The organism is Spirosoma koreense (genome assembly GCF_054777875.1).
Window position 1 is genome coordinate 115344 of the sequence record NZ_BAAHAC010000022.1, and the last position, 57671, is coordinate 173014.

At 51.7% G+C, this 57671-nt stretch carries 51 protein-coding genes (2 of these 51 cut by a window edge); 34 read left to right on the forward strand and 17 right to left on the reverse strand.

Annotation, left to right across the window (positions count from 1 at the left end):
* From lysM to ACYVC2_RS14190, 24 genes are all read left to right on the forward strand, one after another.
* Positions 1-53 carry the final stretch of a peptidoglycan-binding protein LysM gene (gene lysM / locus ACYVC2_RS14075; RefSeq protein ID WP_461103081.1) on the forward strand. The gene continues 412 nt to the left of window position 1, outside the view, so only the last 53 of its 465 coding nucleotides appear in the window; its start codon lies off the left edge, out of view; the stop codon is at positions 51-53.
* Between the two features lie 144 nt (positions 54-197).
* Positions 198-1106, forward strand: a complete 909-nt coding sequence (locus ACYVC2_RS14080; RefSeq protein ID WP_461103082.1) for a DUF937 domain-containing protein — start codon at positions 198-200, stop codon at positions 1104-1106.
* Positions 1107-1159: 53 nt separating this feature from the next.
* Positions 1160-1441, forward strand: coding sequence for a hypothetical protein (locus ACYVC2_RS14085; protein ID WP_461103083.1), 282 nt, complete (start codon positions 1160-1162; stop codon positions 1439-1441).
* 103 nt (positions 1442-1544) lie between these two features.
* A complete protein-coding gene (locus ACYVC2_RS14090) occupies positions 1545-2429 on the forward strand; it encodes a S1 family peptidase (RefSeq protein WP_461103084.1) in 885 nt (294 codons plus the stop codon).
* A 60-nt stretch (positions 2430-2489) separates the two neighbouring features.
* Positions 2490-3575, forward strand: a complete 1086-nt coding sequence (locus tag ACYVC2_RS14095; protein WP_461103085.1) for a M20 family metallo-hydrolase — start codon at positions 2490-2492, stop codon at positions 3573-3575.
* A gap of 62 nt (positions 3576-3637) precedes the next feature.
* Entirely contained in the window at positions 3638-4990 is a 1353-nt protein-coding gene (locus ACYVC2_RS14100; protein WP_461103086.1) for an alpha-L-fucosidase, read from the forward strand.
* Positions 4991-4996: 6 nt separating this feature from the next.
* Complete coding sequence (locus tag ACYVC2_RS14105) at positions 4997-6781, forward strand: glycoside hydrolase family 9 protein (RefSeq protein ID WP_461103087.1); 1785 nt, start codon at positions 4997-4999, stop codon at positions 6779-6781.
* Between the two features lie 69 nt (positions 6782-6850).
* Entirely contained in the window at positions 6851-7831 is a 981-nt protein-coding gene (locus ACYVC2_RS14110) for a type I phosphomannose isomerase catalytic subunit (RefSeq protein WP_461103089.1), read from the forward strand.
* A gap of 214 nt (positions 7832-8045) precedes the next feature.
* Positions 8046-8831 (forward strand): L-fucose dehydrogenase, encoded by a 786-nt coding sequence (locus ACYVC2_RS14115; protein ID WP_461103090.1) that lies wholly within the window; start codon positions 8046-8048, stop codon positions 8829-8831.
* Positions 8832-8960: 129 nt separating this feature from the next.
* Positions 8961-10340 (forward strand): L-fucose:H+ symporter permease, encoded by a 1380-nt coding sequence (fucP, locus tag ACYVC2_RS14120; protein WP_461103092.1) that lies wholly within the window; start codon positions 8961-8963, stop codon positions 10338-10340.
* Between the two features lie 193 nt (positions 10341-10533).
* On the forward strand, positions 10534-10860 hold the full coding sequence (locus tag ACYVC2_RS14125) for an L-rhamnose mutarotase (protein WP_461103094.1): 327 nt from the start codon (positions 10534-10536) through the stop codon (positions 10858-10860).
* A gap of 75 nt (positions 10861-10935) precedes the next feature.
* Positions 10936-11676 carry a (Fe-S)-binding protein gene (locus tag ACYVC2_RS14130; protein ID WP_461103095.1) on the forward strand — a complete coding sequence of 247 codons (741 nt, stop codon included), beginning with the start codon at positions 10936-10938 and terminating at the stop codon, positions 11674-11676.
* 2 nt (positions 11677-11678) lie between these two features.
* On the forward strand, positions 11679-12275 hold the full coding sequence (locus tag ACYVC2_RS14135) for a zeta toxin family protein (protein ID WP_461103097.1): 597 nt from the start codon (positions 11679-11681) through the stop codon (positions 12273-12275).
* Positions 12241-12405 carry a hypothetical protein gene (locus ACYVC2_RS14140; protein WP_461103098.1) on the forward strand — a complete coding sequence of 55 codons (165 nt, stop codon included), beginning with the start codon at positions 12241-12243 and terminating at the stop codon, positions 12403-12405. The genes ACYVC2_RS14135 and ACYVC2_RS14140 overlap by 35 nt, the downstream gene beginning before the upstream one ends.
* Before the next feature lie 3 nt (positions 12406-12408).
* Positions 12409-13773 carry a lactate utilization protein B gene (locus tag ACYVC2_RS14145; RefSeq protein ID WP_461103099.1) on the forward strand — a complete coding sequence of 455 codons (1365 nt, stop codon included), beginning with the start codon at positions 12409-12411 and terminating at the stop codon, positions 13771-13773.
* Positions 13774-13887: 114 nt separating this feature from the next.
* Positions 13888-15822, forward strand: coding sequence for a CocE/NonD family hydrolase (locus ACYVC2_RS14150; protein ID WP_461103100.1), 1935 nt, complete (start codon positions 13888-13890; stop codon positions 15820-15822).
* Between the two features lie 269 nt (positions 15823-16091).
* Positions 16092-16373, forward strand: coding sequence for a DUF427 domain-containing protein (locus ACYVC2_RS14155; RefSeq protein ID WP_461103101.1), 282 nt, complete (start codon positions 16092-16094; stop codon positions 16371-16373).
* Positions 16370-17101: an ABC transporter ATP-binding protein gene (locus tag ACYVC2_RS14160; RefSeq protein WP_461103102.1), complete on the forward strand. Its 732-nt coding sequence runs from the start codon at positions 16370-16372 to the stop codon at positions 17099-17101. The genes ACYVC2_RS14155 and ACYVC2_RS14160 overlap by 4 nt, the downstream gene beginning before the upstream one ends.
* A gap of 280 nt (positions 17102-17381) precedes the next feature.
* A complete protein-coding gene (locus ACYVC2_RS14165; protein WP_461103103.1) occupies positions 17382-17693 on the forward strand; it encodes a hypothetical protein in 312 nt (103 codons plus the stop codon).
* A 122-nt stretch (positions 17694-17815) separates the two neighbouring features.
* Positions 17816-19375: an ABC transporter permease/substrate-binding protein gene (locus ACYVC2_RS14170; RefSeq protein ID WP_461107131.1), complete on the forward strand. Its 1560-nt coding sequence runs from the start codon at positions 17816-17818 to the stop codon at positions 19373-19375.
* A 12-nt stretch (positions 19376-19387) separates the two neighbouring features.
* Positions 19388-20842: a TonB family protein gene (locus tag ACYVC2_RS14175; protein ID WP_461103104.1), complete on the forward strand. Its 1455-nt coding sequence runs from the start codon at positions 19388-19390 to the stop codon at positions 20840-20842.
* Positions 20843-20913: 71 nt separating this feature from the next.
* Positions 20914-22005, forward strand: a complete 1092-nt coding sequence (gene gcvT / locus ACYVC2_RS14180) for a glycine cleavage system aminomethyltransferase GcvT (RefSeq protein ID WP_461103105.1) — start codon at positions 20914-20916, stop codon at positions 22003-22005.
* Between the two features lie 118 nt (positions 22006-22123).
* Positions 22124-22834, forward strand: a complete 711-nt coding sequence (locus tag ACYVC2_RS14185) for a 2-phosphosulfolactate phosphatase (protein ID WP_461103106.1) — start codon at positions 22124-22126, stop codon at positions 22832-22834.
* The gene (locus ACYVC2_RS14190; RefSeq protein WP_461103107.1) at positions 22831-23535 is read left to right on the forward strand and encodes an NAD-dependent epimerase/dehydratase family protein; all 705 of its coding nucleotides are present in this window, start codon (positions 22831-22833) and stop codon (positions 23533-23535) included. Before ACYVC2_RS14185 ends, ACYVC2_RS14190 begins: the two co-directional genes overlap by 4 nt.
* Positions 23536-23655: 120 nt before the next feature.
* Here the strand turns inward: ACYVC2_RS14190 and acpP are convergent, their stop codons facing one another.
* From acpP to ACYVC2_RS14210, 4 genes are all read right to left on the reverse strand, one after another.
* Positions 23656-23886, reverse strand: a complete 231-nt coding sequence (gene acpP / locus ACYVC2_RS14195) for an acyl carrier protein (protein ID WP_461103108.1) — start codon at positions 23884-23886, stop codon at positions 23656-23658.
* Positions 23887-23985: 99 nt separating this feature from the next.
* Positions 23986-25314 (reverse strand): TolC family protein, encoded by a 1329-nt coding sequence (locus tag ACYVC2_RS14200; protein WP_461103109.1) that lies wholly within the window; start codon positions 25312-25314, stop codon positions 23986-23988.
* Between the two features lie 91 nt (positions 25315-25405).
* Positions 25406-26986 carry a DHA2 family efflux MFS transporter permease subunit gene (locus tag ACYVC2_RS14205; RefSeq protein WP_461103110.1) on the reverse strand — a complete coding sequence of 527 codons (1581 nt, stop codon included), beginning with the start codon at positions 26984-26986 and terminating at the stop codon, positions 25406-25408.
* A gap of 87 nt (positions 26987-27073) precedes the next feature.
* Positions 27074-28186, reverse strand: a complete 1113-nt coding sequence (locus ACYVC2_RS14210; RefSeq protein WP_461103111.1) for an HlyD family secretion protein — start codon at positions 28184-28186, stop codon at positions 27074-27076.
* A 173-nt stretch (positions 28187-28359) separates the two neighbouring features.
* On the opposite strand from ACYVC2_RS14210, the gene ACYVC2_RS14215 reads away from it, so the two are divergent.
* Together ACYVC2_RS14215 and ACYVC2_RS14220 are read left to right on the forward strand one after the other, a co-directional pair.
* A complete protein-coding gene (locus tag ACYVC2_RS14215) occupies positions 28360-28857 on the forward strand; it encodes a MarR family winged helix-turn-helix transcriptional regulator (protein WP_461103112.1) in 498 nt (165 codons plus the stop codon).
* Between the two features lie 86 nt (positions 28858-28943).
* The gene (locus ACYVC2_RS14220) at positions 28944-30302 is read left to right on the forward strand and encodes an NAD-dependent succinate-semialdehyde dehydrogenase (protein ID WP_461103113.1); all 1359 of its coding nucleotides are present in this window, start codon (positions 28944-28946) and stop codon (positions 30300-30302) included.
* A gap of 9 nt (positions 30303-30311) precedes the next feature.
* Here ACYVC2_RS14220 and ACYVC2_RS14225 read toward each other — a convergent pair whose 3' ends face one another.
* Both ACYVC2_RS14225 and ACYVC2_RS14230 read right to left on the reverse strand, forming a co-directional pair.
* Positions 30312-30947, reverse strand: a complete 636-nt coding sequence (locus tag ACYVC2_RS14225; protein WP_461103114.1) for a DedA family protein — start codon at positions 30945-30947, stop codon at positions 30312-30314.
* A 91-nt stretch (positions 30948-31038) separates the two neighbouring features.
* Positions 31039-32937: an ABC-F family ATP-binding cassette domain-containing protein gene (locus tag ACYVC2_RS14230; protein ID WP_461103115.1), complete on the reverse strand. Its 1899-nt coding sequence runs from the start codon at positions 32935-32937 to the stop codon at positions 31039-31041.
* Between the two features lie 205 nt (positions 32938-33142).
* Between ACYVC2_RS14230 and ACYVC2_RS14235 the strand changes: the two genes are divergently transcribed.
* The 3 genes from ACYVC2_RS14235 to ACYVC2_RS14245 all read left to right on the forward strand — a co-directional run bounded on the left by ACYVC2_RS14235 (position 33143) and on the right by ACYVC2_RS14245 (position 36025).
* A complete protein-coding gene (locus tag ACYVC2_RS14235; RefSeq protein WP_461103116.1) occupies positions 33143-34153 on the forward strand; it encodes a formylglycine-generating enzyme family protein in 1011 nt (336 codons plus the stop codon).
* A 66-nt stretch (positions 34154-34219) separates the two neighbouring features.
* Positions 34220-34702 (forward strand): 2-amino-4-hydroxy-6-hydroxymethyldihydropteridine diphosphokinase, encoded by a 483-nt coding sequence (gene folK, locus ACYVC2_RS14240; RefSeq protein ID WP_461103117.1) that lies wholly within the window; start codon positions 34220-34222, stop codon positions 34700-34702.
* 105 nt (positions 34703-34807) lie between these two features.
* The gene (locus ACYVC2_RS14245; protein ID WP_461103118.1) at positions 34808-36025 is read left to right on the forward strand and encodes a pyridoxal phosphate-dependent aminotransferase; all 1218 of its coding nucleotides are present in this window, start codon (positions 34808-34810) and stop codon (positions 36023-36025) included.
* A gap of 663 nt (positions 36026-36688) precedes the next feature.
* On the opposite strand, the gene ACYVC2_RS14250 is transcribed toward ACYVC2_RS14245, so the two are convergent.
* The 11 genes from ACYVC2_RS14250 to ACYVC2_RS14300 all read right to left on the reverse strand — a co-directional run bounded on the left by ACYVC2_RS14250 (position 36689) and on the right by ACYVC2_RS14300 (position 47112).
* Positions 36689-37420: an RluA family pseudouridine synthase gene (locus ACYVC2_RS14250; RefSeq protein ID WP_461103119.1), complete on the reverse strand. Its 732-nt coding sequence runs from the start codon at positions 37418-37420 to the stop codon at positions 36689-36691.
* Between the two features lie 98 nt (positions 37421-37518).
* Positions 37519-38337, reverse strand: coding sequence for a 3-methyl-2-oxobutanoate hydroxymethyltransferase (gene panB, locus ACYVC2_RS14255; protein ID WP_461103120.1), 819 nt, complete (start codon positions 38335-38337; stop codon positions 37519-37521).
* 81 nt (positions 38338-38418) lie between these two features.
* On the reverse strand, positions 38419-39852 hold the full coding sequence (locus ACYVC2_RS14260; protein WP_461103121.1) for a murein hydrolase activator EnvC family protein: 1434 nt from the start codon (positions 39850-39852) through the stop codon (positions 38419-38421).
* A gap of 24 nt (positions 39853-39876) precedes the next feature.
* Positions 39877-40746 (reverse strand): DUF4292 domain-containing protein, encoded by an 870-nt coding sequence (locus ACYVC2_RS14265; protein WP_461103122.1) that lies wholly within the window; start codon positions 40744-40746, stop codon positions 39877-39879.
* Positions 40747-40849: 103 nt separating this feature from the next.
* Complete coding sequence (locus ACYVC2_RS14270; RefSeq protein ID WP_461103123.1) at positions 40850-42631, reverse strand: tetratricopeptide repeat protein; 1782 nt, start codon at positions 42629-42631, stop codon at positions 40850-40852.
* Positions 42632-42834: 203 nt separating this feature from the next.
* Entirely contained in the window at positions 42835-43134 is a 300-nt protein-coding gene (locus ACYVC2_RS14275; protein WP_461103124.1) for a Dabb family protein, read from the reverse strand.
* Between the two features lie 40 nt (positions 43135-43174).
* Entirely contained in the window at positions 43175-43912 is a 738-nt protein-coding gene (locus ACYVC2_RS14280; protein WP_461103125.1) for a DUF1223 domain-containing protein, read from the reverse strand.
* A 12-nt stretch (positions 43913-43924) separates the two neighbouring features.
* Positions 43925-44725: a molybdopterin-dependent oxidoreductase gene (locus ACYVC2_RS14285; protein ID WP_461103126.1), complete on the reverse strand. Its 801-nt coding sequence runs from the start codon at positions 44723-44725 to the stop codon at positions 43925-43927.
* Positions 44722-45456, reverse strand: coding sequence for a cytochrome b/b6 domain-containing protein (locus ACYVC2_RS14290; RefSeq protein WP_461103127.1), 735 nt, complete (start codon positions 45454-45456; stop codon positions 44722-44724). The genes ACYVC2_RS14285 and ACYVC2_RS14290 overlap by 4 nt, the downstream gene beginning before the upstream one ends.
* A gap of 111 nt (positions 45457-45567) precedes the next feature.
* Positions 45568-46155, reverse strand: a complete 588-nt coding sequence (locus ACYVC2_RS14295; RefSeq protein WP_461103128.1) for a peroxiredoxin-like family protein — start codon at positions 46153-46155, stop codon at positions 45568-45570.
* 87 nt (positions 46156-46242) lie between these two features.
* Positions 46243-47112 carry an AraC family transcriptional regulator gene (locus ACYVC2_RS14300; RefSeq protein WP_461103129.1) on the reverse strand — a complete coding sequence of 290 codons (870 nt, stop codon included), beginning with the start codon at positions 47110-47112 and terminating at the stop codon, positions 46243-46245.
* A 139-nt stretch (positions 47113-47251) separates the two neighbouring features.
* On the opposite strand from ACYVC2_RS14300, the gene ACYVC2_RS14305 reads away from it, so the two are divergent.
* The 5 genes from ACYVC2_RS14305 to ACYVC2_RS14325 form a co-directional block, all read left to right on the forward strand.
* Positions 47252-48118 carry an MBL fold metallo-hydrolase gene (locus tag ACYVC2_RS14305; protein WP_461103130.1) on the forward strand — a complete coding sequence of 289 codons (867 nt, stop codon included), beginning with the start codon at positions 47252-47254 and terminating at the stop codon, positions 48116-48118.
* 124 nt (positions 48119-48242) lie between these two features.
* A complete protein-coding gene (locus tag ACYVC2_RS14310; RefSeq protein WP_461103131.1) occupies positions 48243-49022 on the forward strand; it encodes a patatin-like phospholipase family protein in 780 nt (259 codons plus the stop codon).
* A 456-nt stretch (positions 49023-49478) separates the two neighbouring features.
* Positions 49479-52766: a SusC/RagA family TonB-linked outer membrane protein gene (locus ACYVC2_RS14315; protein WP_461103132.1), complete on the forward strand. Its 3288-nt coding sequence runs from the start codon at positions 49479-49481 to the stop codon at positions 52764-52766.
* A gap of 19 nt (positions 52767-52785) precedes the next feature.
* On the forward strand, positions 52786-54480 hold the full coding sequence (locus ACYVC2_RS14320) for a RagB/SusD family nutrient uptake outer membrane protein (RefSeq protein WP_461103133.1): 1695 nt from the start codon (positions 52786-52788) through the stop codon (positions 54478-54480).
* Positions 54481-54840: 360 nt separating this feature from the next.
* Positions 54841-57671, forward strand: the 5' portion of a protein-coding gene (locus ACYVC2_RS14325; protein ID WP_461103134.1) for a SusC/RagA family TonB-linked outer membrane protein. The gene runs 202 nt beyond the window's last position; only the first 2831 of its 3033 coding nucleotides appear in the window; the start codon lies at positions 54841-54843; its stop codon lies beyond the right edge, outside the window.

Below are 57671 nucleotides of genomic sequence, written 5' to 3' on the forward strand. Positions count from 1 at the left end.
AAGATCCCGATCTGATTTACCCAGATCAGGTTCTACGGATTCCGCAACTGTAATCCGAAAAAACACAAAGCCGGAAGGGGCCCGACAGGTGGTTTGCTCAGCGCAAGGCCGCCTGTCGGGCCCCTTCCGGCTTTATAACTTTTATAAACATTCATACGAGTGGCCGGTTTTATTGAGCGCAACGCAACGAAAAACTTATGGCCGTTCATTTAATATCTTACCTGAAAGAACAGTTCACACCTGCTGTCGTTGACCAGCTTAGCAGTGCGTTGAATGAATCATCGGCTAATACCTTAAAAGCCGTCAACGGAAGCCTGCCCACCTTATTGGGTGGACTTACTCGACGGGTTCAGGCAACCGGAGGAGCCTCGTCGATCATCGGTTTCCTGGATAAAGGCGATTACAGCAACATTCCGCTCGACGTGAGTCAGGCAATCGACCAGAACACGATTGCGCCCGATACTGCGGCTGCCGGTCAGGAATTTCTACAGACGATTTTCGACGATAAGCTGACGCGTACCACCGAGCTTATCAGTACTTATAGCAGCACTAAGCCGCAATCGGTGCGGGCCATTATGGGCCTGGCCGCAGCGATTCTGAAGGGCGTTTTAGGCCGGCAGGATCAGGAGAAGGGCCTAACTGCCGATAGTTTGAAAACCTTGCTGATTGGGCAGGCAACCGAATTTCGGCAACTGTTACCCAGCGGGCTGGAGGCTGTCGGGAGCTTACTGGAATTCGATGAGCTGGTGACGCCGACGGGTCCGCAAACCGAAGTACAGGGAACCGATAATTTTAGCGGTAATGTCGTCAATCCGAATATCCCGAAAAGCGCCGAGGGCGATCGCCGGAAGGAGAACGTGCGCTGGCTTCGGTGGGCTATGATTGTCATTGCCGTGCTGGTGATCGGCCTGATCGTTCAGAAATGCCGGGAAAACCAAAATAGCGTAGACGGAATCAGTACCGATTCGACCTCCCGCGTTGAGTCGAATGCCGTTGAAGACACATCGGCGGCAACGAAAGAAAGTATTCGGGAAGCCCATGGCCAGGCTGCCGATTCGACAGCGCCGGGTCCACTTGGCACCCGCGACTCGTCCAGTTCAAAATAGTTATTTCGACCCATTGGAATCTTCTGTAAACTCTATATCAACGTTCTGAAATCATGACAACAAATCGTGCTCATTACCTTCGTTCGTGGTTGCTCACGGGCCTGCTTGCCTGTTCGAGTCTGACCTTCTGGAGTTGTTCCGGCAATAAAAAAGAAGCTTCTTCCGAAACCAATATGGCCGCCAGCGATAGTACGGCTGGCAGCGACAGCTCGGTATTTGGCCGTCAGGGCGATACCACGGGCAGTAGTATGAACGCTCCTCAACAGGCCCCGCCCGACAGCGGTGACCGTGGGGCTGTGGTCCCCGCCGAAGTCAAAGTAGTGCCCAAAAAATAGCGGTTTAACCGGTAAACTGAAGGAATGGCGGTAAGTAAGTCGGTCGGTATTGGTTAACTTGCGGCTTACTTACCGCCATCAGGCACTAACTTACCAATTCCTTATGTTTGTTGACGCCATTGAACGCGTTGATGCTTTTACTCGCCCTATTCATTCAATCATTCGTCTTCACGGTCACAACGAAGTTGTACCCGGTACAGCTACGCTTTTCTTCGTCAACCAGGAAGGATGCGCCATCACCTGTAAGCATGTTGCGGAGCTGATTACCCAGACCGACACGATCCATCAGAACTATCGTAATTTTCTGGGGGCTCGCCGGAAACTGCTCCACGAAAAGAATGCTACCCAGCTCATCAATCAACTGGAAACGAAATTCCGGATCAATTCGGAAACCATTGTTCGGGTAAAAAATAGTTTCGTTGGCTGCGTCGATCAATACGAAAAGCTGACAATCGACATGCATCCTACCCAGGATCTGGCTTTGCTGCGGTTTGAAGGATACGGTCGCCGACTGTACCGGTCACAGGCCATGTTTCTGGGCGATAGCAGCCTCGTGAAACCAGGTCGAAGCTTATGTCGGTTGGGCTACCCTTTTCCCGAATTCACCAATTTTCGTTACAATCCAGCGATCGACGATATCGAATGGATCACGACCGGTCGGCCGAATTCTCCCCGTTTTCCAATTGACGGTATCGTGACCCGACTGCTGAGTGAGAACAACGAAATTACCGGTATCGAGATGAGTACACCGGGGCTGCGGGGGCAGAGTGGCGGGCCGTTGTTCGATACGAAAGGACTGATCTACGGCATGCAATCGGCTACGCGCCACCTGCACCTGGGTTTCGATATCGAGGATCGCGAAGTCATGGTGAACGGGCGCAAAAGCCGCGTGTCGAACTATCCGTTTCTGAACGTCGGTCAGTGCGTACACGTCGATGTCATCAAAGCATTTCTGCGGGAGCGGAACGTGCCGTTTTACGAAGGTTGACGAGTGCTAACGTCGACGGGACTTTAGCTGTATCTTTGGCGCGGCTAAAGTCCCTTAGTTATGCCCCAAACAACCACTTCACCGTTGGCACAGGCCGCCCTCACAGCCGATGCGCTGGCCTTGCTGAAGAACCTGATTGCCACGCCGTCATTCAGTCGCGAAGAAGATCAGACGGCGCTGCTGCTGGAAGCGTTCTTTGCCGACAGACACATCCCGTTCGAGCGACTTCAGCACAACGTCTGGGCGAAAAATCGCCATTTCGATCCGGCAAAGCCCACCATCCTGCTGAATTCACACCACGACACGGTCAAACCGAATCAATCCTGGACGCTCGATCCGTTCGAGCCCATCGAGCGCGACGGCAAACTGTTCGGGCTGGGCAGTAACGATGCGGGAGGGTGCCTGGTTTCGCTGATGGCTACGTTTGTCCACTTCTACGACCGACCCGATATGGCGTATAATCTCATGATGGTCGCTTCGGCCGAGGAAGAGATTTCGGGGCGGAATGGGTTGGAGCTGGTCCTGCCCGAGTTACCGCCAATCAGCTTCGCCATCGTAGGCGAACCCACCGAAATGCAGCTGGCCATTGCTGAAAAAGGCCTGCTGGTGCTCGATTGTACAGCCCACGGTATTAGCGGTCATGCCGCCCGCAACGAAGGTGAAAATGCGATCTACAAAGCCATACAGGATATTAACTGGCTGTCTACCTATCAGTTTCCGAAAGTATCGCCGACGCTGGGGCCTATCAAACTGTCGGTGACCATTATCAACGCCGGTACGCAGCATAACGTGGTGCCGGATACCTGCACCTTCACGGTCGATGCGCGGATCACCGAGCAATATACCCTCGAAGAAGTGATCGACATTATTCGGGCAAATATTCAGTCGGAGGTAACCCCCCGCTCGATCCGTCTCAAACCGTCGTCCATTCCTGTCGATCATCCCATCGTACAGGCGGGTTTGGCGCTCGGTCGGTATACGTATGGCTCTCCAACAACCTCCGATCAGGCAGTGCTCAACTGCCCCTCGCTAAAGTGTGGTCCGGGGCATTCCGGCCGATCGCATTCGGCGGATGAATTTATTTACCTGCGGGAAATCGAGGAAGGAATCGACGGGTATATTCGGATGCTGGAGCAGATTTTATAAACACCTCACCGAATTTATTGGCTTCTTTGCAATTCAGTCAGCTCGTTTCTCTTTTTTATAGTATGAAGTACATCTGCCGTATGGGTTTGGTCGTAGCCGGTCTTTTGCTGGCAACGATAAGCCAGGCCCAGCCGAAACCTGCACCCCGCCAGCTGGCCTGGCAACCGCTCGAAACTACCGCGTTTTTACATTTTACGGTCAACACCTACACCGATAAAGAATGGGGTGATGGTACCGAAAGCCCATCTATTTTCAACCCCACCAAACTCGACGCCCGCCAGTGGATCAAGTCCCTGAAAGACGCAGGCTTTAAGATGGCCATCATTACGGCCAAGCACCACGACGGGTTCTGCCTGTGGCCCTCCAAAATGACCGAACATTCGGTGAAAAACAGCCCCTGGAAGGCTGGTAAGGGTGATGTCGTTCGGGAAGTAGCCGATGCCTGCCGCGAGTTTGGTCTTAAGTTCGGGGTTTACCTTTCGCCCTGGGACCGTCATGAACCGCGCTATGGAACGGCATCGTATAACGAGTATTATAAAAGCCAGTTGCGGGAGCTGCTGACTAACTACGGCCCGATTTCGGAGGTGTGGTTCGATGGGGCCAAAGGCGAAAACGCCAAAGACATGACCTACGATTTTGCGGGTTACTGGGCGTTAGTACGTGAATTGCAGCCTAATGCGGTGATGTTCTCCGACGCCGGTCCCGACGTGCGCTGGGTGGGCAACGAAGCCGGTAACGCGGGCGAAACCTGTTGGTCTACCATCAATACAGCCGGCCTGGCTCCCGGCAAAGCGGACTCGAAATACCTGAACAGGGGTGATCCAACAGGTAAGCAGTGGGTGCCCGCCGAAACCGACGTCTCGATCCGGCCAGGCTGGTTTTACCATGCGTCGGAGGATGCGAAAGTCCGTTCGGGAAAGAACCTGGTGAATCTGTATTACCAGTCCGTCGGCCGGAATAGCCTGCTGCTGCTCAACGTTCCACCCAACCGGGACGGTCTGTTTTCGGAGCCGGATATTGCCAGCCTGAAAGAATTCCGGAGTATTCTGGACGAAACGTTCAAACAAAACCTGGTCGGCAAACAGCCGAAACTGACGGATAAGAAACTGGCTACGTTCACGACGCTGGCGGCCAATCAGCCCCTGACGATCGACCTGACCGGCGAGCACAGCTTCGACCGGATTTCGATTCAGGAAAACATTGCTGATGGGCAGCGGGTCGCGAGCGGGAAAGTCGAATACTGGGACGGCGCTGGCTGGAAAGCCATCCAGAACTTCACGACCGTGGGCTACAAACGGCTCCTGCGCTTTCCGGCCGTAAATAGTAAGCGGATTCGACTGACGTTTACCAATACAAACGGCCCGGTTCAACTGGCGGAAGTAGGGGTTTTCAAGGCATCTTCGCGTGAAGAATAAACGGCTATGCGCTCAATCCGTACTTTATTAATTGTTGGCCTGACGATTCCTTTGCTCATCAGTCAGGTTTTTGGGCAGGCTGCTTCAGAAAGCATCCGATTGAATCAGGTTGGGTTTTATCCGAACGCTCCTAAAGTCGCCATTGTGGTCGGCAACACAGCCGGGCCGTTTGAGGTGACCACGACCGATGGGAAAACCGTCGTTTTTAAAGGAACACTCGGCAATCAGAGGCAGAACGCCATTTCGGGCAAGACAACCTATACGGCTGACTTTTCGGCACTGAAAAAACCGGGTACCTATGTGGTCAACATTCCGGGCGCTGGGCATTCGTATTCGTTTACCATTCAGCCTAATGTCCATCGCGCTGCGGCCATTGGTGGGCTGAAAGGGTTCTACTACCAGCGGGTATCGACCGAGTTGCCTGCGACCTACGCCGGGCAGTGGCACCGGCCCGCCGGACATCCCGACACGCGCGTGCTGATCCATCCGTCGGCGGCTTCCGAGAGTCGGCCTGCGGGTACGGTGATTTCATCTCCACGGGGTTGGTACGACGCGGGCGACTACAACAAGTACATCGTTAACTCGGGAATTACGATGGGAACCTTACTGTCGCTGTATGAAGACTTCCCAGCCTATTGCCAATCGCTGAAGACCAATATTTCGGAAAGCGGTAACGCCATTCCCGATGTGCTGGACGAAGCCCTCTGGAATCTGCGCTGGATGCTGACCATGCAGGACCCGGCAGATGGTGGAGTTTACCATAAACTGACCAACGCAGGTTTCGATGGCATGATCATGCCCGACAAAGCTACCAAAGACCGCTATGTGGTTCAGAAGAGCATTACCGCTGCGCTCGATTTTGCGGCTGTGATGGCGCAGGCTGCCCGGATTTTCAAGCCGTTTGGCCGCGAACTGCCGGGACTGGCCGATTCCTGCCGGACGGCGGCTGTCAACGCCTGGACGTGGGCGCAGAAGAACCCGGATGCCTACTATCGCCAGAACGAGATGAACCAGCGGTTCGACCCGGACGTAACGACCGGCAGCTACGAAGACAGAGACGCCAGCGACGAGCGAATCTGGGCGGCTACGGAGTTATACATGACCACCCGAGACAACGCCTATGCAACCGCTGTGAACCTATTTCCGGATGATAAGACTCCGTTGCCTTCCTGGCCGCAGGTTCGAACGCTCGCGTATTATACGCTGGCCCGGTCTGCTAAAGACAAATCGTTTCCGAAGCAGGACCTGCTGACGCAGGCCAAAAAGCACATCGTTGAGCTGGCTAATTCGCTGGTGGCAGGCACCGACCAGCAGGCTTTCGGAACGGTCATGGGGAAAACGGCTAAAGATTTTATCTGGGGAAGTAGTTCGGAAGCGGCTAACCAGGGCGTTGCGCTGATTCAGGCGTATCGGTCGACGGGGGATAAAAAATACCTTGATTATGCACTGACCAACCTGGATTATCTGTTCGGCCGAAATGCGGTCGGCTACTCGTTTCTAACGGGTTTCGGCACCAAATCGACCATGAACCCGCACCACCGCCCGTCGGTAGCCGACGGAATCGACGCGCCGGTGCCTGGCTTGTTGTCGGGCGGAACCAACGCCAACGCGGCCCGTCAGGATAAATGTGCGGGCTATACGACCACGGTTGCCGATGAGGTCTATCTCGATCAGTCCTGTTCGTATGCTTCCAACGAGATTGCCATCAACTGGAACGCGCCGTTCGTTTATCTGGCTATCGCCCTTGAGGCCCTGCAAACTGAAGCGGGATACGGCTCAAAGAGCCGGTAATGGCATAACAAATGCCCTGTTTTGCCAGTTGGAATTTCGTTGTTCATCCTTTATCAATCATTCATACACATGTTGTACCCGCTTACGTTCGAAACAATTTTTAAAGATAAAATCTGGGGTGGTCAGAAAATAAAAACCATTCTGGACAAGGATTTTGCCCCCCTACCGAACTGCGGTGAAACCTGGGAGGTGTCCGATGTGGAAGGCAACGTGTCGGTGGTGAAGGAGGGCAGTCTGCAGGGAAAATCGCTCCGTGAACTTGTCGAGCAGTATAAAGACAAGCTGGTCGGACAGCACGTGTACGAAAAATACGGCAACCGGTTCCCGTTACTGATCAAGTTTATCGACGCCAACGACGACCTGTCGATTCAGGTTCACCCGGATGACGAACTAGCGAAAAAACGCGGCAGTGGTTTCGGTAAAACCGAAATGTGGTACATCATCGAAGCCGACCAGGACGCTAAGCTTAATTCGGGTTTCAATCGTGAGGTGACGAAAGACGAATACGTCAAAGCCGTTGCCGACAATACGATTCAGGATATGCTGAATATCGAACCTGCTCAGGCGGGCGATGTTTTTTTCCTCCCCGCCGGCCGGGTTCACTACATCGGCAAGGGTCTGTTGCTGGCTGAAATTCAGCAGACATCCGATACAACCTACCGAATTTATGACTTCGATCGTGTAGATCAGACAACGGGCCAGAAGCGCGAGCTGCATACCGATCTGGCTGTCGATGCCATCGATTACCGCCACTACGATCATTACAAGACCCAGTACGACAAAAAGCTCAACGAAAGCGTCAATGCGGTTAAGAGCGATTATTTCGTAACCAACGTCCTGAATTTCGATCAGGAAGTAGAGCATGATTACACGCACATCGACTCGTTCGTGGTGCTGATCTGCGTGGCGGGGGCTTTAACCGTTGAAACCGAAGGTGGCTACAGCGTACCGCTCAACATGGGGCAATGTGTGCTGATCCCGGCATCCATCAACAATGTCACGCTGGTTCCCGACGGCGACATGACCGTTCTGGAAACGTACGTACCCTAGTGGGATTCAACACAGAGACGCGGAGCACGCAGAGTTTTATTTTTCTCCGTGTACTCCGCGTCTCTGTGTTGAATAGAATGCTAAGATCCTACAGCACATTTGGCAGGGAAATAAAGGCGACGAAAGGAGAAAAGGCGTAGGTTTGCCTTTCTCGTTTCGTCTTTCCTTTTATCGGCAAGACCAAAGCGGAAAGCATTCGTAACTAAAGCAGAGTATGAATCTGAATTTGATCGATAAAGTCATTCTTGTAACGGGTGGGGCCAAAGGCATTGGCGAAGGCATCTCAACCGTGTTGGCCGCCGAAGGAGCTATCCCTGTCATTATTGGCCGCAACGAAGCGGATAACAATAAAACCGTTGAGGCCATTCGCGCCAACGGAGGACGCGCTCACCAGGTCGTAGCCGAACTGTCGCAGCCTGAACCATGTAAACAGGCCGTTGAACAGGCGCTGACTCAGTTTGGCCGTATCGATGGACTAGTCAACAATGCGGGGGTGAACGATGGCGTCGGACTGGAAAATGGTTCTTATGAAGGGTTTATGGCTTCGCTGCACAAAAACCTGGTGCATTATTACCTGATGGCGCATTATGCCTTACCAGCGCTGAAAGAATCCAAGGGGGCAATCGTCAACATCGGTTCGAAAGTAGCCGAAACAGGACAAGGAAACACGTCTGCGTATGCCGCTGCGAACGGAGGTCGAAACGCCTTAACCCGCGAATGGGCGGTTGAACTGTTGCCCTACGGCATTCGGGTGAACTGCGTGGTCGTGGCCGAAAGCTGGACCCCGCTTTACGAAAATTGGATCAAAACCCTGCCCAATCCAGAAGAGAAGCTAAAGCAGATCGTCTCGAAAATTCCACTCGGGCATCGCATGACCACAACCGAAGAACTCGCCAACATGGTGGCGTTTCTGCTCTCGGATCGGTCGAGTCATACCACCGGTCAATTGGTTCACGTCGATGGCGGCTATACTCACCTCGACCGGGCCATCACGGACTAAAACATAAAAATCGTTTAAACACAGAGACACAAAGTACACAGAGTAGTAATTATCAATTTAAATTTTGCAACTCTGTGTACTTTGTGCCGTAACGACAGACCGCTCCGTGTTTAATTAAATCGTAAAATAATGGCTCTCGGACGAACTTCTGATCCTGTTAAACTGAAACCCGGTCAGGAAACCGGAAATTTTGGCCTTGCCTTTGCCCTGGTAACCAGTTTGTTTTTCCTGTGGGGGCTGGCCAATAGCCTGAACGGGTCGCTAATCAAGCAGTTTCAGATAGCCCTGGACCTCAACCGATTCCAGGCTGGTATCGTCGATTTTGCGTTCTACCTCGGGTATTTCTTTATGGCTTTGCCAGCGGGTTACGTCATGCGGAAATTTGGCTATAAACGCGGCATCATGTTTGGGCTCTTGCTCTATGGCGGAGGGGCGTTTCTGTTCTATCCGGCCGCCGAAGTGCGCGTCTACGGCTTTTTTCTGCTGGCATTGTTCACGATGGCCTGCGGTATTGCCTTTCTGGAAACGGCTGCTAATCTTTATGTAACCGTATTGGGCGATCCGGCCAAGTCCGAATGGCGGCTGAATTTTTCGCAATCCTTCAATGGTATCAGCGCCATTCTGGGCCCTGTCATCGGAGCACTTTTTATCTTTTCCAAAACCGAGTACACCCCCGAAATGCTGAAAACCATGGCTCCGGCGCAGGCCGAAGCGGTTCGGGTACAGGAGGCCCTTTCCGTGCAGGGCCCCTATCTGGTTATCGGATCGATCATTGCGGTCGTCTTTGTGCTGTTTGCGCTCACCAAAATGCCCGAAGTCGGGGCTGAAGAAGAGCAGACGGCTGGCGAGGTGTCGATCTGGCGAATTTTTCGGCATCGCCATCTGAGCCTGGGAATCATTGCGCAGTTTCTGAACGTCGGCGCACAGGCTACGCTCTGGGGCTACTTTGTCGATCTCAAACTCGATTTTTCGCGGGAAGGCCACTGGGTTTTAGCGGAAGGCTACATGCACCTGATCAACTCACTGACGGGCGGTTCGAACGATCTGTCGCTGACGCAGATCGCTGGTTTCCATGCGTCATTTGCGCTGGTGCTGTTCATGCTGGGTCGCTTCGTCGGTACGTCGCTGATGACCCGCGTTCGGCCCAACGTCGTGCTGACTATTTACGCGGTCGGGGCTTTGCTGATGGTGCTGCTGGCTATGATAACGGGCGGACTAACGGCGGTCATCGCGCTTAGTTTTACATACTTCTTCCAGTCTATTCAGTTCCCGACCATTTTTGCGCTGGCTACCAAAGGGCTGGGCGCTGAGTCGAAAATTGCATCGTCGCTGGTAATTATGAGTATCGTTGGGGGCGCTCTAATGCCGCTGGTGGCGGGTGCATTGTTTGCGAAAGGCCCCATTTACGCCCTGCTGGTGCCACTTGTTTGTTTCGCCTTTATCGCGTTTTATGCGATGCAGGGTTATCAGACGAAATTGCAGGACGTTGAGCATTCACCTGTAGTTTAAATGGATAATGTAAAATGGATAATGAGTGATGGAATAGTATTATTCATTATTCATTTTACATTATTCATTCACAGAACAGGGTAAGAGAAGGTAAGTTGTCGGCATGCTACCGCGTAACTTGTCATCGATTTGTCGACTTGCTCTGTTTTTCTGAATCCTGTAAATCACACTAATTCGATAAATCCTGGTTCTGATGCGCTATTGTCTGGCTCTCGACCTGAAAGACGACCCGGCATCAATTGCCGAGTACGAACAATACCATAAGCGGCTCCGGCCTGAAATCGAAGCCAGTATCCGCGAAGCGGGTATTACGGAGATGGAAATTTATCGCGTCGGAAATCGTTTATTTATGATCATGGAAACCGATGAAACGTTCTCTTTTGACGCCAAAGCGGCTGCCGATGCAGCCAATCCAAAGGTTCAGGAGTGGGAACAACTGATGTGGACCTATCAGCAGTCGCTGCCGATGGCCAAACCCGGTGAAAAATGGGTGCTCATGAACCAGATCTTTCAACTGTAGGACCGACCCGGAGGGTCGGGCGAGAAAAGTTCATCCAGTTTAATTCTCCCGACCCAGCGGGTCGGCGCTACTTTTATGAACGTTGCCTTATTTATTCCCTGCTACGTCGACCAGTTTTACCCACAAGTGGGTATCGCTACCATGAAATTACTGGAAAAGGTGGGCGTTCAGGCTACGTTTCCGATGCAGCAAACCTGCTGCGGGCAACCCATGGCCAACGCTGGCTGCGAAGTCGATTCCATCCCGGTCTATCACAATTACGTGCGCACCTTCGCCGATTATGACTACATCGTAGCGCCGTCGGGGAGTTGCGTGTACCATGTTCGTAAGCATTTCAACATCATCGACCAGACGCCCGCCGTCAAGCACGTCCGCGAGCGAACGTACGAATTGATCCAGTTTCTGACCGATGTGCTGGGTGTAACGAACATCGAAGCCGAATTTCCGTATCGCGTTGGTCTGCACCAGAGCTGCCACGGTCAGCGTGGCCTGCGGTTAGCACCCGATTCGGAAATGTCGCCGAACCGCGAAGGAAAAGTGAGTCAGCTGTTGAAGCAGGTGCGCGGTTTAGAGCTGATCGAGCTGGACCGGTACGACGAGTGCTGTGGGTTCGGGGGCGCGTTCTGTGTATCGGAAGCCGCAGTGTCGGGCCGGATGGGGCAGGACCGTGTGCAGGACCACGTTAAAAATGGTGCCCAGGTGATTACCGGGGGCGACGTTTCCTGTCTTATGCATCTCGAAGGCATTGTCCGTCGGCAGAAATTGCCCCTGCGGGTCATGCATGTCTCCGAGATTCTAATCGGAAGCGTTTCGTAATTATGCCGAATTTGTACATCATGGCCGGTCCCAACGGAGCCGGTAAAACGACAGCAGCCTATACTTTGTTACCAGAGGTAATGAAGACAAAGGAATTTGTCAATGCCGATGAAATTGCACGGGGCCTATCGCCTTTCAATGTGGAAGCGGTGGCCTTTGAGGCTGGTCGGCTTATGTTGCAGCGCATGGAGCAGCTTATGCACCAGGAGGTTGATTTTGCCATCGAGACAACATTATCGACTCGCTCCTACGTACAAACCATCCATCGGGCACAACAAATCGGGTATACAGTAAGTCTGTATTATTTCTGGATACCTTCGGCCGAGGTGTCGAAAGAGCGGGTTGCCCTGCGTGTGGCTAAGGGTGGTCACAACATCCCTCCGGATGTAATCGAACGGCGGTATAGTCGAAGTGTTATTAATCTGACCAATCTGTATATACCTGTCTGCGATTACTTCACTGTTTTCAGTAATGCCAATATACCGACGGAAATGGTGGCAACGGGAGGAATGGATCTTGATACTGATGTGTTTAATGAGGATATTTGGTTAACTATTATAAGCTATGGAAGCCGTTCAAATAAAGACAAGACCGAGTAATGACGAAGTGCTGGCAGGCATTCGTCGTGCCGTACAAAAAGTGGTTGAACAGGCCAAGCGTGACGATCAAGAACTGGTTATAGCTGATGAGAATGGTAAGCCGGTTCGTGTTAAAGCCCGAGATTTATAAGTTATGACGCACGCACAAGCTGCCGACCGTTTCACCGCCGATTTTGAACGGACCACCTGGCACGACCAGGCTCTGTGGTTTGTCCGGCAGAAACGCGACCGTATGGCCTATTCGCTGCCCGAATGGGAAGAGCTCCGCGAACTGGCCTCACAGATAAAAAACCATGCCCTCAGTCAGTTAGATACGTACCTGGAGGAATTCGAACGAAATGCGCTGGCCAACGGCGCTCACGTTCACTGGGCTGCCAACGCGCAGGAACACAACGAGATTGTGCTGAATATTCTGCGCAAGCATGGGTCTACCCGGTTGGTCAAAAGCAAATCTATGCTGACCGAAGAGTGTCATCTGAATCCATACCTGATCAGGAATGGCGTTGAGGTAGTCGATACGGACCTGGGCGAGCGAATTATCCAACTGATCGATGAACCGCCGAGCCACATCGTTATGCCGGCGATTCACCTTAAAAAAGAGGACGTAGGCGATATTTTTCACAAACACCTCAATACACCCGCCGGAGCCAGCGATCCGCAGTTCCTGGCCGAAACCGCCCGTCAGCACCTGCGCAAGCATTTTGTCGCGGCCGACGCAGCCTTATCGGGTGTGAACTTTGCGATTGCCGAAACAGGCGGATTTGTCGTCTGTACCAACGAGGGGAACGCCGATCTGGGCGTTACGCTGGCCCCCGTACACATTGCCAGCATGGGCATCGAGAAGATCATCCCGAAACTCGAACACCTGGGGGTCTTTACGCGCCTGCTGACCCGCTCGGCTACCGGTCAGCTCATGACGGCCTATACCAGTCATTTTCATAAACCCAGACCCGGTCAGGAATTGCATATTGTCATTGTCGACAACGGGCGGGTGGCGCAGTTGGGTCGGCCGGATTTTCGGGCGTCGCTGAAGTGCATTCGCTGTGGCGCCTGCATGAATACCTGTCCTGTCTATCGGCGCAGCGGAGGGCATAGCTACGACTACACCGTTCCGGGGCCGATCGGGTCGATTCTGTCGCCCAACGTCGATCTGAAAAAACACAGCACCCTGCCGTTTGCCAGTACGCTCTGCGGGTCGTGTTCAGATGTGTGTCCGGTTAAGATCGACATCCACGTACAGCTGTATAAATGGCGGCAGATCATTAATGAGAATAAAGCAACACCCGTCGGCAAACGGCTGGGGATGAAAGGGCTCTCCAAAGTGCTGTCCCGCCCAAAACTGTATGCGCGGTTAGGCAAAGCAGCCCGTCGGGTGCTGGCCTCAACGCCATATTCACTTTCGCACAACGGCACCATCAATCCCTGGGCCATCGCCCGCGAACTGCCCGAACCGCCGAAACAAAGTTTCCGGGAGTGGTACGCTGCCAACGCTAAGTAATGTTTTATAAAAAGCCCGATCTGATCGGGCTTTTTCGTTTTCTGATCGGTCGAATATGTCCACCGCTCACAAAACAACCTGTATATTTGAGTATCACTCATCAGGTTTGCTTCCATGAAACTCCGTTTACTGGTACTGCTGTCGATCTGGGTTACGTCGGCACGGGCTCAATTGACACCCACTGGCAATTTCGTTCGCGACAATTACCAGAAGTTCGAGTATAAAATTCCGATGCGCGACGGTACGAAACTGCATACGGCGGTTTACGTTCCGAAAGATGCCTCGGGTTCGAAAACGTATCCGTTTCTGATGCAGCGGACCTGTTATAGCGTAGCGCCTTATGGTCCCGATGCCTACCCGTCGCAGGTGGGTCCGTCGGGTACGCTCATGCGGGAAAAGTTTATTTTCGTGTATCAGGATGTACGCGGTCGATGGATGTCGGAAGGTACCTGGACCAACATGACCCCGACCGTCACCGACCAGCAGCCCGCACCCGTTGCGAAGGGGAAAAAGCCGACGGCCAAACCGACCGGTCCGCTGCTCGTCGACGAAAGTTCCGATACCTACGACACGATCGACTGGCTACTCAAAAACGTACCGAACAACAACGGTCGGGTAGGGCAGTGGGGCATTAGTTACCCTGGCTTTTATACCATCGCGGGGGCCGTAACGGCTCATCCGGCCTTAAAAGCTTCGTCGCCCCAGGCTCCGGTTTCGGACTTTTTCTTCGATGATTTCCACCACAATGGCGCGTTCATTCAGGCTTATCTGTTCACGTTTCCGGTGTTCGGTGTTCAGCATCCTGCTCCGACTACTAAAGATTGGTACGACGATCAGTTTATCAAGACAGGCACGAGCGACGGTTTCCAGTTTCAGTATGACCTTGGACCGCTCAAAAACGTGGATAAGTATTACAAGGATAATTTTTTCTGGCAGGAGACCGTCAATCATCCCAACTACGATGAGTTCTGGCAGAAGCGGAGCATCATTCCGCATCTCAAAAACATAAAACACGCCCTGATGACAGTGGGCGGCTGGTTCGACGCCGAAGATTTGTATGGTCCGCTGACCATCTACAAAACCGTAGAGAAGAACAATCCGGGCACGTACAACACCTTGGTCATGGGGCCGTTCGGACACGGTCGCTGGTCGCGCGAAACGGGGCATACCCTGCACAGCAACGTCTACTTTGGCGATAGCATCGCTACCTTCTACCAGCGGAACATCGAGGCTAAGTTCTTCGATCATTTTCTGAAAGGACCAGGTGATGGAAAAACGGGCTTACCCGAAGCCTATCTGTTCAACACCGGCCGAAACGAGTGGCGGACCTTCGATAAGTGGCCGACGGCCGATGCACAGACAAAGCAATTTTACCTGACGACGGATGGTAAACTGGCCACCAACAAAGTTATGGGCTCGACGGAAGCGGGTGGTAATTCGTTTTCGGAGTTTGTCAGCAATCCGATGAAGCCGGTTCCGTATACCGAAGATATTACTACCCTACAAGGCTTTACGCCCTTCAATTACATGTCGGAAGATCAGCGGTTTGCCAGCCGCCGACCCGATGTGCTGACGTTTCAGACTGACGTTTTAACCGAAGATTTGACGCTGGGTGGCGAAATTATGGCCAAACTAAAAGTAAGCACAACGGGTTCGGATGCTGACTGGGTCGTGAAATTGATCGATGTGTACCCGCCCAGTGAACCGAATCATGCGTATATGCCTAACAAAAATATCACGTTGGGGAATTACCAGCAGATGGTGCGCTCGGAAGCGATGCGTGGGCGTTTCCGCAACTCGTTCGAAAAACCCGAACCGTTTAAGCCAGGTGAAGTAACCGACGTGAATTTCCGTTTGCAGGATGTTCTACACACGTTCAAAAAAGGCCATCGAATGATGATTCAGGTGCAGAGTACGTGGTTTCCATTAATCGACCGTAATCCACAGAAGTATGTGGATAACATCTTTAAAGCTGATGCCGCCGATTTTCAGAAAGCCACGCACCGGGTTTATGATAATTCGGTTATTGAGGTACAGGTAATCAAGTAAACTGTTTTTTCTGACAGGATTAACAGGATAAAACAGGTTTTTTTCTAAAAGCTGTCTAGACTTTTAAAACGTGAGTGAGTTTGTCATTCCGACGCAGGAGGAATCTTGAAGCAAATCAACCCTCAAGATTCTTCCTGCGTCGGAATGACAAACTCACACTCTGATTATTGGTTAAGTAGCTGTTAAATCTGAAATTCAAAAAAGATTCACTAATTGAAAATTCTGTCTTAACCTGTTAATCCTGTCAAAAAGACCTAACCAACGAACTGATGAAAGCTATCTGGAACGGTAAAACCATTGCCGAAAGCAACGACACGATCGTCGTCGAAAACAACCATTATTTTCCGAAAAACTCCGTCGATGCGACGTACCTGGTCGGCAGCCAGACCCACACGACCTGCCCGTGGAAAGGAATAGCCTCGTATTATTCTTTGTCGGTCGATGGAAAAACCAACACCGATGCCGCCTGGTATTATCCGCAGCCCAAGCCAGCGGCTGATGAAATCAAAGATTACATCGCCTTCTGGAAGGGCGTTCAGGTCGTCGAATGATCGAAATCCAGAATCTGGTCAGGCGTTTTGGTGCACATATAGCGGTGGATAACGTCTCGCTGAGCGTTGGGCAGGGCGAAACGCTGGTGCTGTTGGGCACGAGCGGATGCGGTAAAACCACGACGCTCAAGATGATCAACCGACTGATCGAACCCAGCAGTGGTTCGATCCATGTGGACGGCGTCGACGTGCGTCAGCAGGATGGCCCCACGCTGCGCCGACAGATTGGCTATGTGATTCAGGATGGCGGGTTGTTTCCCCACTACACGGTTGCCGAAGCCATTGCCACCGTGCCGAAGCTGTTGAACTGGGAACCTGCCGCTATTCAGGAACGCACACACGAGCTGATCACTAAGCTGCAACTTCCCGAAACGGCTCTCAAACGCTACCCTGCCGAACTCAGCGGTGGTCAGCGCCAACGCGTCGGACTGGCCCGGGCGCTGGCGGCCAGACCGCCGGTTGTACTAATGGACGAGCCGTTTGGCGCCCTCGATCCCTTCACCCGGCGGCACGTTCGCCGTGAATTATTCGGGCTGAACGAATTGAACGAAACGACGGTCGTGCTGGTCACTCATGACGTCAATGAAGCCCTCGAACTAGCCGACCGGATTGCGCTCATGGATCGGGGAAAGATCGTGCAGATAGGCGCCCCCCAGGAACTGATGAACCGCCCCCTAAATGATTTTGTCCGCGATTTTCTGGACGAGCGACCCCTTCCGAAGCTCTAAGGTAAGTGCTGGTCAGTCCGGAATTATACCCGCCAGGGTGCTTTCGGCTACAGCTAAGTGGACGAGGCTGGTGAATTGTTCACGTCTTTTGTGTATACTCCTGTATAGTTTAATATACAATAATATTTTATTGATAATCAGGTAGTTGTACTTGAAAATATAAGGATTTGTACGCTTTCCTGTACGCTGGCAGGCGTATACCTTTGTCGTGGTCTACGACTTGCCCGCCAGTGGGCGTAGCCATTGCATAGTAAGTTCTAACCCTTAACCAAGTACAACTATGGCACTAAGATTCATTCGGGATCGGGTCGTATTCGATCCGACGAAAGGTCAAATTCAAAATGAGCCCCGCACAGTTGCGTTTCCCAGTACGGTTCGCACCGCACACATTGCCCTGAATGGCTTCGATGTTCAATATACAGATGGCGATCACCATATTCTCAGGCAGATTGTCGACATCAGTGATCCAACCATCAACGGAAATGCCGTGACTTACAACGTAAGTTTGCTATTGAGAGATAGCTCGGGTAATATTGATGACCGGTTTCAGGGCACGGTCGATACACTGATTATTGCCGATACGGCCAGTTAGCATCGATTGAGTGCCAGGCAGGCTACTGAAGCAGGTGGGTAAACGGGCAAAGGTTCCGATGACCAGCTTGATTTCAGTAGCCTGTTTTTTGTGGGTAAGATCACCGGATGACTACGTTTCGCATGACTGATTTTTTTGCCTTCGTCCGCGACCACGCCGATAAATTGCTCGAGCAAACCCTGACGCATATTGGCCTTACGTTCGTATCGCTGCTGTTGGCACTGCTGATCGGCGTGCCGCTGGGTATTCTAATTTCCCGCCGAACCCGGTTGGCGAGTAGTGTGCTGGGCATAGCGGGTGTGCTGCAAACGGTACCGAGCGTTGCCCTGCTGGGTTTTCTGATTCCGTTGCTGGGTATTGGGGTCGGCCCGGCGCTGGTCGCACTTTTCCTGTATGCGCTGCTGCCTATTATTCGCAATACGTATGTGGGCATCACCGAAGTGAACCCCGTTGTGAAAGAAGCCGCACGGGGCGTGGGTATGACCGATAGGCAGGTTCTCGCCAGCGTCGAGTTGCCGCTGGCGCTGCCGGTCATCTTTGCGGGGGTGCGTACGGCCACGGTGATCAACGTGGGTGTTGCGACCCTGGCAGCTTACGTGGCCGCCGGTGGGCTGGGCGAATTTATTTTTAGCGGTATTGCGCTCAGCAACGTAAGCATGATGCTGGCCGGCGCTATTCCGGCTGCGCTGCTGGCCGTCGGGTTCGATCTGGGGCTGGCTCAGTTACAAAAACTGTCGGGTAAGCGGCTGCGGATAGGGGCGTTGGTTTTCGTAATACTAGTTCCGTTTCTGTCGGCGTTCTATCTGTTACCCGGTCGTCAGGACAAACTGATCGCCGGTTTTGCGCATGAATTTTACGGTCGGGCCGATGGGTATCCAGGCTTACAGAAAACATATGGCTTATCGCTCCGCCCGCGCCTGCTCGATCAGAATCTGATGTACGAGGCCATTTACCGAAAGCAGGTCGACATCATCAGCGGTTATTCAACCGATGGCCGCATCAAAGCGTTTGACCTGGTTGTGTTAGCCGATAACCGGCATGCCTTTCCGCCCTACGATGCCGCTCCGGTTGTTCGGCAAGCCACACTCGACCGCTATGCCGAACTTGGCCCAACGCTGAATCTACTGGCCGGGAAGCTTACCGACTCGGTCATGACCGAGCTGAATTACCGGGCTGATTACCTGCACCAGTCACCCGAACGCATTGCCACCGAATTTCTGAAGCAAACGGGCTTGTTTCAACGGCCTAAACCCGGCGAACGTTCGCAGACGATCGTGATGGGATCGAAGGTGTTTACCGAGCAGTATATCCTGGCGGAAATTTACCGGCAACTGATTGAAGGAAAAACCCAACTGCGAGTTGTTACGAAAACTGGTCTGGGCGGCACTCAGATCTGTTTCGATGCGCTGCGTACCGGTGCTGTCGATCTATATCCCGAATATACGGGCACGGGGTTACTGGTTATTTTGCAACCGCCAGCCGCTACGCTCCAGCGCTTACCGATGCAACCCGACTCGGTTTACGGGTTTGTCAGGAAACAGTTTGCCGAAAAATACCAGCTTACCTGGCTGAAACCACTCGGCTTTAATAACAGCTATTGCCTGATGATGCGTCGCGAGCAGTCGCGGCAGTTAAACGTTTGGACGATTGAACGATTGGTGCAATATTTACATATGAAATAGAGTCATTATCCTATGAAATGGGCACTTTTATGCTTTGCGTTGCTTACAGGATCAACCTCATTAGCGCAGGATGCGCTTTATCAATCATTTGAAGTCGATAGTGTGGCCGAGGCCCGGGGCGGTATATCGTATTTCTACACCTTCGTTCAGGCTAACTTGCGAAAGCCGATCGCTGCTCAGGCCAGTGGGATCGGAGGGCGGGTTATTGTGGAAGGCATCGTTGAAGCCGATGGCCGTATCTCGACTGTAAAAGTCCTACAAAAATTCCGACCCGATTGCGACCGGGAAGCCGTGCGGGTCTTTAGCCTGTTCAATGCCTGGCAACCAGCTCAAAAAAATGGTCAGGCCGTTCGACAGAAAATAACCAGGCCCATTATGTTTCCTAAGAACGCGCCTTTCCCGTACGAAAACGGTGCTCGAATCAGCTTTTTTGACGCTGACAACAAGCCAGTGGCCGATAGCAGTAAGGCTCGTTTTAAGCAAATGGCGCCCGTAGATAGTACGGGTTTGCCAGATGGCGACATTGTACTTCTCAAGCGCAAGGGAACAGCCTGGAAAGAAGAGTTTCGGTTGCCGCTCGTCCGGAAGATGAATCCACCACGCTCCATCCTGGAAGAGGCAATCCAAACCATCGGTTATCAGAACGAAGATAAATTATGGGAAAGGGAGGTAATCCAGCTAAATATGGAAGGGGCCCGTCTTCGGCAGGAGTTTTATCAGAACGGACGAAAAGCGGGGCCGGAGCTGGTTTACCACAAAAACGGTGCATTGGCTGAGAAAATAGACGATTTCGCGGATCGGCAGGTGATAACGTCCTGGTATCCAAACGGACAAATCAGCCAGATCCACACGGACTTTAAACCGAATCCGTCCACGTCCAGCCAACCCAATCTGGTAGCTGGTGTCTGGGACGATCAGGGGCATATGTTGGTCGACAATGGAAATGGACAGGCTATGTACCAGACCAAAACCATTTCGCGAGCTGATACGACTAAAGAAACCCAGTTTTTGGAAAAAGGCCTTTACAAAGACGGCTTCAAGCAGGGCGTCTGGACCGGTCGGTATGCGGATGGTTCGTATGCCTACGAAGAAGCCTACGAGAAAGGCGTTTGCCAGTCCGGAAAAGCCTGGTCGAGCAAGTCCGACACGCTACGGTACGATATCGTCGAACAGCAACCTGAATTTCAGGGAGGAATGTCAGGTCTTGGGCAGTTTCTGGCGCAGAATCTTCGCTACCCGCCCGAGGCTCAGCGGGCTGGCGTTCGGGGCAAGGTGTTCATCAGCTTTGTGGTTTGTACCGATGGCACGCTCTGCGATTACGAGGTCATCAAGGGCGTCGCGCCGTCAGTCGATCAGGAAGCCCTGCGGGTTGTCAAGGCCATGAGCGGCCGCTGGAAACCAGGATCTCAACGCGGTGAAAAAGTACGGGTGAAGTATAATTTACCCATTAATTTTAGCCTCAACTAAGGTCATTGTCGGTTAAGGGCGATTGAAACCCATGGATACGTTTGTAACTTTGTCGGATAACATCCGTGTACATGTCGCTTAAGCAAGTCCCTCTCCATCATATTCATCAGCAACTGGGCGCGAAGATCGTGCCGTTTGCGGGCTTCGAAATGCCCGTTCGCTACACCTCCGATCTCGATGAACACAACACGGTGCGCAACGGCGTCGGTATTTTCGATGTCTCGCACATGGGCGAGTTTGTTCTGAAAGGCGAAGGCGCACTGGGCCTGATTCAGCGTGTGTCGGCCAACGATGCCAGCATTCTCTACGATGGTAAAGTTCAGTACAGCTATTTGCCCAACGGGCGGGGTGGTATCGTCGACGATTTGCTGGTTTACCGGATCAGCGACATCGAATACATGCTGGTGGTCAATGCCTCCAACATCGAAAAAGACTGGAACTGGATCAGTCAGTATGCCGGTGATTACGACGTGACGATGACGAACATCTCCGACGGTACCTGTCTGTTTGCCGTTCAGGGGCCGATGGCGGCCAAAGCGCTGCAACCGCTGACCAAAGCCGATCTGGATGCCATGGAGTACTACACCTTCGAGAAAACCGACTTTGCCGGTTGCGCCAACGTTATTGTGTCGGCAACGGGTTACACCGGTGCGGGTGGTTTCGAGATTTACGTCTCCAACCACCAGGCCGAAAGCGTCTGGGAAGCCATCGTTAAAGCGGGCGAACCCTATGGCATCAAACCGATCGGTCTCGGTGCCCGTGACACGCTGCGGCTGGAAATGGGCTACAACCTCTACGGAAACGACATCACGGATGAAACCTCGCCCATTGAAGCGGGCTTAGGCTGGGTCACTAAATTTACCCACGACTTTATCGACGCCGATATCCTGAAAGCGCAGAAAGAACAGGGCGTTCCGCGCAAACTGGTGGGTTTCGAACTACTGGACCGGGGGGTGCCGCGTGGTCATTACGAACTGACCGATGCCGACGGCAATCCAATTGGTGAAGTAACATCGGGTACACAGTCACCTACGCTGGGTAAAGGAGTTGGGTTGGGTTATGTAAAAACAGCCTTGAGCAAACCCGGTTCCGAAATTTATGTCAAAGTCCGCGACCGCCTGCTTAAGGCCCAGGTCATTAAACTTCCTTTCGTGAAAAAATAAGTCAGAACCGGGATTTATCTGATTTGATTGACCGACTGTGATTAGCTGATCAGCTTTCTCCGAAAGCAAAAATCATAGCCGGTCAGTAAAATCACATAAATCCCGGTTCGGAATTCCTATGAAACAAATTGACGTTTGTCTTACTCCCGATTTACTGCATCTGCATTCCGTTGAGAATACGATTGTGATCGTTGCCGATGTATTTCGGGCTACTTCCTGCATGGTTACGGCCTTTGCTTACGGTGTCAATAGTATTATTCCTGTGGCTACGATTGAAGAGTGTCAGCAATTGCAGGAACGCGGATATCTGGCGGCCGCCGAGCGGAACGCCCGGAAAGTAGAAGGCTTCGAGCTGGATAACTCCCCTTTTACGTACATGGATGAACGCATCCGTGGAGAAAATGTAGCCATGACCACTACCAACGGTACGCTGGCTATTACAAAATCCAGATCGGCCGTAAAAGTACTGGTTGGTTCGTTTCTGAATCTGGATGCGATTGTCCGCTATCTGAAAACGGAGGGCTACGACGTCATGGTGCTTTGCGCGGGCTGGAAAGGCCGCGTCAATCTGGAAGATACGCTCTTTGCCGGTGCGCTGGTCGATCGCCTGAAAGATAGCTATGCTATGGCGGAGGATAGTGCCATCATGGCCTGGCGATTGTATGTGCAGGGAAAAGATAACCTGGTGGCTTACATGGCGAATGCTTCACACATTCGTCGGCTCCAGCGATTGGGGATTCAGAAAGATATTACCTACTGCCTACAGCACGATCTGTACGACGTGGTTCCCGTATTGCGCGGGAATGCGCTGGTGAACATGGACGTATGAACGGCCGAATCCTGATTGCGGGCGCCAGTGGCGCTGTTGGCCAACGGCTGTGCCGGTTATTGGTCAGCGACGGTTGGGAGCTAATGGGGACGACGCGTTTCGCGCAGAAGACAGATACCCTGCGGGCTTTGGGCGTCGAACCGATCGTCGTCGATGTATTCGATATCGACCGACTGAACCACCTTGTTGCCAAGGTCAGCCCTACGGTTATTATTCATCAGCTTACCGATCTGCCGCCCGCTCTCGACCCGGTCCGGATGCCCGAAGCACTGGTGCGCAATGCGCATATCCGGGAGGTAGGGACGCGCAACCTGATTGCGGCTGCCGTGCAGGCTGGGGGCGTCAGGCGAATCGTTGCTCAAAGTATTTCGTTTGCTTACGCCCCCGGGCTACTGCCGTATCGTGAAGAATCTCGGCTGAATGCTTCGGCTCGTGGTGTCATTCAACTCGAAGAGCAGGTACTGAACGCGCCTTTTACAGGTCTTGTTCTGCGCTACGGTCGGTTTTATGGTCCGGGAACTGGGTTCGAGGAGCCGGCGAGTGGTGGGGCGGTTCATGTGGATGCAGCCGCCGACGCAGCCAGAAAAGCAATCTCCCAGGGTGCTAAAGGGATTTACAACGTAGCCGAAGAAGACGGGACGGTGGATTCCAGTAAGGCACAGAACGACCTGAACTGGAACCCTGCTTTTCGTATTGAGTAAACCCGTTTCCGGATCATCAAAATTAAAAAAACCTACCGATAGGAGATTCGTAAAGTCCTGTCAGTAGGTAAGAGGCTGGTAAGCGAACGGAAAACGTTCGGGAAGGAAACCAGAAACCGATCAAACGACTGCCTGTTCCGCTTCCAGATACGTTAATACTCCGTTCATGGTAGTTAATTTTTGGTAGTCTTCGTCGGGAATCCGAATGCCGAATTCCTTTTCCAACTGCATGATCAGATCGACCGTGTCGAGACTATCCAGGCCCAGATCGCGCGAGAAATGGGTCTGTTCGGTAATGGCGGACTCAGGGACGCCAAATTGTTTCAGAATCTCAATCACTCGCTGTTTCATATTGGGTTTGTTTAGTTTGTTCAACCTGCTACCTATGTATACAATTCGTTTCGGCCCAGTTTAGTATACACGTTGCCGGATTTTTAACAATTGTTTAATTCAAAGCAGCGATTCGCCAAGCAGCCGCTTCAATTCCAACTGATTGAGTAATAGCTGATACTGAAAATTTAGCCGGCCGAGTTCGGCTTCTTCTACGCCCGTTTCTGCACTTTGCAGCTCCACATTGGTAATGACCCCATTTCGTAAGCGAGCGTTGGCAATCTCAAGAGCTTTACGAGCCTGCAGCACCTGGGTCTCCAGGTTGGCCAGTCGGGTTTGGTTACTACGAATGTCTGCGTTGAGCTGAGAAATGCTTTGCCGCAACTGAGCGTTCGCATTCTCAACGGCGTAGCGACTGGCATTCAGGTTCAACTGAGCGGCCTGATTTTGTAGTTTGTAGCGTTTACCCGAATAAATCGGAGCTGTAATGTTCACCCCGGCCACCATGTTTGCCCGGAGCTGTTCTACGTTGAGTGGATAGCCATTTTTATACCCGCCTGATCCGCTGAAGCTAATGTTGGGCTGGCCCGCCCGCTGATTGACCAGAATTTCGGTTTCGGCGGCCCGCACCCGGTCCTGAGCCAACTGAATGTCTTTGTTGCCCGTCGTTGCGGTCTGAAACTGACCATTCATATCGAACAACTGCACCGGAGCGGTCTGAGTGCCCAGTTGAAACTGCTGCGACGCCTGGTCGAAAGCCGGTTGTATATTACCGGTCAGATAAGTCAGGGCTGCCACCTGACGTTCCAACTGGTTTTGCAGTTCGATCTTACGATTCGTTGCAATCTTAACCCGCACTTGTTCCGACAATACATCGTACTGAAGCGCATCGCCATTCTGAAGACGAGTCGCCAGCAGCCTGACATTAGCGCCCGCCGTTTTGATGACCGAGTCCTGTACGGCAATGGCCTGCTGCACAAATCCGATGCCGTAATAAGCCGCTGCTACCTGATAGCCAAGCGTCTGCTGGGTCAGTTCGTAGGTCCGGCGCAGGAGCTGGACGTTATCGGTGGCCTGCCGGATGGCGGCTTCGGTGCGCCCGAAATCGTAAATGGTCTGGCCGACGGAAATGTTGGCGTTGACACTGTTGTTAGGAGCCAGTTTCAGAACGGCATCCTGCCCGTTGACTGGAAACGTGACGCTCGGCACCGGTGTGATGTAGGCATACGAGCCATTGAATCCCACGTTGGGCCGCATGGCTGTCCGGGCAATATCGACCCGCACCTCGCCTGCCTGGAGTTGTTGCTGCTGCTGTTTGAGAACCGGGTAGTTGGTGTTCGCCTGCTGAATCAGCGCACGTAACTCATCGGGTAGCTGAACCGACGGATTCTGCGCCCGAACGGAGCCAATCGCCAGTAAGGTGGTTATAATGAGAAATCTCGGTTTCATAGTTTTTATGTGAGCTTTCGGAAGGTTCAGGCTATAGCTGCCGTGTGTCGGTTCATGGCTGAACTTCCCGCAAGACGATCGATAACTAAACTTAGTGGGCAGAGTCGGCAACGGCTTTGGCAGTCGCTGCGTCCATTTTTTTACTTTTCAATAAGAACAGGAGCGGAAACGAAACCACGAAGAACAGACCTGCCAGCTTGAACGTGTCCAGATACGATACCATAAGCGCCTGCTTCGTAATGATCAGATCGAGGTTCCGGTAAGCGCCCGATACGGCATCCAGGGCATTGATTCCTTTGGAGGCTAGCCCTTGCGTCAGGGCACTCAGCCGCTCGGTCAGGGCGGGGCTGCCGGGTTGTAAATTCGATACTAAATCGCCCCGGTGAACGGCCGCCCGCTGGGTAACGTAGGTGTTTGTGATGGCTACCCCGAAAGCACCGCCGATTTGCCGCATCATGTTCACAATGGCAATGCCCGTTGGTAACTGACGCGGTTCCAGCGTCGAAACCGACTGGTTGATGAGGGGCACGTTTACGAAAGCCAGGCCAATACCCCGAATGATGAGTGCCGTAACGAAATCACCATTCGATGCGTCCATGTTGTAGGTGGACATGATGAAACAGAAGGTCGAGAAGGCCACATAGCCTAAGGCCACCAGCAGCCTCGGCGATACACCTTTTGACAGCATGCGTCCCGCGATGGCAAACATGGGTAGCGTGACGATCCCACCTGGAATCAGCAGTTGGCCGGTCTGCGTAGCCGTCAAACCCACGATGCGCTGAGCGAACAATGGATAAAGCAGTACGGAAGTAAACAACCCATAGCCAATCACAACCATCAGAATCGAGCCGATCGCCAGGTTGCGGTTCTTCAGGGTTCGCAGATCCACTACCGGCTCCTTGGTACCCCGCAACTCCCACCAGACGAAAGCGGGCAAGGTAACAGCCGCAATGACCGTCAGCCATCGAATAGCGCTGTCATCGAACCAGTCATCGGCTTCGCCCCGCTCCAGCACATATTGCAAGCTGCCAATACCGAGCGCCAGAAAGAGGATGCCCAGTTGATCGATGTAAATCGACTTCCGGTTGATGTTGATCTCGTCGGGTTTCCTTTCAATATAAACCGAGCTGAGCAGTACGGCGATAATCCCGATCGGAACGTTGATATAGAACATCCAGCTCCAGTGGTAATTGTCGATGATGTAGCCACCCAGGGTTGGGCCTAATGTCGGCCCCAGTACAATGCCCATGCCGAACAGCGCCGATGCGGTTGCCCGCTGCGAAGGCGGGAAGGCGTCGTACATCAGCCCCTGCGAGGTCGATAACAGCGCTCCTCCACCAACGCCCTGCAGGAAGCGGAAGAATACCAGTGTCCACAGATCACCGGCAAAACCACACCCATACGACGCCAGCGTAAACAGAATAATCGAGCCGATGTAATACGTTTTACGCCCGAAATAGCGCTGCAAAAAGCCTGTCATCGGAATTACGATGACGTTGGCAATGGCGTACGACGTAACGACCCACGATACGTCTTCGATGGTAGCGCCCAGATTCCCTGCAATATCATTCAAACCGACGTTGACAATCGACGTGTCAATCAGTTCCATAATGGCTGCTGAAACCGCTGTGATGACAACGATCCAGCGACCAAATCCACCTTGTTGTGCCATAAAAATTGGTTATCAGTCGACAGGGGTTAGTAGTCAGTGGTGAGCGCGACAGATTTGTCGGCTAACCACTATCAACTAATCATTATCTTAGTTGGCTACCCGAACGTCGGCGTCGACACTCAGACCCGCGCGCAGTTGGTTTTTGTATTTTTCCGGGTTGAGGATTTCGATCTTTACCGGAACACGCTGGGTAATTTTGACGAAGTTACCCGAAGCATTGTCGGCAGGGAGGAGGGCAAACCGAGCACCGGTGGCTTCCGATAGCGACGCGACACGCCCTTTGATGTCGAGGTCGGGATAGGCATCGAGGTTGATTTCGACGGGTTGGCCCACCTGCATTTTTTCCAACTGCGTTTCCTTGAAATTAGCAACGACCCAGAACGTGGAGTCAGCGGCAATCGTAAACAGTGTTTGGCCCGGCTGCACGAATTGGCCCGGTACAACGTTTTTACGACCGATTTTGCCCGCAATGGGGGCTGTGATGTGTGCATACCCTACTTTCAGCTTGGCATTGTCGACAGCGGCCTGCTTTACTTTGATCAGCGCTTCGATCTTCTGGATGTTGGCCCGGGCGCGGGCAATACCGGCCTGTGCCACGCTTTCGGAGGTTTTTGCCAGGTTGATCTGCTCGACGTTGGCCGAGTACTGACGGCTCTGTACCTCGACGTTGTTCTGCGAATCCTCGAGTTGTTTCCGGGTTAGCGACTGCTCTTTGTACAGGTTCTGATCCCGTTGTAAATCCTGCTGGGCTTTATCCCGACGGGCGGCCTGCACCTGTGCGTTCGACTGCGCTACACGGGCGTTCTGCACGACGTTGCGGGCGTTGGCTTCGGCGTTTTGCAGGTCGGCGCGGGCCGTGGCCAGATCCGCAAGCGACTGTTGATAATCTGCTTCAGCCTGAGCCAGGGCTACGTCATATTCCTGAGGGTCAATGGTTACCAGCGGCTGTCCCTGCTTGACATTCGCGTAGTCGTCGACCTGAACCGAGGTTACATAACCGGCTACCCGCGCTAGTACCGGTGCGGCATTACCTTCAATCTGGGCATTGTCGGTCGATTCGTAAAGTTGGGCGTGATGATAAGCCTGGTAGCCAAAGTAGCCGCCTACCAGCAACACGATCGCAATGATAATCCGGGGCAGATAGGTTTGAACCCCGCTTTTTTCCTCTGTAGTTGTCATTTCTCCAGTGATGGCTGCCATATTTCAAAAACGTTTTGGCAAGAACTAGGTTTAATAAAGAACCAAAGCAATAGTCAACTTGTTTGACTATTGTGCAGCAAAAGTAAACCAGGTTGACTATGAAGTCAAGTAAGTTGACTATATTTGTACAAAATTTTTAGGTAAATTGTTTCAGTGATTTCTTTTTTGCTTTCATGAGCTTAAAAACAGATAAAACTTCCTTTGATTTTAACCAGTTTCGCCTGATTAGAGAGCGGTCGGTGGGGCGTTTGTTCTGGCGGCTGAAGCGGTTCACGAGTAGCTACATCGAGCCTCGTTTGCACGCGCTGGGCTATTCTGATTTCAAAATGAGTTACCTGATGTTCTTATCGAATATTGAAGAGCACGGCACGACGAACAATGAACTGGCGAAGCGGGCTTGTGTAACCAAGCAGATGATGAGTAAGATTGTCGGTCTTCTGGAGGAGGAAGGCTACATCTATACCCAGAAGAATCCGAACGACTCCCGGTCCAGCATTATTTTTCTGAACGACCGGGGCAAAGAGCTGTTTGTGGCCCTGGAAGAATGCATGCAGAAAGCCCGCGATAAATTTGACACGATTGTCGGTCACGAACGCATGGAACAGGTTATCGAAACGATGACCAAACTGGTGGTTGAACTGGAAAAAGAAGAACAATCAGGCGAGGTATAGGGTATGTATGATGGATGATATAGGACATATAAGTCGAGTAAATTACTTCATACATCCTATATCATCCATCATACATACACTGTCCTATGTTTACGTCCATAAATCCCTATACGCAGCAGAAGCTGAAAACCTATCGGGCCGATAGTGCCAGCGCTGTCGAGCGTAAGCTAAAACAAGCCGACCGGGCCTTTGCCGACTGGTCGGCTTTGTCCATTCAGGAGCGTATCGCCTATCTCCGTAAAGTCGGTGATTATCTAACAGCGCATAAACAACGCTACGGCGAACTGATGACCGCCGAAATGGGGAAGACCTTGAAAGAGGCCGTTGCCGAAGTAGAAAAGTGTGCCGTAACCTGCGCTTTCTATGCCGATCATGCCGAAGCGTTCCTGGCCGACCAGCCCATTGAAACGGATGCGCAGAAAAGCTTTATCACTCACCAGCCGCTGGGCGCTGTGTTAGCCATCATGCCCTGGAATTTTCCGTTTTGGCAGGTCATGCGTTTTGCCATTCCGGGCCTGATTGCCGGCAACGTCGGCTTACTCAAGCATGCCTCCAACGTGTTCGGCTGTGCGCTGGCAATCGAAGAAATATTCCGGGAGAGCGGCTTGCCAGAAGGTACTTTTCAGACACTACTCGTCGGTTCGCCGGCTGTAGAAGGGCTACTAAAAGACCGTCGGGTAAAAGCCGTTACGCTCACGGGGAGTGGACCGGCCGGAGCGTCTGTAGCCTCCATTGCCGGAAGCCAGATCAAAAAATCGGTCCTCGAACTGGGTGGGTCCGATGCGCTGGTGGTGCTGGCCGATGCGGATCTGGAAAAAGCGGCTGAAGTGGCCGTAAAGTCGCGTATGCAGAACGCCGGGCAAAGTTGCATTGCCGCCAAGCGGTTTATCGTCGAGAAATCGGTTAAAAAGCGATTCACTGAACGAGTGCTGCATCATGTCGAACTGATCGAGCAGGGAGATCCGACGGACGAAGCTACAACGATGGGACCCATGGCCCGACTGAACCTGGCCGACGATATCGAACGCCAATACCGCGAATCGGTAGCGAAAGGCGCTAAACTACTGACGGGTGGTCAACGGTCGGGTTGTAACGTGCAGCCGATCTTGCTGGACAATGTGAAACCCGGCATGACGGCTTTCGACGAAGAAACGTTTGGTCCACTGGCTGTCATTATCGAAGCTAAAGACGAAGCCGATGCGATTCGACTGGCGAATCAATCGGATTTCGGACTTGGTTCTGCTCTCTGGACGCAGGATTTAGAGAAAGCAGACCGGCTGGCGCGACAAATTCAGGCCGGATCGGTTTTTGTCAACGGGTTAATGCGATCCGATGCACGGGTGCCGTTTGGGGGTATCAAAACGTCCGGCTTCGGCCGCGAATTATCGGAAGCAGGCATCAAAGAGTTTGTGAATGTAAAGACAGTGTGGATCGAGAAGGTGTAAGAACCAACCTTACACATTTTCAGGCTTTTTTTTCGAATTCAGATACCCTTTGATCACTGTAAACGTCGTAACGGCCAGGAAGAAAATGATGATGTACTGAACGTAATCGACAATACCAGGAAACCGATCGCCGAAGAAAAACCCTCCTCCTACCAGCGTGACAACCCATATAGCTCCGCCCACAACATTATAAAGCATAAAGTAAGCAAACGGCATGTGAATCAGGCCTGCCAGTAGCGGAGAGAACGTGCGCACTATGGGCAGGAAACGAGCAACAATCAGGGCGCTGTTGCCGTAGCGCATAAACGCGTCGCGGGTGTTGTCGATGTATTTCTGCTTAAAGAACAGCGAATCAGGCTGGTTTTTGATGCGCGCGCCAAAATAATAACCTGTAATATAACTGGTTAGCGATCCCAGCACCGCTGCTCCAAAAATGCAGGCCAGTAATAAAGCCAGCGGCACGTTCAGCAATTTGGTACCGGCAAACACACCCGATAAGAAAAGCAAATAATCGCCCGGTAGGAAGAAGCCGAAGAAAAAGCCATTTTCGACGAACACAATCAGGGTGATCAATATCAGGCCACCCGTCCGAATGATTTCTTCGGAGTTGAGCAGGTATTGAAAAAAATCGATAATCTGGTTCATGGTGTAACGCGGGTGGAAACCCGCAAATTGACGCTGATAGGAGCGGATTTCCACCGCACGGGTGGCCCCGCGCAACGGCGGACCGTCCGCGTTACATGTATTCTGCCAACTCGAGCCAGCGATCCGATTTCTCGGCGATGCTTTGCTCGATCTGTTCGATCTCCCGAGCCCAGGCCACTAACTGTTCATGATGGCCACCCGTATTGAGCAGACCCACCACTTCGCTTTTCCGTTGCTCCAGCGACTCGATTTCTTTTTCCAGGGTTTCGTATTCACGAATCTCCTTGAACGACGGTTTCTTCCGGCTGTTGTTCGCCGGACTACTTCCTGACGCCGAAGAAACCACCGGCTCGGGTGTTTGGTTCTTGGAAGAGGCTGCGGGCGCTTTATCATTTTGTGACCCGCTCTTCGGCTGAGCGTCACGCCACTCCCGGTAATCGGTGTAATTTCCCGGAAAATCACGGACTTTGCCTTCGCCCTCTAGGACAAATACGTGCTCGACGAGCCGATCCATGAAATAGCGGTCGTGGGTAACGATCAGCACGCAGCCCGAGAAGTTCAGCAGAAATTCTTCCAGCACGTTCAGGGTCGAGATGTCGAGGTCGTTGGTCGGCTCATCCAGAATCAGAAAGTTCGGGTTTTGTACCAGCACCAGCAGCAACTGTAAACGTCGTTTTTCGCCCCCGCTCAGCTTCGATACATAATCGTACTGTTTCTGCCGGTTGAACAGAAACCGGCTCAGAAGCTGCGTAGCCGTAACGGTATCGCCGTTGGCCAGCTTCATCACTTCGGCTACGTCCTGCACGACATCGATGACCCGCTGATTTTCGGGCATGTCGAGTTCGGTCTGGGTGTAGTACCCAAACTTTACGGTACCGCCGGTGGTAATCTTTCCGGAGTCGGGGCGAAGCTGACCCGTCAGCATGTTCATGAGCGTGGTTTTACCCATGCCGTTTTTCCCGATCAACCCGACCCGGTCGGGGCGCTTGAAGGTATACGTAAAATGATCGAGCAGTACCTTATCGCCGAAGCGCTTGCTCAGGTTTTCGACTTCCAGGATTTTACTGCCCAGCCGGGCCATGCGCAAATTCAGATCCAGCTCACCGTCGTTTCGTTTACCGCTGGTTTTTTCTTTCAGTTCCTCGAAGGCGTCGATTCGGTACTGTGCTTTAGTACCGCGGGCTTTGGGCTGTCGGCGCATCCAGTCCAGTTCACGCCGGAACGAATTCCGATCCTTGGCCAGTTCAGCCGCTGAAGCCATTTCGCGCTCGTCCTTCTTTTCCAGAAAATAAGCGTAGTTGCCTTTATAGGTGTATAACTGCCCATTGTCCAGCTCGGCAATCTGGTTGCAGACCCGATCCAGAAAATAGCGGTCGTGGGACACCATCAGTAGTGTCCCGTTGTTGGTATTCAGGTGATTTTCGAGGTATTCGATAGCCTCCAGATCGAGGTGGTTGGTCGGTTCGTCCAGAATCAGCAGGTCTGGGTTCTGAATGAGTACGCGCGCCAGGGCAACCCGTTTGCGCTGCCCCCCCGAGAGGGAGCTAACCGGCTGGTTTACGTCCTGAATGCCCAGTTCGCCCAGCATTTGCCGAATCTGGGCTTCGTAATCCCAGGCTTCGAGTTTCTCCATATCTGACATGGCCCGTTCGAGCGCCACCGGATCGTCGTGTACAAGCGCGTGTTCATACGCCCGCACGGCATCGAGCTGCGCACTTTCACCCGCCAGCACAACTTCCATCACCGTCAGGGCATTGTTGAGGTCGGGCTGTTGATCGAGGTAACCGACGGTGATATCTTTTCGCTGACTGACAAGCCCTTCATCGGGTGGCATTGCACCGGCCAAAATCGAAAGGAGGGTCGTTTTGCCCGAACCATTGGCGCCGATAATAGCCACCTTATCGCCCCGATTGATACCAACGGTCAGGTTTTTAAATAAAATGCGGTCGCCGTAAGACTTCGTTAAATTTTCGGCTGATAGGTAATTCATAAGCTGGTAATTCTTCTTTCTCAACGAATCGAGAAAGAAGACAAAGGAGTTATTGAGAAATAAGCCAGGCTGTCAAACAGTTTGTAGGCCACGATAGGCTTTACCTGAAAAACAAAAACTAGTCTTTTACAAAGGTACAACAAAGCAATCGTTCGTACTTTTACCCGACAATGGATAAAAAAATCCTTTTCTCTCAAACCCCAAAATGCGCCTGAAACCTCTCCTGTGTATCGCCGTAGCAACCAGCCTGGCTGCTACAACCTATGCCCAGACGACAACTGACTTTAAATCCTATACCCAGGTAGTTCCCGGTTCCGACCAGACGTATGCAATGGTAGCTATTCCGGGCGGTAAGTTTCTGATGGGTAGTCCGGCTACCGAAAAGGGCCACAAAGCAGATGAGGGGCCGCAGCATAGCGTAACGATTGAGCCTTTCTACATGGGTACATACGAAGTGACCTGGGATCTGTATGATCTGTTTGCTTTTACCAATATGGAAAAGGAAATGGCCGCCAAGTATACCCAATCCGACGCTAACCTGTCGAAAACGGATGCGACAACCCGACCCAGCCCTCCGTATGTCGATATGTCGTTCGGAATGGGCCGGGCTGGTTATCCAGCCATCAACATGACCCAGTACGCGGCTATCAAGTTCTGCGCCTGGCTTTACGCCAAAACCGGCGTGTTTTACCGCTTACCGACCGAAGCCGAGTGGGAGTATGCCTGTCGGGGAAACGACAAGAATGCAACTCTGGCGTATTCGTTCGGAAGCGACGTGAAAAAATTGGGCGAATATGCGGTGTTTAAGGGCAACAGCGACGGCGGCTACAAAAAAGTAGGTACCAAAAAACCAAATTCATTTGGCTTGTACGACATGCACGGCAACGTGATGGAATGGACGCAGGACCAGTATATTGACGACTATTATAAACAGGTCGCCAGTGGAAAAGTAAAAGAACCGTACCCCCCGACCAAAACGCTTTATCCGAATACGGCACGGGGCGGTTCGTGGGATGATGACCCGGATGTGCTGCGTTCAGCCGCCCGGACGCCCTCGGCCCCGGCCTGGAAGGTGCTCGATCCGCAAAGCCCGAAGTCCGATTGGTGGCTGACATCGGCCTCGTTCGTCGGTTTCCGCATTGTGCGGCCAGCCAAAACCCCCAGCGCCGACGAAATCAATGCGTACTACGGTATAAAGCCGATCAAGGACTATTAAATATGTATGATGAATGATGTATGGTATTATACTCATGCACTATTCAGCATACAGCATACATTATTCATGGTATTTCTTCTCCTCGGGGCTAACCTTGGCGATCGGTTCGCTACCCTACGACGCGCTGCTGAACTGATTGCAGCGCGTGTTGGGCAGGTCGTTCAGCCCTCTAAGCTGTATGAAACAGCGCCCTGGGGCGTGACGAATCAACCCGCTTACCTGAATCAGGTGATTGCTGTCGATACGTTACTGTCTCCGGAATCTGTGTTATTACAAACTCAGGCCATCGAACAGGAACTTGGGCGGGTTCGGCGCGAAAAATGGGGAGCCCGGCTTATCGATATCGACATGCTCTATTACGATCAGCTGATCCGGCATACCGACACGCTGACGGTTCCGCATCCGCATCTGCACGAACGACGCTTTACACTCGTACCCCTGGCTGATGTTGCCCCTGGTTTCCAACATCCGATTTTAGGAAAAACGACTCTGGAACTGCTGGCCGATTGTGAAGATACCAGTGCCGTAACCTTGGCTGCGGGACGCTGACTTTCCGGCGATCAATTTTTAATTTCGAAGGAATAGAGGCCCTGCCCTGAAAACGTAGTACCTTTGTGGCCAGTTTGTTATCATTTTCTCAAAACATCACCAATTATGTCTGCCACGCTTGACACCGTGAGTTTGTTAGCCGACCGCATTAACGCGCTGGAAGAATCGTCTACACTGGCGATGACCAAAAAAGCTCGTGAACTGGCCGCTCAGGGCCATAAAGTAATTAGCCTGAGCGTTGGCGAGCCCGATTTTAAAACCCCGCAACACATCTGCGAAGCGGCTAAGAAAGCCATCGACGACGGTTTTCACGGCTACTCGCCGGTAGCGGGCTATCCTGACCTTCGCCAGGCCATTGCTGATAAATTCAAGCGTGACAATAACATCAACTGGAAACCCGAAAATATCGTTGTGTCGACCGGTGCCAAACATTCACTGGCAAACGTCATTCAGGTGCTGATCAACCCGGGCGATGAGGTGATCATTTTTTCACCCTACTGGGTCAGTTATTCCGAAATGGTGAAACTGGCCGAGGGAAAAGCGGTGGTGGTCGATGGTAGCTTTGAAAGTAATTTTAAGGTGACCCCGGAGCAATTTGAAGCGGCCATTACGGACCGGACTAAGATTGTGATGTATGCTTCGCCCAACAATCCAACCGGATCGATCTATTCGGAGGCCGAACTGCGTGCCATTGCCGATGTAGTAGCCCGTCATGAAAACGTTTACGTGCTGGCCGACGAGATTTATGAATACATCAATTTCACTCCCGAGGGTCACTTCAGTATAGGTTCCATCCCGGCCATTGCCGACCGCGTCATTACGGTAAACGGTGTAGCGAAAGGTTTTGCGATGACTGGCTGGCGGATCGGCTACATTGGCGCAGCCAAGTGGATTGCCGACGGCGTCGAGAAATTACAGGGACAGGTTACTTCCGGCACAAACTCCATTGCGCAGAAGGCAACCGTTGCGGCTTTGAATGGGCCGCTGGAACCATCCCAGGAGATGGCAAAAGCCTACCACCGTCGGCGCGACCTGGTCGTGAAACTGCTTAAAGAAGTACCCCACTTCCGGACGAACGTACCCGAAGGCGCTTTCTACGCGTTTCCCGATATCAGTTATTACTACGGCAAATCGGATGGTACGACGGCCATCGAGAACTCCGACGACTTTGCGCTCTGGTTGTTGAACAAAGCTTATGTTGCCACCGTGGCCGGATCGGGCTTTGGCGCTCCCGATTGCCTGCGTATTTCAACGGCGGCTTCCGACGAGGCCCTCACCGAAGCTGTACAGCGAATTAAAGAAGCGGTCGCGACACTACAGTAAGAATACGTAGTTGAAGGTAACGGGGTCGTCTACTCCAGTTTATGACTGTCATAAACTGGAGTAGACGACCCCGTTACCTTATTTTATTCACTAGCTTATAGGCTGTTTTCATCCCCGGATGTGCTATCATTTTCCAGCCGATTAGCTAAGTGGGCGATGAAGTTAATGGATGGAGGTTCGTAATTAACATTAATTGTATAAGGTATACTATCTTGTTTCAATATGATTTTTAAACTTTTTTTAGAATAAGCTTGTATTTGTATTAAGGCAAGTTTATTTTTGAATATGATTAGAATTTAGCAGGAGGGGTGTAATTTTTTGATGAAGAGAGTTGCGGTCCTGTGGTTAAATTTGTAACTCATGCTTATGCCACCGGTAGAATACACTTAACTTTAAAATCCCTCTTGAGACTGATGAAAAATGTTCGCTTGTACATGATTTTTCAATGGGTGTTTTTTCTTCCCATTATTTTGCCTTTGTGTGTGGTCTTTGGTGCACTGTATGGAGTTGTCCAGATGGTCGAACGCATTATGGACCAGATGAGAGTGGACATTTTCGCTACAGACCAGAAGCAGATGATAAACTGACTTTTTTTCCTGATATAAATAAAGGCCGCCCCCCTGAACCGGGAGGGGCGGCCTTTATCCGTTATGGCGGGTTGTTTTACTCGAACGTAAAATCCATATTCTTGTCTTTGTAATTATCGTCATCCAGGCTCAGAAACTCTTCCCAGAATGGGTCGTTGGGCAAGCCCGCCTTGCAAACGAGCGGCTCCTTCTTCACCGGATGAACAAAATAAAGCCGACGAGCGTGCAGATAAATTTTCTTATCGGCTACGGCCCGGTCATACCCATATTTAACATCGCCCCGGATTGGGCAACCCATGTGTGCCAGTTGCGAACGGATCTGGTGCGGACGGCCCGTGATAGGATTCACTTCCAGCAGATAATGTTCGTTGATTCGGCCTAATACACGATAGGAGAGTTCGGCCTTCTGCGAGCCCGGCATTTCATAGTCGTACACCGTCACCTGATTTTTTACTTCATCCTTGATCAGCCAGTTGACCAGTTTGTCGGTGTCTTTGGGTGGTTTCTGCCGGACAACGGCCCAGTAGGTTTTCTGCACCTGCCGCTTGCGGAAAATCTCGTTCATCCGCTCCAACGCCTTCGACGTACGGGCAAAAACGACGAGTCCGCTCACTGGCCGATCCAATCGGTGCACCAGCCCCAGAAACACCTCACCTGGTTTATTGTATTTCTCTTTGATGTAATCTTTCAGGATATCCAGCAGCGTGACATCGCCCGTGCGATCGCCCTGTACCAGAATGCCCGGTTCTTTATTGACAATCAGCAGGTGATTGTCTTCGTAAATCACCTGGAATGGTTTCTTTTTCATGGTAAATAATGGGTAATGAATAATGGATAATGTGAAATGCATAATGGGCTTTCTACACCACCATTCATTTTACATTATCCATTATTCATTGGTTTAACTCAATACGCTTCTTTCTCGTTCGGAAAGTCGTTCGCTTTTACATCGTCGACGTAATGCGCAATGGCTTCTGTCATAACGGTATGCAGGTCGGCGTACCTGCGCAGAAACCTTGGTTTGAACTGATTGTTGATGCCCAGCAGATCATGAATGACCAGAATCTGCCCGTCGGCGTCGGGGCCCGCGCCAATTCCGATGGTAGGGATGGTTAGACCTTGCGAGACACTTTTCGTGAGCGCAGCCGGAATTTTTTCGAGCACAACGGCAAAGCAGCCGATGTCTTCGAGCATACGGGCGTCGTCCATCAATTTCTGGGCTTCGGCATCTTCTTTAGCCCGGACAGCGTAGGTGCCAAACTTATAGATAGACTGGGGAGTGAGCCCCAGATGGCCCATGACGGGTACGCCCGCACTCAGAATCCGAACGATGGATTCTTTGATTTCCAGACCGCCTTCCATCTTCACGGCATGAGCGCCCGATTCTTTCATAATCCGGATTGCCGACCGCAGCGCTTCCGACGAGTTTCCCTGATAAGAACCGAACGGCAGATCGACTACCACCAGCGCCCGCTTCACTCCCCGCACCACCGAGCTGGCGTGATAAATCATCTGATCCAGGGTGATAGGCAGAGTTGTTTCATGGCCCGCCATGACGTTCGAAGCCGAATCGCCAACGAGAATTACCTCGACGCCAGCCGTATCGACGGCTCGCGCCATCGAAAAATCGTAGGCTGTCAATGCCGAGATTTTCTCGCCTTTATTTTTCAGTTCCTGGATAGTATGCGTCGTAACGCGCTTGATATCGGGATTATGAACAGACATGAAATCAGTCGATAAGTCAGTAGCAGATCAGTAAAAGTCCGCAAAACTACACCAAACTATCCGACTTACCAGCTGATCGGGTTAGCGGGGGGCAAGCCACGACTCAGGATTCAGCTTGGTAAACTCTTTCCAGATCTGGAACTGCATTTCGGAGATTCCATTTTTGTCGGTGGCTACGGTACCGATGGCATCCCGCGCTTTTACACGCTGACCAATGCGCACCGATACGCTCCGTAGCTTGGCATAGACCGTAAAATACGTGCCGTGCTGGATGGCTACGACTGTATTCATGCCGGGCATGCTCGTTACGTCCTGCACGACACCATCGTAAACGGCCCGAACGCTTTCGCCCGCGTTGGTTTGAATATCGACACCCTGGTTTTCTACGTAAATGCCTCGCAGGACGGCGTGTGGCCGTCGCCCGAAATGGTCTGAAATAAACCCGCGCGATACGGGCCAGGGCAAGTGCGCCCGCGACGCTGTAAACGATGAAGCCAGATTGCTTTCTTCGCTGTTCAGGTTATTGTTACGTCGCTCATCGGGTTTAGGGGGCGCCGGTTCAGGTTCCGCCGGCCGCTCGACTTTGGCTACGTCGGCAGGGGCGGGCTTTTCGCCTGCTTTTTCGGCGGCTGCAATAGCTTCTTCGGCTTTTTTGCGCTCAGCCGCCCGGCGTTCGGCTTCCCGTCGGGCAACTCGTTCTCGCTCGGCCCGGGCTTCCCGCTCCGCTCGTTCGCGGGCTTCGCGTTCGGCCCGTTCGCGCGCTACCAGGCGGGTAATCATGGCTTCGAGCTGATTGATGGCCCGCCGTCTTTCCTCCAGTTCGGCAGCCAGTTCTGATTCTTTCTGGCTTAGTTCTTTAACGACCTGATTTTTAGCTGTTTTTAGCGTCTCCAGGTTTTGGCTTTCCTTAACTTTAGTGCTGATCGTATTCTTCTGATCCTGCCGTTTCCGTTGGGTCGCCTGCTGTTTATCCTGAAGCATGGCCATCACATTATCCATTTGCCGGACCTGGCTTTGCCGGGCTTCGGAGTATTGCCGCAGGTATTTATAGCGAGCAACGAGCTGGTTAAAATTGTCGGAGGCAAACAAAAATCCCAGCGGATTGACCTGTTGCCGGCGTTTGTCGGCTGCATAAATCATCGAGCCGTATTCGGCTCTGAGCTTGGTCAGATCGCGGGCAAGTGCGTTGCTGGTCTGGCGGAGTTCCGAAATTTCGGTTTCCGTCAGGTGGAGGTCTTTATTTAAGAGATTGATCTGTTGCGACTGGGCCTGAATCTGCTGGTCAAGTGCTTTGAGTTGGCCTAAACCTACTTTCTTTTCAGACGATGTCTGCCGAAGAATCGTCCGAATCTGGTTCATTTTGGCCATATTCTGCCGTTTTTCTTTTTCCAGATTCTGACGGCTCTGCTGGGTTTGCTGGGCCTGTACGCTCTGAAACAGACTCAAGCCTGTCAGTAGCAAACCAGTTGTAGACCAGAAAATAAACCGGGAAAAAGACAGGACTTTGGGGTACATAAGGACTAAAACCAACGAATAAGATTACGGGCGACGCTGATAATTGGCAGGAATCGTGAACGGAAACCCCGGATTTTTGTCGACCAGTTCAACTTTGTTATGCTTGATCCGCAGCAGCGTTTGGTAGAACCGGCCGTCCGACTGAGATTTGTAATCGAGGGTTACCAGGCTGGTGTATGGAAACAAAAAATTGTTCAGAGACGTAAAATCTTCGTAATCGAGACGCAGCGTATTTTTTGTTGGCTGCTCGGTTACCATCAGCTTTTTTAGTTTCCGATCCTGTTCGCCAATGTAATTTTCGACCATTACTTTCCCTTCACTCTGGCGCAGTAGCAAATAATCCCGCTCATTTTTGATCTTCTGCGCCGGGCGTTTGGGCAGCGGCAAATTACCCACGATCAGGGCTTGCAGCAAGTCGAAATTCATCTGAAAATTGAACTGCTTGCTCAGCGTCGGAAAATCGTATACCGAATATTCTTTGTGAATTTTATCGACAATGATGATGGAATCCCTGGTGATCAGGCCACGAACGGCTTCGATTCCCAGCTTGGAAATCGACAGCCAGATCAAACTGTCTTTGCGCACCCGAATGTTGACATTCGCGTTGTCGATATCCTGCTGGTTATTTTTAAAGGAAATTTTTGACTTGGCCGTCAGGTAGCGGAAGTCGATTTCGGCTACGTTGGTGCGGGCTTCTTCGATACCGGGGCGGGCGGGCCGTGAAGCTGTAGAATCGACAGAGGGAACGGGAGTTGGGCGAGTGGCGACCGTAGAGTCAGAAACAGGAGCCGGCATTGAGGGCGGGCTGGTGCTGTGCGACATTCGATGCCGTCGACAACTGCTCAGATCCAGAAATGTGCCTAATACCAACGCAAATAGGATGTATTTATTCATGAGTTCGTAGCGGTCAGTCGTTCGTGTCCGGTAGTCAGTGTGGCACCTTGCCCTCAACTGACCACACAAACGGCTTATGGGGAGCCTTAGCGCCAACCGCCGGTTATAGCTTTCCGGAGGCTATTTTTTTGTCTAAATCTGGGCTGCCCCCGCCTTTACTTTTGGCTTGTTTCCATTGCTCGAGCGCCTTTTCATGTTGCCCAAGCTGGTAGAGTACGTCGCCATAATGTTCGATGATCGTGCCGCTCAGGTTCGCCGGGTCGGCCATTGCTTTTTCGAGGTACTGCCGGGCTTTAGCGTAATCTTTCGATACGTAGAGCACCCAGGCGTAGGTATCCAGGTAAGTAGCGTTGGTTGGGTTTCGCTCCACCAATTTTTGACCCAGTTGCAAAGCCCGCGGCAAATTAGCTTTCCGCAATGATAGAAAATAGCTGTAATTGTTCAGTACGTGATCGTTCAGCGGATCGGCTTTCAACACGGCTTCGTAAGCCTCATCGGATTTAGTATAGTCACCCAGTCCGTTATAAGCATCGCCCAATTGCGCGTCTATTCCTTTCCTGATTTCGGCATTGGCGCTCGATACCAGCAGCTTTTTGCTTTCTTCCAGCGCGTCGACAGCCTGTTGGTATTTCCGTTTGTAAAGATTGGCCGAGCCATTGGAATACCAGAACAAACCCTGCGTCGGGAATACTTCCAGTGCTTTTTCCGAATGCACCAGCAGACTATCGACCTGATTCAGTTCGCCGTCCAGCTGAAGCAGCGCTCCCCAGACTTCATATATCGATCCATCCAGCCGGGCTGCCTTCGCATAAGCATCACGCGCTTCGGTTTTCTTGCCCTGCTGCATCAATAGATCGGCCAGCATGACCTGTGTTTTCGGATCGTTGGGGGAGGTTTTTGCCAGGTTTTGAGCCATTCCCAGGGCATCTTTCTGTGCCGTTGGGCTTTCGCCGGTCATGCCTACGTAGCTCGACAGTATCCGTGCTTTCAGACCTGCTTCGAGGTTGGGGTTGGCCAATACCTGATTCAGTTCTTTCGTCACACGGGCCATATCTCCCTTTTTACGGTAAATGTCGGCCAGCAAAACATGGGCCTGAGGCAGATCGGCGTTGAGTTTAAGCGCCCGGTCGACCCAGGTAATGGCCTGATCGGTGCGGTCGTTGGCAATGAGCAACTCGGCTCCTTCGAGCAGGTAATCAGGGTCGCCCGGTTCGGAAGCAACGAGCTTTTCAGCTTCTTCAATGGCTTTGTCGATCTTATTCTGCTTTAGATAGATCCGTTGTTTTTGCCGGGTAATTTCCTCATTCAATCCCAACTCCCGCTCCACCAGATTATAGGCTTCCAGCGCTTTGTCGGGTTTTTCGTTAAACAAATAAATAGCTGCCAGCTCGACGCCGTATTCCGCGTTTTCAGGGCCTTTTTTCAGCAGCTTTTCGTACAAAGCTTCGGCTTCCGAATACCGTTTTTGCTTGACGTACAACTCGGCGAGGAGCAGCGCATAAAATTTATTCTGAGCGTCTAAAGAGTAAGCTTTGGTGGCATGTGGAAGCGCATCGGCAATCTTTCCCGTCTTCAGCAGAGTACTGGCCATTTCGTACTGAGCGGCCGAATTGGCGGGATCTTTCTGCAGAACTTTCGTAAACTGAGCAATGGCTTTGGTTGGCTCGTCGGTCATCAGGTACCGCACCCCTTCCGTAAATTGCGTTTCAGCTTCCATTCGGACCGTGGTTGTCGAGGCTGATTTGGCCAGCGAGGTATCGGCAGCGACTTTGGGGTTTCGGCGCTGCGCTGACGCGGGCAAGAGGCTTATCCACAGTACCAGCCCAAGGCTACCCAGCCACCCGATCAGGTGTCGTTTGTGGTAAAATGGAGATCGTGTATTCATGCTGGTTGGCGTAAGGAAGAACTCATTAACCAAAACGTGGTCTGCCACGTTCTATTGCGGCTTCGGTATAACTAACCCCCTTAGACAAAGGTAGTTCAAAATGCCCAAAAATTCGCAACGGGTGATAGAAGCGGGAACGGGCAGAGGGGTAAGGGTGAGTTGCGCTACACCCTTACCCCTCTGCCCGTTCCCCATGCCCTCTATTAACTCACGGCGTCGTAAATCTGGACGCGCTCCCACAGATGCGAACAGGCGTCGACGAACGCTTTATGCGTCGGATGTACCTGATACGCGTCGTGGGCGGCTTTATCGGTGAAGACAAGCGTCAGCGAAAAATCGTAGGAATGATCGATGACGGGCCGTCGGGTCTCGGCGGGCGTACCCACATAAGCCGTGGTGATATCGCTGATGCTTTTCAGGGTTTCGAGACCTGCACGCAGGTCGTTGTGATCCTCCTGGTTTTCGGGATGTTTAAGCCAGAAAAAAACGGTATGAACGAACATAAGTGAAAAGAAGATAGCCTTTGATGGTGTAAAAGTAGCATTACAACATCTTCGCACCAACAACCTGCTGATTATCTATCCGCTGCACATAAACCAGCACAGCTGTCTGGTCGGCCGGTAGGTTGGGAAGCAGCGGAAACGAAACGCTGCCCGATGAATTTGACGTTTCGACCGTTTGAAACTGTCGTACTACGTTTGTGTTCACCAGGGTTCGGCCGCCGTTTTCCCCGCGCTGTACGCTGGTATGGGCTTCTTTCTGCACCAACGCTACATGCACCTGGTAAGCACCTGGAGCCGATAGGGAATACCTGACCGTTAATTGCCTGCTATCGCGGGTAAGGGTTCCATCCACGCCAACGAATGCCGACGCCGGTTGCTTCTGAATCGCCTGGATGGCCTGTTCAATCCGGTTCCGCTGTCCTCCGATGAGGTCCTGCCGGCCGTTGATGATAAGCTGGGGCGTATAGGTTTGTGTATGGAGCAACCGGTCGTACTGACGCTGGCGATCGGTGTATTGCCTGGTACTGAAGGGATCGGTCCAGCCAAGCCGGTTCCAGTAGTCGACATGGAACGACAGACCATACACTACTTGTCCTGAGCGGGTAGCCTCTTGGGTGATTTCCTGCAAAGCCTTATCGGCAGGTGGGCAACTCGAACAGCCCTGCGAGGTAAACAACTCCAGCACCACCACCGGCTGGGTAGCTGGTTTGGCCGGGTTTTCAGAAGGTGGTGATAACACCAGGCTCAGAAACACCAGAAGAATGAGTGCGTAATGCATAGCTTCCTGAATTTATAGCCCTACATAATAGTCATAGCCCCGTTCGGCCCAGAAGTCGCGGGGGCGCTCATCGGCGAAGAAAATCCGGCCGATCCGTTTGAGGTTTTTCACGCCGTATTTAACCGGAATAATCAGCCGGAGCGGAGCCCCATGGGGCGCTGAAATCGGTTCGCCGTTCAGTTCGTACGCCAGCAACGTCTGCGGGTGCAGGGCACTTTCGACGTCAATGCCAACGTAATACCCTTTGTCGGGGGTTTCCATCCCAACGTATCGGAACAAATCGTCGGTATGATCCGGACTGGGCGCGTTACCGCTTCGGGTTCCCAGCTTATATTTTTCCATAAAGTCCGACAAACGGGCACCGCCCCAGTGCTGCACCTGACTCCAGCCTTCGATACACTTAAACTCATAGACGATTTCGTGCCTGGGTAGTGCCTTGACGTCGTCGACAGTGAGCAGCAGCGGTTGGCCATCGTTCCGGTCGATCTGCAATTTCCAGTCGTCGGGAATCGGCGATTTGAGGCCGTCGTAGCCGTTGACCCGAGCTTTTTTTGCGGCAGCTTCCACCGGGAACGTCCGGACCATGTGCGTATCGCTGAAGTAGGTACGGGCAATCTGCGCGTTGGCATCCAGCACCTTGCGGAGCGGTCGTTTGATGCCCTGCGCGCCAGGGCTATGGGTAATCCATTCGTAAACACCCACCGGGATGGCCGAAGCCAGCGCAAACCAGCCAAACGCCTGGATCATGCGCCGACGAACCGTCGATTCTGGCATGTTGTCTTGGGGGAGCTGAGGTTCTGTGAATTGGCTCATGGTAAAGCAGGCGTTGGGGTATTGGGTTCAAGGGGGCGTTCGGATGTAGGATCGGCGTTCAGCGGATGATCTGGATCGCGAGGGGTGATTACTTCAAAGCCGGTGACCATCGATTGGAAATTGTGCCAGCCCGCCCGAATAACCTGAAAAATATGGATGAAAAAGAAGAAGACGTAGCCCAGTGTTAGCAGAAAATGCTCTAAACGAGCCGCTTCGTAGCCACCCAGCAGGCTCGTCAGCCACGACAGTTGAGTCGGTTTATAAATCGCAAACCCAGTCAGCACCGACCCCACGCCCATAATCATAATCGAGAAATAAGCGATCTTCTGAGCACCGTTATATTTGATAAATGCGGGCTGGGTTTTGCGCAGGCCGATGTCGTAAAGCGTTACCTGAATGGCTTCGCGAAACGAGTGCCGATCTGGAACCAGATGCCGCCATTCGCCCGAAAGAAGGGTATAACCCACGTAGAGAATCCCGTTCAGGATGAACAGCCACATAAACACCCAGTGCCAGGCCATACCTTCTGCCAGCCGGCGCTGAACATGCAGAAACTTGTAAAAACCGTCGGGAAAGAACGAAACCAGTACGTAGTTGCCGATCTGAATTTTATACGGGTCATAAGCCCAGTAGATCAGCAGACCGCTCCAGATCATCACGAACAGAACCGGAAAGTTGATCCAGTGAAACCACCGGATTGCCAGCGGGTGTTTGTGGATAATGCGTTTCATGTTGTAGGCGGGTTTGGGGTTTATATATCTATAACGCACAAGTCGGGTAGTTAGATTCTGAACGGAAGCAGGTAATCGTCAAAACGACCTGGCGGCTATAAGACTGCGTACTTAAAAGGCGGTTTCGGCTGCGGCTTTCAACAATTTGGCCGACATCCGCTCTTTAAAATTCGGATTAATATACTCGAACTTAATTACCCCTTTCTGATCGAGCAGAAAAACTGCGGGCACGGGCAACAATTGCTCGGTATTCTTTCCTCCACTACCTTTCTCCAGGGTGGAACGATAAGCGTCGGGAGCTTTGAACGCCAGACCAAACGCTTTGGCAGCGGCTACGTCTGCATCGGAAAGAAGTGTATAGTTAAGTTGGTGCTTATCGAGGCTAACTTTCAAATTCTCCGGGCTATCGGTACTCACGGCGATGAGCTGGTAGCCCATTTTCTTCAGATCGGCTTCGAGCGTGCGTAACTCCGCTAACTGACGATTGCAGAAAGGGCACCAGCCCCCTCGATAAAAGACCAGCACCGTTGGTTTTTTTGCTACTTCGTTCGGCAGTGAAACGAGTTGTCCGCTAACGGATTGGAGCCGGACGTCGGGAATCGTCTCCCCAATCAGCAACGGGCTGATATCTTCAGGTTTTTGTGGGATGTCGAATCCGAACGAAAGCGTAAACAGGCAGGCAAGCAACAGACTTTTCATAGAAAACAGCTAGTCGAATAAGTTGGGTTATCTCGACAAAGCTGGCCGGTTTTTCTTTCAATGTCTATGCACAGACTGCCTTTGTCGTTATCGATTGTTCCCGATAACCGGCGCCTGGTGCTGTCTTTGCACTTTAAATTCGGAGGGCGGTATACCGATCTGGTTTTTGAAGAACCGGCTGAAATGCGGAATCTCCTTAAACCCTAAAGTAAACGTAATCTCTTTGATGGATTTATCGGTGTATAACAGCAGCCGTTTGGCTTCCAGGGCAATGCGGTTGTGAATTACCTGAAGCGGACTTTGCTGATTATACAGTGCAAACAGATTCGATAAGGTTTTGGGCGATTTGCAGAGTAGGTCGGCGTAGGCCATTACAGTATGGAGCTTTCGGTAATTCATTTCGACCAGCAGGTTAAAGCGCCGGACAATGTCGAGGTCGGTTTCGCTCAGAACTCGGTTGAGGTACTGCGCCCTGGCTAAGCGCGTCAGCTTAATAATCAGCCGTTTAAGAAGCATGCGGAGCATTTCGCCCTGGATGGTATCGTGGGTAGAAAATTCATCATCGAATACCATCAGCAGCGCGTCGAACTTCAGCCGTTCCGACTCGTTCAACTGGACGAACATCGGAATCCTGGCTCCATAGAACAAAAAACCTACGCACGAAACCTCTATGTCGTGATCGACGATGCAGTAAAATTCCCGGTCGAACTGCCAGGCTACTACCGTCTCGGGTCGCTCAAAGGCAAACGCCTGGTTGACCATCAGCGGCAGTACTGACTGAGTCGGGAACTCATAGCTCAGATCGTCGATCCGGACCAGTTGATTGGGGCCGGTGTTCCAGGCAATGGTCAGGAACCGATGCCGACGAAATGACAGAAAGTGCTGATCAAAATCGGATTCCCGGCAAATCAGGTTCAGCATTCCCTCCGTTCTGGGTTCGTGGTAAACGTATTGCATGGAGCAAAATAACGAAATTAGTTTTCGTTCTCCGTTGGCTCCTGACTAAGCCAGGAGCCAACGGAGAACGGCGGAGCAGGTCGACCAAAATTGACTTCCCGATAACGGTATAAAACTCTATCTTGCCGAAAAAGCATCTATGTCTCTGCAAACCCTCGATACGGATTATTTTAAACTGGACGGTGGGGCTATGTTCGGGGTTGTACCGAAACCGCTCTGGCAAAAACTCAACCCCGCCGACGAACAGAACCGGTGTACCTGGGCCATGCGCTGTTTACTCTACGAACAGGGCGACCGGCTCCTGCTGGTCGATACGGGCATTGGCGATAAGCAGGACGTCAAGTTTTTTAGCCATTACGATTTGCGCCGGACGCAACCCCATACGGACGTACGAACTGGCGAAACCAGCCTGATCGGATCATTGCGGGCGGCTGGCTATGCGGCTGCCGAAGTAACTGACGTATTGCTGACCCATCTGCATTTCGATCATGTAGGCGGAGCCGTCAGGCGGCTGGGTGAGCAGCTGGCGCCCGTTTTCTCCAACGCTACGTATTGGGTTCATCCCGATCACTGGAACTGGGCTGTCCATCCGAATCCCCGCGAAAAGGCGTCGTTTCTTCGTGAGAATATTTTGCCCCTGCAGGAAAGCGGTCAGTTGGCGTTTCTGACCCAGACGGCGTTTTCGTTTCCGGATATTGACCTGCTGTACGTGGATGGACATACCGAGAAAATGACGCTGCCTATTTTCCGGATCAACGGCCGAACGGTTGCTTATCTGGCGGATCTGATTCCTTCATCAGCGCATGTTCCATTGCCGTATGTCATGAGTTACGACGTCCGCCCATTGCTGACGATGGACGAAAAAGCCCGCTTGCTGCAGCAGGCCGCCGACGAAGACTGGATACTGGTTTTTGAGCACGATCCTGTAACCGAAGCCGCTACGGTTATGGTTACGGAGAAAGGCATCCGGGTGAAAGAAACCGGTAAATTAACCGAACTGCTGTAAGGCACTACAGACTAGAGCCCGTACGAAATAAACGGATTTGATAACGAGTTTATGGCCTTGGGTAAAAGCCCTCGACAAACCAAAAAATTCTACGCACCGTTATTGAGTCAATAAGACAAACGCTATGAGGATCGGGTTAGCATTATCGGGTGGAGGAGCGCGGGGTATTGCGCACCTCGGCGTCATCAAAGCCCTCCAGGAAATGGGGATTAGCTTCGACCAGATTGCCGGAACGAGCGCAGGAGCCATAACGGGCGCTTTATTAGCGCAGGGCTACACGCCTGACGAAAGTCTGAAAATTATCGAGTCATCTTCCTTTGTGCGACATCTTCGTCCCGCCTGGAACCGAATGGGGTTACTACGGCTCGACATGGTTGTCGATTTATACCGAAAATACATTCCACACGATTCGTTCGAGGGCTTGCAAACGCCCCTGCATGTTGTCGCTGTCGATCTTAATGATGGCGAATTGACTGTTTTCGAACGGGGCGAACTGATCCGACCTGTGCTGGCTTCGTGTTGCCTCCCCGGTATTTTTGAGCCGATGACGATCAATAAGCGGCAGTTCGTCGATGGCGGAGTGCTGAATAATCTGCCCGTGGACACCATCGAAAACAAAGTCGATTTTCTGATCGGATCGCACTGCAATGTACTGGGTCCGCGAAAACCCATCCGGTCCATGCGGGGGGTTATCGAACGAAGTCTGGTACTGGCCGTACAGAGTAAGACCAGAGAACGGTTTGCCAGATGCAGCGTCCTGATCGAACCGCCACAGTTGGCCCAATACAGCACGACCGACATCAGTAAAGCCCGTGAACTCTTCCGGACAGGGTATCAGTATACCCGGTCTATTACCCCGGAGATCGAAAAGGCGCTCAAGCAGCCAACTTCCGAAATTTCCTGAATTCCTTTTTCAACGATTCATCCGATAGGGTAAGCACTATCGGGGCGGTCGATCACGAATATCTTTTCTTCTAAACACGTTGAGGGCAACCTGAACGTATGGAGCCAATATGCCGGTATAAAATTAATTTGAAATTAAAAAAGTTGTCCTGCCTCGTTTCTACGAGCATTCCATGCGCACTAATACTTAATAAAATAGAATTATTTCATGTTTTCGTGAAGGCCAGGTAGAATTACTTAAGCAAATATTATTCCGATAAGTAAGCTGAATTAGAAAAATTATATTCGTCAGAAAAAAATAATATTGCTCTAAACGAAATAATATTCTAATATAGGTACCCTTTCAGGAATAAAAACTGGTTAACTAAGGATCGTACGCAAAATTTGTAATGATTTTTTTCATTGTATAGATTTGTTAGAAAGAAACATGTTTTCTTAACCTAACACTAAATGTACTATGATGAGAAATCTATGCGTGAGTATGCTCCTGGTGTGCTCACTCTGGTCCACAGCGTGGGCGCAGGAGCGAAGAATAGTCGGTAAAGTGACCTCGGCAGAGGACGGTTCGTCCCTGCCCGGCGTCTCGGTGGTTCTGAAGGGAACCACAAAAGGTACATCGACCGACGCGGAGGGTGTCTATGACATATCCATTCCGGCGGGGAAAGGGCAGGTGCTGGTGTTCAGCTTTGTGGGCGTTGCTACACAGGAAATTCCCGTTGGTAACCAGTCAGAGGTCAATGTAGGCCTGGTATCGGATACCCGTCAGCTTACCGAAGTTGTCGTAACAGGGAGTGGTATCGCTACCAGCAAAGCAAAGCTAGGTATTTCGGTAGAAAGTGTGTCGGGTAGAAACCTGCCGCAGACACCGACGGCCTCTATCGACCAGGCGCTGATCGGTAAAATACCGGGCGCTCAGATTTCTTCCGTCAGTGGTAACCCCGGCGATCCGGTCAATATTCTGCTTCGGGGTATCAACACCGTACAGGGCGGCACCAAACCCCTGATAATGGTCGATGGCATACAGGTAGCGGCTACGGATATCAACTCCCTCGATCTGAGCAATGTAGACCGAATCGAAGTTGTACAGGGCGCTGCTTCCGCTTCCATTTATGGTGCGCAGGGTGCCAATGGGGTTATTCAGGTATTTACCAAAAAAGGGAAAAAAGGCCGTATTGCGGTTAACTTTTCGACCAGCTACTCCGTAAACGAGTTTCTCAATACTGGCAATGTGCACAAAGCGGAGCTGCACCCGTACCTGACAGATGCCAACAACAACATCGTCGACAGCAAAGGAAATATCTTATCGATCAATGAAGTCGGTTCGCTTTCGGGCATATCGTATCAGTATGGCGGTGCAACCCGCTACGCCATTCAGGACATCCGGAACGATGCCAATAAGCCTTACAATGCCAACCTGAAATACTACGACCACTTTAAGCAGGTGTTCCAGACGGGCACTACCTCTAACAATACCATCAATATTTCGGGCGCTTCAGAAAAAAGTGATTTTAATATTTCGGTTGCCAACAACCACAACGTGACGCCTATCCTGAAAAATGGCTATATCGACAGAAGCAACCTGTCGGCAAACTTCGGGACCGAGCTGTTCAAGAACTTCACGATCCGGTCTACGACCCAATTGGTGTATACAAAAAATACCCTGAAGCCAGGTTTGGGCGCTGCCGGTGGGTTTTACTATGGACAGGGTAACTCGTTGGGGAATATTGGCTCGGTCTATGGATTTCTAAACACGTCTCCCTTTTTCGACCTGACCGCCAAGTTGCCTGATGGTACCTATCCCCGGATACAATACGCTGACTTTCTGAGCGTCAACGCCAGCAACCCGTACTATAACCTGGAATACACGGATGGTCTGGACAACAAGATAGACGTTATTCAGAATTTCAACGCCAATTACAAGGTCAACAAGTTTGTCGAACTGGATGCTAAATATGGTATCAACTACCGCAACGAAAACGCACGGTGGACGTATTATAACCAGTCGCAGAATGTCAACTCGAACTACTACGAAACATTCTCTACCACGTACAACCCCTACACAGGAAACAACTTTGCGCCCAACAACAACGGGGAGTTAGATAACTGGCAGTATAATACGACGTTCCAGAATTTCCTGGGTACGGCCTACATCCGGACTGACTTCCAGGATGATTTTCATCTTAAAGTGCCCATTCAGACCAGTACGCAGATTTCCTTCGATTATCGTAAGAACAAATACACGGAATACGATACGTATGGCTTAGGTTTGGGCCTGGCTCCCCCTTTCAATGTCTCTTCTACTTCATCGCAGGCGGTAGCACTCGATTACGTTCGTCCGTTTGTAACGTATGGTTATCTGGTGAACCAGAAAGTTGATTTTGGTGATTACGGTGGCGTGACAGCCGGTTTCCGGAGCGACTGGTCTTCGGCCTTCGGCGGTGGGTCTACCCCGTTTACGTTTCCGCACTTCGATGGGCACATTGCTCCTTTAGCGTTCTTTAAAAATAGTTCGCTGAGCAATACATTGTCGTATTTCAAGCTGCGGGCCGCTTATGGCGAAGCCGGTATCCAGCCCGGTGCGTTCGACCGGTATCCGATTCTAAACCAGCAGAATCTGGGCTCGGGCTTATCGTATTCGATTCCTGCTACCAGCAACAATCCAAACCTGCAGGTTGAAGTTTCGAAAGAACTCGAAGTCGGTACGGACTTCACCATCAGCGGCAACTCGAACCGTACATGGCTGAACTCGATTTCAGGATCGTTCACCTACTGGAAACGCAAGAGTGAGAACGTAATCTATACGGTTAGTGTACCCCCATCGCTTGGTTCGACGGGTCAACTGACCAATGCCATCAACATGTCGTCGAATGGGGTTCAGTTCTCACTGACGTTACCCGTTTATAGCTCCAAAAATCTGAAATGGGACTTCACGACCAACTTTGGCCACCAGCTTTCCAAAATTGATGCGATTGCCGGTGGGGCCGATATCATCCTGACCTCGAATGCGGGTAGTACAGCACTGGTGCTGACAGCCGGACAGCCAATCGGACAACTTTATGGCTACAAGGCCCTGACGAGCCTGGATTATCTGCGCCAGGATGGTAAGACGCCGTACATCACGGAAGCTAACCGCAGCAAGTACACCATCGTTGATGGTCGGGTAGTGGACAAATCAACGTACCAGATGCAGTTTACGGATGAGACCTATCCGCTGGCCAATCCAAACCCGAAGTTCAACGCTTCGTTCATCAACGGGGTTACGTTCAAAGACTTCCTGACCTTCAACTTCCAGGTTGACTGGGTATACGGCAGCCACCTGTACAATCAGACCAAAGAGTGGATGTACCGCGACGGAATCAGCGGGGATTTTGCTAAACAGGTAACCATCGATGGAAAAACGGGCGCGTTCCCAGCGTACTGGTCCAGCGCGTATTACAACCTGTGGGGCAGCTTGCGGGGCGCCGGTAACAACGCAACGAAAGACTTCTTCCTAGAAGATGCTTCGTTCGTACGGCTGCGCAACGTATCGCTTGCCTTCGACGTCGCTAAAGTGGTCAAACTACCGTATTTGACGAAATGCCAGTTAGTATTTACCGGAAGGAATCTCCTGACGTTCACGAAGTATACCGGCTATGATCCCGAGATTAGTTCCGGATCGTCTAACTCGTCCTTCGACCGGGGCGTAGACCACAGCACCCTACCAAATACAAAGTCGTATCAGGTTGGATTGAACATCGGGTTTTAATTTTTAACTGTCTTCGAACATGAGCTTTATAAATAACTATAAATTTCTTTCTACCCTTGGCCTGACGGTTATTCTGCTGGGAGCGGTTTCCTGCAAGGAGCAACTGGATGTGGGTAACCCCAACGCCCCCACGGTAACCGCGAATGTCAATACTGAAGCTGGCCTGATCAACTTCGCGCAGGGAGCTGTTTACATCAATGGGTTTGCAAATGGCGACAGTTGGTTGGGCGACAGCTATTTTTCGCTCCCCTGGGGCTATAGTGAACTGATGGGGGATCTGGTGGGTGCTGATGCGTCCAACAACCAGGTTACGACCATTGGTCAGCCAGATTATATTATTCTGGACGACGGCACGAAAGAAGTGAATACGTCTCCTCAGATCAGTATTATCAGGTCTTACAATAGCCGGGCAGCAACGGGCGCTGGCAACAACCCGCTGTATTACCAGTGGCTGAATATGTATGCACTCAACAATGGCTGCAATACGGCACTAGGCCTTGTCGATGGCATTAAGTTGTCGGGAGATGCTGCATCAAGATCAAATACCATCAAAGCCTGGTGCTACTGGTGGAAAGGCTATGCATATGCTTCCATTGGATCGATGTATTATTCAGGGCTTATCAATGATAAGGCAGGTACTACCAACGCGAACTACGTACTGCACGATGCCATCATCAATCAGTCGAATACGTACTTCAACATGGCTGTTACTGCGTTGTCGGCGATTACCAGCCCCAGCGATTATCAGACTGTAATGACGCAGTTGATTCCGGCCTTCAACCGGGTTGGCCACGGCGGTTCGGCCACGGAAGCACTGAGCATCGATATGTGGAAACGCAACATCAATACTATGCTGGCCCGTAATATTCTGGTTAACAAGCTGGCTCCTTTTGTTAATGGTAATCCCAATGCTACCATTACCAAATCATCGACAACGGCCATGACGGCCGCCGACTGGAACAATGTATTGACGCTCGTGACCAATGGTGTGAAGCAGACGGATTATGTGTTTACGGGAAGGACTCCGCCCTCAAATCCGTTCTTTACCGCTACCGGGGGAACCGTGGCGGCATTGACGACCGGTGTGAATAGTGGTACGACGTTTAAAATCAGCGAACGGTTTATTCAAAATTTCAACGCGGGCGACAAACGGTTCACCAATAATTTCAACACCGCCAATACGTATAAAAACAACTACATCTATACGACCCGGTATAACATCATCGATGGTGGTGCCGGTGCGGCTGGTGTCTATGTATACGGAACGAAAACGGTCGGAGCCTACGAACTGTACATTGCCGCGAGCTACGAAGAAAACGCACTGATGCTGGCTGAAGCGAACATACGTCTGAACAATATAGAAGCTGGTCTGGCTTTTGTGGATGCAGTACGGGCCTATCAAGGGGCCGGGGTTGCGGCTGTTGCCGGGACCGGCCTGACGCTGCCTAAAGCCCTTACGGAACTGACCCGGGAAAGACGGGTTTCTCTCTTCGGCAGAGGTTTATCGTACTACGACAGCCGCCGGTGGGGCTGGACGTACGACATTTCCAACGGGGGAGGAAGTTACGGAAACACGGTCGTAACTTCGGCGGGCGTTGTCAACAAGAACGTGACCATTAACTACAACTTCCTGGATTACTGGGATGTACCGGCTGATGAAGCGGTCTTGAATCCGTCTACGTCGGGAGTAGCGACTAAAAACCCTAACTTTTAGTTGTTAGTTCAGCAGAAAAAGACTCCGTCTACTCAAGTGGACGGAGTCTTTTTTGTGTGGTCATAAGAGAGATAAGGCATACTTATGGTTAAACCTGTTAACTGCTTGCATCAAAGTATAACCGATTGGCGTATAGACGGTAAGGTGATCGACGAAAGAATTGATTGAATTTAACATGTAGGTTTGGGGTTTGGCAAAAAAATGCTCTTTTTAGTAACTCCATAGCGTAGCTGGCCTTTTATACGATACCGACGAATTTTACGTTTGAAAAATGCGTAGCTTGCTAAGCTTTGTGGGGTTTAGAAGCCAGCACCGAGGTTGCGTGAACTCTAAAGAAAATCGATTGGAATAAACCTATACATGAGAAAATTTTACAGTCTTGTTTTCTGGTCTGCTTTGCTGGCTATCATGCCCGGCTGTCTATGGGCTCAGGGGCTGCGTATATCGGGTCGGGTGACCTCAGCCCAGGATGGTTTGCCAATTCCGGGGGTCAATATCGTTGTAAAGGGTACTACCAACGGGGTTAGTACGGATGCCAATGGCAACTACAATATTGCTATTCCCAGCAGTACCGCCGTTCTGCTGCTAACGTCGATCGGATTGATTTCGCAGGAAGTAACCGTTGGTAATCGCACAGTCGTGAACGTGCAGATGCAGGAGTCGATCAACGAGCTGGCACAGGTCGTTGTTACAGGGTATAACACTACACAGCGTAAAGACATTACCGGCTCGATCGCGTCGGTTTCTCCCGAAAAATTTAAAGATATTCCTGTCGCTAGTTTCGATCAGGCGCTTCAAGGCCAAGCTGCCGGTGTGCAGGTAACCCAGTCGTCGGGAACGCCGGGCGGGGGGCTCACGGTGCGCGTTCGAGGAAACACGTCTATTTCGGCTAGCAATCGACCCCTCTTTATTGTCGATGGTGTACCCGTGGAGGATGGCAATCTGACTGGGCGTGACTTTGGTGGGCAAACCGACAATGCGTTCGCGCTGTTCAATCCGAATGACATTGAGTCCATGCAGGTGCTGAAAGATGCCTCTGCCAAAGCTATTTATGGTTCACGGGCGGCCAACGGGGTGGTATTGATTACCACAAAGCGGGGTAAAGCGCAGAAAACAACCTTCACGGCCGATGTGCAGCGTGGTCTGACGGACATAGTTCGGAAGCCAGACCTGCTGAACGCATCCGAGCTGCTAGATCTTCAACGGGAAGCTGTCCTGAATGCCGGAATGGACCCGGATAAACTGGGCCTGATTAAGGGCGTTACCGATGGGCAGAATACAAATTGGGTAAATGCCGTGCTTCGGCAGGGAGTATATCAGCAGTATCAGCTATCAACACAGGGTGGTAACGAACGGACTCAGTTTTACCTCAGCGGTAGCTACCGTGATGAACAGGGCGTTCAATTGAATAACCAATTTACCCGTCTGACAGGCCAGTTAAAATTAGACCATAAGGCAACGGATCGACTCTCCTTCGGTACGAATTTGACCCTATCGCGGGCGTTCAACAAGCGGGTAAAAGGAGATAATTTTCTGGATGGTGTATATTCAGGTGCCGTAAAAAGCCTACCCTACTATTCGCCTTACGATGAACAGGGGAACTTGTATACGCCCAGTAGTCCCGAATATCCGGGATTTCCTAACTTCAATCCAGTAGCACAGGCGGTATTACCCCGTTTCAATACCTACACGGTTAAAGTTCTAGGCGGGCTGTACGCTGAGTACGAAATTATTCCAAATCTGCGTTTTCGTTCCAAAGTAAGCATCGATTATAATAACGTAACCGAGGATAACTTTGAACCTTCCTCGACTGCCATTGGTGGTTTTCTGCCAAGCGTTGGTTACCAGGGGTATGGTGATTTCAGCAATACAACCATATCGACCTTTATAAACACAAATACATTAACCTACAACTGGCAGCTAGCAGAAAAACATCAGTTCAATGCTCTGGCTGGTTTTGAAGTGCTGCAACGTACCGAACGTGGGGGGAACGTGCAGGGGCGTCTGTTTCCCAGCGACGACTTTACTTACATTGCATCAGCCGGGATTGTTGATCAGGGAACGTCATCTGTAGTTAATAGTGGGCTGTTATCTAGCTTTGGCGAGGTTCGATACAATTATGATGAGAAATATTTAGCTACCCTAACGGCTCGTTACGACGGTTCGTCGCGGTTTGGACAGAGTCGGCGGTTTGGTATCTTCCCTTCGGCCTCGCTTGCCTGGCGGCTTTCGAACGAACCGTTCATGCAACAATTTCACTTTCTCAGCGACCTGAAGCTGCGAGCCAGCTACGGATTTACGGGGAATGAGCGCATTGGTGATTTTCAATTTCTGGGCACCTGGTCGTCGGTTACCTATAGTGGTGCCACGGGTGTTGGCCCCGCTACCCTGGCCAATCCCGCTCTGCAATGGGAACGGACACGCGAAGCCAACATAGGTCTAGATGCATCATTCCTGAGCGGGCGACTCAACCTGATCATTGATGCTTACGACAACCTGACCGATAAACTGCTGTTTGCCCAGCCCATTCCGCAAACGACAGGATTCAGTACCGTTCAGGGAAATATTGGTAAAGTCTCAAACCGGGGGATCGAACTGACCATTTCGACGGTGAACATAAACCGCGCCGTTCGCTGGAGCACCGACCTGAACTTATCCCGCAACCTGAATAAAGTAGTAGAACTGGCCAGTTCGGAGCCTGTTTTCCGGGGTTACCAGGGTAATGGCGTGACGAACACCAACGTCGTACTGCCTGGGCAACCCCTGGGTACGTTCTGGGGACTGAAATTTTTAGGGGTCGATCCCGCTACTGGCGATGCGATCTACGATGACAAAAATGGCGATGGTCGAATAACGCCCGATGACGCTCAGGTCATTGGTAACGCCCAGCCTAAGCTATACGGTGGGTTAACCAACAAAGTATCCTGGAAAGGTATTGACCTGAGTGTGTTGCTTCAGGGGTCTTACGGAAACAGTATTCTTAATTTCTCGAACGTGACGCTGTTGAATACTGGGACCGACATTCAGAACAACCAGGTACGGGCAGCCCTCAAGCGCTGGCGGAAAGAGGGTGATATTACCAGCGTTCCCCGTTACGTGTACCAAAACACCTATAACAATTACCTGAGCAGTCGTTTTCTGGAAGATGGTTCCTACCTGCGCCTGAAGAACGTATCGCTGGGCTATAATCT

Bases quoted from the DNA above. Each gene is read 5' to 3' on its own strand.
- gcvT (WP_461103105.1), top strand. From the start codon at position 20,914: ATGTCGCTTAAGCAAGTCCCTCTCCATCATATTCATCAGCAACTGGGC.
- ACYVC2_RS14265 (WP_461103122.1), bottom strand. From the start codon at position 40,746: ATGAATAAATACATCCTATTTGCGTTGGTATTAGGCACATTTCTGGAT.
- acpP (WP_461103108.1), bottom strand. From the start codon at position 23,886: ATGAAACAGCGAGTGATTGAGATTCTGAAACAATTTGGCGTCCCTGAG.
- ACYVC2_RS14150 (WP_461103100.1), top strand. From the start codon at position 13,888: ATGAAACTCCGTTTACTGGTACTGCTGTCGATCTGGGTTACGTCGGCA.
- ACYVC2_RS14085 (WP_461103083.1), top strand. From the start codon at position 1,160: ATGACAACAAATCGTGCTCATTACCTTCGTTCGTGGTTGCTCACGGGC.
- ACYVC2_RS14105 (WP_461103087.1), top strand. From the start codon at position 4,997: ATGCGCTCAATCCGTACTTTATTAATTGTTGGCCTGACGATTCCTTTG.
- ACYVC2_RS14210 (WP_461103111.1), bottom strand. From the start codon at position 28,186: ATGGCAGCCATCACTGGAGAAATGACAACTACAGAGGAAAAAAGCGGG.
- ACYVC2_RS14170 (WP_461107131.1), top strand. From the start codon at position 17,816: ATGACTGATTTTTTTGCCTTCGTCCGCGACCACGCCGATAAATTGCTC.
- folK (WP_461103117.1), top strand. From the start codon at position 34,220: ATGGTATTTCTTCTCCTCGGGGCTAACCTTGGCGATCGGTTCGCTACC.
- ACYVC2_RS14290 (WP_461103127.1), bottom strand. From the start codon at position 45,456: ATGAAACGCATTATCCACAAACACCCGCTGGCAATCCGGTGGTTTCAC.
- ACYVC2_RS14175 (WP_461103104.1), top strand. From the start codon at position 19,388: ATGAAATGGGCACTTTTATGCTTTGCGTTGCTTACAGGATCAACCTCA.
- ACYVC2_RS14200 (WP_461103109.1), bottom strand. From the start codon at position 25,314: ATGAAACCGAGATTTCTCATTATAACCACCTTACTGGCGATTGGCTCC.
- ACYVC2_RS14235 (WP_461103116.1), top strand. From the start codon at position 33,143: ATGCGCCTGAAACCTCTCCTGTGTATCGCCGTAGCAACCAGCCTGGCT.
- ACYVC2_RS14320 (WP_461103133.1), top strand. From the start codon at position 52,786: ATGAGCTTTATAAATAACTATAAATTTCTTTCTACCCTTGGCCTGACG.
- ACYVC2_RS14145 (WP_461103099.1), top strand. From the start codon at position 12,409: ATGACGCACGCACAAGCTGCCGACCGTTTCACCGCCGATTTTGAACGG.
- ACYVC2_RS14245 (WP_461103118.1), top strand. From the start codon at position 34,808: ATGTCTGCCACGCTTGACACCGTGAGTTTGTTAGCCGACCGCATTAAC.
- ACYVC2_RS14140 (WP_461103098.1), top strand. From the start codon at position 12,241: ATGGAAGCCGTTCAAATAAAGACAAGACCGAGTAATGACGAAGTGCTG.
- ACYVC2_RS14260 (WP_461103121.1), bottom strand. From the start codon at position 39,852: ATGTACCCCAAAGTCCTGTCTTTTTCCCGGTTTATTTTCTGGTCTACA.
- ACYVC2_RS14080 (WP_461103082.1), top strand. From the start codon at position 198: ATGGCCGTTCATTTAATATCTTACCTGAAAGAACAGTTCACACCTGCT.
- ACYVC2_RS14250 (WP_461103119.1), bottom strand. From the start codon at position 37,420: ATGAAAAAGAAACCATTCCAGGTGATTTACGAAGACAATCACCTGCTG.
- ACYVC2_RS14280 (WP_461103125.1), bottom strand. From the start codon at position 43,912: ATGCATTACGCACTCATTCTTCTGGTGTTTCTGAGCCTGGTGTTATCA.
- ACYVC2_RS14270 (WP_461103123.1), bottom strand. From the start codon at position 42,631: ATGAATACACGATCTCCATTTTACCACAAACGACACCTGATCGGGTGG.
- ACYVC2_RS14130 (WP_461103095.1), top strand. From the start codon at position 10,936: ATGAACGTTGCCTTATTTATTCCCTGCTACGTCGACCAGTTTTACCCA.
- ACYVC2_RS14295 (WP_461103128.1), bottom strand. From the start codon at position 46,155: ATGAAAAGTCTGTTGCTTGCCTGCCTGTTTACGCTTTCGTTCGGATTC.
- panB (WP_461103120.1), bottom strand. From the start codon at position 38,337: ATGTCTGTTCATAATCCCGATATCAAGCGCGTTACGACGCATACTATC.
- ACYVC2_RS14135 (WP_461103097.1), top strand. From the start codon at position 11,679: ATGCCGAATTTGTACATCATGGCCGGTCCCAACGGAGCCGGTAAAACG.
- ACYVC2_RS14225 (WP_461103114.1), bottom strand. From the start codon at position 30,947: ATGAACCAGATTATCGATTTTTTTCAATACCTGCTCAACTCCGAAGAA.
- ACYVC2_RS14315 (WP_461103132.1), top strand. From the start codon at position 49,479: ATGATGAGAAATCTATGCGTGAGTATGCTCCTGGTGTGCTCACTCTGG.
- ACYVC2_RS14205 (WP_461103110.1), bottom strand. From the start codon at position 26,986: ATGGCACAACAAGGTGGATTTGGTCGCTGGATCGTTGTCATCACAGCG.
- ACYVC2_RS14165 (WP_461103103.1), top strand. From the start codon at position 17,382: ATGGCACTAAGATTCATTCGGGATCGGGTCGTATTCGATCCGACGAAA.
- ACYVC2_RS14185 (WP_461103106.1), top strand. From the start codon at position 22,124: ATGAAACAAATTGACGTTTGTCTTACTCCCGATTTACTGCATCTGCAT.
- ACYVC2_RS14160 (WP_461103102.1), top strand. From the start codon at position 16,370: ATGATCGAAATCCAGAATCTGGTCAGGCGTTTTGGTGCACATATAGCG.
- ACYVC2_RS14095 (WP_461103085.1), top strand. From the start codon at position 2,490: ATGCCCCAAACAACCACTTCACCGTTGGCACAGGCCGCCCTCACAGCC.
- ACYVC2_RS14275 (WP_461103124.1), bottom strand. From the start codon at position 43,134: ATGTTCGTTCATACCGTTTTTTTCTGGCTTAAACATCCCGAAAACCAG.
- ACYVC2_RS14300 (WP_461103129.1), bottom strand. From the start codon at position 47,112: ATGCAATACGTTTACCACGAACCCAGAACGGAGGGAATGCTGAACCTG.
- ACYVC2_RS14230 (WP_461103115.1), bottom strand. From the start codon at position 32,937: ATGAATTACCTATCAGCCGAAAATTTAACGAAGTCTTACGGCGACCGC.
- ACYVC2_RS14100 (WP_461103086.1), top strand. From the start codon at position 3,638: ATGAAGTACATCTGCCGTATGGGTTTGGTCGTAGCCGGTCTTTTGCTG.
- ACYVC2_RS14310 (WP_461103131.1), top strand. From the start codon at position 48,243: ATGAGGATCGGGTTAGCATTATCGGGTGGAGGAGCGCGGGGTATTGCG.
- ACYVC2_RS14090 (WP_461103084.1), top strand. From the start codon at position 1,545: ATGTTTGTTGACGCCATTGAACGCGTTGATGCTTTTACTCGCCCTATT.
- ACYVC2_RS14305 (WP_461103130.1), top strand. From the start codon at position 47,252: ATGTCTCTGCAAACCCTCGATACGGATTATTTTAAACTGGACGGTGGG.
- ACYVC2_RS14110 (WP_461103089.1), top strand. From the start codon at position 6,851: ATGTTGTACCCGCTTACGTTCGAAACAATTTTTAAAGATAAAATCTGG.
- ACYVC2_RS14155 (WP_461103101.1), top strand. From the start codon at position 16,092: ATGAAAGCTATCTGGAACGGTAAAACCATTGCCGAAAGCAACGACACG.
- fucP (WP_461103092.1), top strand. From the start codon at position 8,961: ATGGCTCTCGGACGAACTTCTGATCCTGTTAAACTGAAACCCGGTCAG.
- ACYVC2_RS14125 (WP_461103094.1), top strand. From the start codon at position 10,534: ATGCGCTATTGTCTGGCTCTCGACCTGAAAGACGACCCGGCATCAATT.
- ACYVC2_RS14285 (WP_461103126.1), bottom strand. From the start codon at position 44,725: ATGAGCCAATTCACAGAACCTCAGCTCCCCCAAGACAACATGCCAGAA.
- ACYVC2_RS14115 (WP_461103090.1), top strand. From the start codon at position 8,046: ATGAATCTGAATTTGATCGATAAAGTCATTCTTGTAACGGGTGGGGCC.
- ACYVC2_RS14220 (WP_461103113.1), top strand. From the start codon at position 28,944: ATGTTTACGTCCATAAATCCCTATACGCAGCAGAAGCTGAAAACCTAT.
- ACYVC2_RS14190 (WP_461103107.1), top strand. From the start codon at position 22,831: ATGAACGGCCGAATCCTGATTGCGGGCGCCAGTGGCGCTGTTGGCCAA.
- ACYVC2_RS14215 (WP_461103112.1), top strand. From the start codon at position 28,360: ATGAGCTTAAAAACAGATAAAACTTCCTTTGATTTTAACCAGTTTCGC.